Here is a 57,671-nt window from a genome sequence, read left to right on the forward strand (position 1 = left end):
GTCTCGGGTTCGGCGGCGCGCGGCCCGGCTCCCTGGAGGTCGACGTACAACTGCCCGTCGGGGAAGTGGGCCCGCGCCGCGTGCGCGACGTGCACCGCCAGCGTCGTCTTGCCCACGCCCCCGATCCCCGCGAGCGCCGACACGGCCATCACGCGGCCCTCGGCCGTGGACAGGATGTCGCTGAGTTCCTTGACGAAGGAGACGCGGCCGGTGAAGTCCTGGACGGTGGCGGGCAGCTGGGCGGGGCGGACGACGCCCGCCGAGGGCTCCGTCGCGGGGGCGGAGGGCTCGGCGAGGGCGGGGTCGGCCTGGAGGATGCGCTGCTGGAGTTCCTGGAGGCCGGGGCGCGGGTCGACGCCGAGTTCGTCGGCGAGGAGGCGGCGGGTGTCGGCGTAGACGGCGAGGGCCTCGGCCTGGCGCCCTGAGCGGTAGAGGGCGAGCATCAGCAGTTCGCGCAGGCGCTCCCGCAGGGGGTGCGCGGCGGTGAGCGCGGTCAGCTCGGAGACGGACTCGGCGTGCCGGCCCTGCTCCAGGTCCATGTCGAGGCGGGCCTCGAGGAGCTGCAGGCGCCATTCCTCCAGGCGGGTGCGCTGGGCGTCGGCGTAGGGCCCGGGGACGTTGGCGAGGGGCTCGCCGTCCCACAAGGACAGGGCCTCCTTGACCAGGGAACTGGCCTGGTGCAGGTCACCGAGCCCCCGCGCCTGCTCGGCCGCCGACCACAGCTGTTCCGCCTCGGCGAGGTCGAGCACGCCGTCGGCGGCCCGCACGGCATAGCCGCCGGACTCGCTGACGAGGGCGCCGGAGGGGAGCACCTTGCGCAGCCGGGACGCGTACGTACGGATCGCGGCGAGGGCCTGCGAGGGCGGGTCCTCGCCCCAGATGGCGTCGATCAGCTCGGAGGCGGTGGCGGTGCGGCCGTCGCGGAGCAGCAGGGCCGCGAGCAGGGCGCGCTGCTGGGGGGAGCCGGTGGGCAGGGGCTCTCCGCCGAGCCAGGCGCGCACGGGGCCGAGCACGCTGAAGCGGGCGGCGGGCTGTGCGTCGGCCTGTTCGTCGGTGACCGTGGCGCCGCCCACGGGCGCGGACCCGTCGTCCCCGAGCGCACCCGAAGACACGCTCCGCGCTTCCCCGTCCACAGCTCGCGACACCCGCGCCGTCGTGCCAGGGTCGCTTTCCGCCGCCGAACGCCGCTGTTCCGGCACCCGCGGTAGTCCGTCCATCGCTCCCCCTGCTGCCCTGCCGTACGCAGTTGCTGAAGTCTTCTCAAATACGCCCAACTGTGCCCGGCTGTGCCTGGTTTGTGCCCGCCTCGGACCTGCCCTGCCCGTGCGGCTTACTGCGGTGCACAGTTTGCCTTGTCCGGAGCGGATGCGTCAGCCGTGGGAGACGGCTCTCACAGGGTTCCCGCACCAGTGACCGGATCCGGACAACTGACGGATCGTCAGATGCGCGCTACCGTGAGCCTCATGGAGACCATGGAGAGCACTCAGGAGGCCGCCCCCGCCGAGCCGCCGTTCCCGAGGATCATCTCGGTGGACGACCACACGGTGGAGCCGCCGCACGTCTGGCGGGACCGCCTCCCGGCGAAGTACCAGGACCGAGGCCCGCGCATCGTCCGTGCGCCGCTCAAGGAAATGACCTTTTTGGGCGGTAAGTTCGCCCCGGTGATGGGGGAGAAAGGTGACGAAGGGCCCATAGGGGACTGGTGGGTGTACGAGGAGCTGCACCGCCCGCTGACCCGGCTCGACACGGCCGTCGGCTACGACCGCGACGAGATCAAGCTGGAAGTGATCACGTACGAGCAGATGCGGCGCGGCTCGTTCAGCGTCCCCGACCGGCTCGCCGACATGGACGTCAACCACGTCCAGTCCGCCCTGTGCTTCCCCACCTTCCCGCGCTTCTGCGGCCAGACGTTCACCGAGGCCCCCGACCGTGACCTGGGGCTTCTCGCCGTGCGGGCGTACAACGACTGGATGGTGGACGAGTGGTGCGGCCCCGCCGCGCAAGGTCGGCTGATACCGCTCACCCTCATCCCCCTCTGGGACGCCGACCTCGCGGCCGCCGAGGTGCGGCGCAACGCGGCGCGCGGGGTGCGGGCCGTCGCCTTCTCGGAAATTCCGCCACATCTCGGACTCCCGTCGATCCACACGGACTACTGGGACCCGTTCCTCGCCGCCTGTGACGAGACGGGAACGGTGGTGGCGATGCACATCGGGTCCTCCAGCAGGATGCCGTCGACCTCCGCCGACGCACCACCCGCCGTGGGCTCCACGATCACGTTCGCGAACTGCTGCTTCTCGATGGTCGACTGGCTGATGAGCGGCAAGTTCGAGCGCTTCCCCAACGTCCGCGTGATGTACGCCGAGGGGCAGATCGGCTGGATCCCCTACATCCTGGAGCGCGCCGACGTGGTCTGGGAGGAGAACCGGGGCTGGGGAGGCGTCGCCGACAAGGTGCACCGGCCGCCGTCCGAGCTCTTCGCCGAGCATGTCTTCGGCTGCTTCTTCGACGACGCCTTCGGGCTGCGCAACCTCGACGCGATCGGCGTCGGCAACGTCCTGTACGAGACCGACTACCCGCACTCCGACTCCACGTGGCCCACATCCCGCCAGGTCGGCGAGGAGCAGATGGGGCACCTGGCCCCGGACGTGGTGGAGCGCATCGTCCGCGGCAACGCCATCGACCTGCTCGGTCTGACGAAGGAGGGCCTGTGGCCGGGACCGGGGGCCTGAGCGCCATGGCGGAGCACTTCCCGGCGGGGCGGCTCGCGTACGGGATGCAGCTTCCGGTGCAGGCCCAGAGCGCGGTGTTCGCCGAGGCGTGGGAGGCCGACGCGGGCCCCGGCGACCTGGTCGAGATCGCCCGTACGGCCGACCGCGTGGGCTTCGCCTACCTCGCCGCCTGCGACCACGTGGCGATCCCGCGGCGGCTCGCGGACGCGATGGGCACCACCTGGTACGACCCCGTGGCCACCCTCGCCTTCCTGGCCGGGGTCACCGAACGCGTCCGCCTGCTGAGCCATGTCGCGATCGTCGGCCTGCGCCACCCGCTCCTGACCGCCAAGAGCTACGCCACCCTCGACCACCTCAGCGGCGGCCGCCTGATCCTCGGCGTCGGCGCCGGGCACGTGGCGGAGGAGTTCGACGTCCTCGGCGCGGACTTCGCGGGGCGCGGCCCGCTGCTCGACGAGTCCGTGGACGCGCTGCGGGCCGCGCTCGGGCCCGAGGAGTTCCCCGAGCACCACGGCGAGCGCTTCGCCTTCGAAGGCCTCGGACAGCGGCCGCGGCCCGCCCAGGAGCGGGTGCCGATCTGGGTCGGCGGCTCCTCGCCCGCCGCCGTCCGCAGGGCCGCGACCCGCGGCGACGGCTGGCTGCCGCAGGGCGACCCGCGCGACCGCCTTCCCGCGCAGATCGCCAAGCTGCGGCGGCTGCGGGCCGAGGCGGGGATCGAGGCGCCCGTCACCGTCGGGGCCATCACCGAGCCGCTGTACGTGGGCGAGCCCTCCTGGCCGGTGGGGCGGCGCACGCTCAGCGGGAAGCCCGACGCCCTCGCGGAGTCGCTGCGCGCGTACGCGGCGATGGGCGTGCACCAGATCCAGGTGCGCTTCCGCAGCCGCGGCCGCACCGAACTCACGGACCAGATGGCTGCGTTCGGCGCCGATGTCGCCCCGCACTTGGACCCACCCACCTAGGAGGCCGGCATGGGCAAGCTGGACGGGCGCGTCGTCATCGTGACCGGCGGCGCGCGCGGTCAGGGGGAGCAGGAGGCGCGCCTCTTCGTCGCCGAGGGCGCGCGGGTGGTCGTCGGGGACGTCCTCGACGAGCAGGGCGAGGCGCTCGCGAAGGAGCTGGGGCGCGACAGCGCCCGGTACGTCCACCTCGACGTCGGCGAGGAGGCGGACTGGGCGGCCGCCGTCGCCGCCACCAAGGACGCCTTCGGGGCGGTCGACGGCCTGGTCAACAACGCGGGCATCCTGCGCTTCGACGAGCTGGTGAACACGCCCCTGGAGGAGTTCGAGCGGATCGTCCGGGTCAACCAGACCGGTGTCTTCCTCGGCATCAGGGCGACCGCCCCCGAGATCGCGGCGGCGGGCGGCGGCTCGATCGTGAACACCGCCTCGTACGCGGGGATGACGGGCATGGCGTACATCGGCGCGTACAGCGCGACCAAGCACGCCGTCATCGGCCTCACCCGGGTCGCCGCCCTCGAACTGGCCAAGCGGCGCATCCGCGTCAACGCGATCTGCCCCGGTGCCATCGACACCGCGATGAGCAACCCGGCGCAGCTCGACCCGGACGCGGACGTGGCGAAGGCCTCGCGCGGCCTGGACGCGCTGTACCGCAAGCTCGTGCCGCTCGGCCGGGTGGGCAGGGCGGAGGAGGTGGCGCGGCTCGCGCTGTTCCTCACCGCCGAGGACGAATCGGCGTACATCACCGGGCAGCCGTTCGTGATCGACGGCGGCTGGCTCGCCGGGGTCAGCGTTCTCTGACGGATCGTCAGGCGGGAGCGGGTGCGGGTCTTGACGCTCCCAGGGCGCGGTGGAACAGTCGGACCAGCGAATCTGACGGTCTGTCAGAAACTCACGAGGACGGTGAACCGCCTTGGAATTCGGGCTCTTTGTACAGGGATACGTGGGCAAGCGCGCCGAGACCGACCCTTCGGCCGAGCACAAGGCGCTGATGGAGGAGACCGAGTACGTCATCGAGGCGGACAAGGCGGGCTTCAAGTACGCCTGGGCGTCCGAACACCACTTCCTGGAGGAGTACTCGCACCTCTCCGCCAACGACGTCTTCCTCGGCTACCTCGCGCACGCCACGGAACGGATCCACCTCGGCTCGGGGATCTTCAACCCCTTGGCCCAGGTCAACCACCCGGTCAAGGTCGCCGAGAAGGTCGCCATGCTCGACCACCTCTCCGAGGGGCGCTTCGAGTTCGGCAGCGGGCGCGGCGCCGGGTCGCACGAGATCCTCGGCTTCCTGCCGGGCATCACCGACATGAACCACACCAAGGAGATCTGGGAGGAGACCATCGCGGAGTTCCCCAAGATGTGGCTCCAGGAGGAGTACGAGGGGTTCCAGGGCAAGCACTGGCAGCTGCCGCCGCGCAAGGTCTTCCCCAAGCCGTACGGCGCCTCCCACCCCGCCATGTGGTACGCGGCCGGGTCGCCGTCCTCGTACGCCATGGCCGCGAGGAAGGGGCTCGGCGTCCTCGGCTTCAGCGTGCAGAAGGTCTCCGACATGGAGTGGGTCCTGGAGCAGTACAAGACCGCGATCCGGGACGCGGAGCCCGTCGGGGACTTCGTGAACGACAACGTCATGGTGACGTCCACGGCCATCTGCGCGGAGACGCACGAGAAGGCCGTGCGGATCGCCGTGAACGGCGGGCTCAACTACCTGCAGTCGCTGGTGTTCCGGTACCACGACACCTTCCCCAGGCCCGAGGGGATTCCCGAGTGGCCCGAGGTCCTTCCCGACTACACCGAGGAGATCATCGAACTGCTCATCGCCGAGGAGCTCATGATCTGCGGGGATCCGGACGAGGTGACCCGGCAGTGCAAGCGGTGGGAGCAGGCCGGGGCCGACCAGCTGTCGTTCGGGCTGCCCATCGGGATCTCGCCCGAGGACACGAAGAACACGATCCGGCTGATCGGGGAGCACGTGATCCCCAAGATCGACACCGATCCCGTGCACCGGACCTCGCGGATGCGGCAGGGCGCCGCCGGGTGACCGCCGATCGCGCTGCGCGCTCGTCCTCAAGCGCCGGACGGGCTGAGAACGCTCGCCTCGGACGTGGGGCGTGCTCAAAGGCCCTAGGGGAAGGGGTAGCTCGTCATGCTTGACCACCTCATCAAGGGTGTGACGCTCGTCGACGGGACGGGGGCCGCCGCCCGCGTCGCCGACGTGGGCGTCCGGGACGGGCGCGTGGCCGTCGTCGCGCCCGCGGTCACGGAGGAGGCGCGTACGCAGGAGGAGGCCCACGGCCTGGTCCTCGCGCCCGGGTTCGTCGACCCGCACACCCACTACGACGCGCAGCTCTTCTGGGACCCGTACGCCACGCCGTCCCTCAACCACGGCGTGACGACCGTCGCGGGCGGGAACTGCGGGTTCACGCTCGCCCCGCTGCACCCGGACCGGCCCGAGGACGCCGACTACACGCGGCGGATGATGTCCAAGGTCGAGGGGATGTCCCTGGTGGCCCTGGAGGAGGGGGCGCCCTGGTCGTGGCACTCCTTCGGGGAGTACCTGGACGCGTTGGAGGGGCGCATCGCCGTCAACGCGGGGTTCATGGTGGGGCACTGCGCGCTGCGGCGGTACGTGATGGGGGCGGACGCGGTCGGCGGACAGCCGTCGGCCGCGCAGCTGGAGCGGATGCTCGCCCTCTTCCACGAGGCGATGGACGCGGGCGCCTGGGGGCTGTCCACCACGCAGTCGTCCACCCACTCCGACGGGGACGGGCAGCCGGTCGCCTCCCGGCACGCCGGGCCCGAGGAGCTGATCGCCCTGTCGCGGGCCGTCGCCGAGCACGAGGGCACGCAGCTGGAGGCGATCGTCGCCGGGTGCCTCGACCAGTTCGACGACGCCGAGATCGACCTGTTCGTGGAGATGAGCGCGGCGGCCGGCCGGCCCCTGAACTGGAACGTCCTCACCATCGACGCCGCCGTGCCGGAACGGGTCCCGCGCCAGCTGATCCCCAGCGAGCGCGCCCGCAAGGCGGGCGGCCGCGTCGTCGCCCTCACCATGCCGATCCTCACCCCCATGAACATGTCCCTCGGCACCTTCTGCGCGCTCAACCTCATCCCCGGCTGGGGCGAGATCCTCGGCCTTCCCGTCCCCGAGCGCATCGCGAAGCTCCGCGACCCGGACGTCCGCGCCCAGATGCTGCGGCGCGCGGGCAGCGAGGAGGCCGGGGTCTTCCGCCGCCTCACGCACTTCGGCCGGTACGTCATCGGGGACACCTACTCCGCCGAGAACGAGGGCCTGACCGGGCGGGTGGTGCGCGACATCGCCGCCGAACGCGGCCAGGAGCCCTTCGAGTGCATCGTCGAGATCTGCGCCAACGACCGGATGCGTACGGTCCTGTGGCCCATGCCGACCGACAACGACCCGGACTCCTGGGCGCTGCGCGCGCAGACCTGGGCCCACGAGGACGTCATGCTCGGCGGCTCCGACGCGGGCGCCCACCTGGACCGCATGTGCGGCGCCCCGTACACGACGCGTTTCCTCGGTGACTGTCTGCGGGGGCGGAAGCTGGTCGGCCTGGAGCAGGCCGTGAAGATGCTCACCGACGACCCGGCGCGGCTGTTCGGCCTGCGCGAGCGCGGCCGGATCGCCGAGGGCTTCCACGCCGACCTCGTCCTCTTCGACCCCGAGCGCATCGACGCGGGCAAGGCCACCCTCGTGCACGACCTGCCCGGCGACAGCCCCCGCCTGGACTCCAAGGCGATCGGCGTGCGCGCCGTGTGGGTCAACGGCGTCGAGGTGATCCGCGACGACGTGGTGACCGGGGCGGTGCCGGGGACGGTGCTGCGGTCCGGGCGCGACACCAGGACGGTGAGCACCAGGTGAGCGGGGGCGCGGCGGGTGCGTCCAGGGAGCCGCAGCGGCTCTTCGTCGGCGGTGAGTGGGTCGAGCCGGACGGCGGGCACCACGAGGTGATCGACCCGGCGACCGAGGACGTCGTCGGCCTCGCCCCCGAGGCGAGCCGCGCCCAGGTCTGGCAGGCCGCGGCGGCGGCGCGGGAGGCCTTCGGGACGTGGTCGCGCACGTCGCCGCAGGAGCGCGCCGCCGTCCTCGACCGCACCGCCGACCTGCTGCGACGCGACTTCGCCGACCACACCGAACTGGCCCGAGCGGAGACCGGGGCGACCACCGCGACCGCGCGCGGCATGCAGGTCGCGGTGGCCGTGGCCCGCTTCCGGCGGTACGCGCGCGGCGCCCTCGAACCCGTCGAGACCGGCATCCCGCCCCAGATCAACGAGGCGGGCCCGCTCGGCCGGGCCGCCGCACTCGGCGCCGTCGCCGTGCGCCGCCCCGTCGGCGTCGTCACCTGCATCACCTCCTACAACAACCCCTGGGCGAACCCCGCGGGCAAGGTCGCCCCGGCCCTGGCGATGGGCAACACCGTCCTCGTCAAACCCGCGCCCCAGGACCCCCTGTCCGTCTACCGGTTGGCCGCCGCCCTTCAGGAGGCGGGCGCCCCGCCCGGCGTCGTCAACGTCGTCTCCGGATCCTCCGTGGACGTGGGCGAGGCCGCCGTCGACTCCCCGGACGTCGACATGGTGAGCTTCACCGGTTCCACGGCGGTCGGGCAGCGCATCGGCGAGGTGTGCGGGCGGGGCATGAAACGCCAGCTCATGGAGTTGGGCGGGAAGGGCGCGGCGATCGTCTTCGAGGACGCCGACCTGGACGCGGCCGCCGCGGGCATCGGCACCACGTTCTCGTTCTACAGCGGACAGATCTGCACGGCGCCGACGCGGGTGCTCGTCCAGCGGGCGGCGTACGAACCGCTCCTCGACCGGCTCGTGCGGTACGCGGGCCATCTCAAGGTGGGCGACCCGCGCGAGCGGGACACGGTCGTCGGGCCGCTCATCTCCGCCGCGCACCGCGAACGCGTGGAGTCCTACGTGGAGTTGGGCCGCAAGGAGGGCGCGCGGGTCGTGACCGGCGGCGAGCGTCCCGGCCCTGGACTCGACAAGGGCTTCTACGTCGCCCCCGCGCTCCTGGCCGACTGCGCGCCCGAGATGCGCGTGGTCCGCGAGGAGATCTTCGGGCCCGTCGTCGTGGTCGTGCCCTTCGACGGCACCGGCGAGGCCGCCGAGGACACCGCCGTCGCCCTCGCCGACGACACCGACTACGGCCTGATCGACTACGTCTGGTCGGCCGACACGGCCCGCGCCTTCCGCGTCGCGGCCCGGCTGCGCGCGGGCGGCGTCGGCGTGAACACCATCGGCCGCAACATGGAGGCCCCCTTCGGCGGCTTCAAGCGGAGCGGCGTGGGGCGCGACTGCGGGTCGTACGCCCTGCACGCGTACAGCGAGACGCAGGCGGTGGTGTGGGCGGGATGAACTCGCCCGTCCGCAAGGCGGAGTCGGCCCGTCCTGAGTCGTCGCGGCGTTGTCAGTGGGGGGTGCCGCTGTCGGCCGCATGACGACTCCACTCGCGTGGGTGCACGCGCACCGGGGCCACGAGCCGGCTTTGGACGGGACGCACCTGAGGTGCGCGGGAGGCGGACGGCGCGCTGTACGAGGCGTCGGCGGGGGCCGAGCGACTCCTGACCCGGCTGACCCGCGCCGCCCGCCGCCGTACGGACCTTCCGCCCTAGTCCCGGGGGCGGCCACCCCTTGGTCCCCACGACCGATACGACCGCTGTGCTGCCCCAACTACCGTCCCCACCTTGCGAATAGCACTCATCGGAACAGGCAACGTCGGCCGCGCCCTCGCCAAGGCCTGGGCCGCGGCCGGTCACGACGTCGTGCTCGGCTCCCGCGACCCTGCGGCCAAGGAGGACCTGGCCAAGGAGCTGGGCGTGCCGGTCGTCGGGATCGCGGCGGCGGCGGAGCACGGCGAGGCCGTGGTGAACGTGACTCCCGGAGCGGAGTCGATAGCCACCCTCCGCACCGCGGGCGCCGCTGCCCTCGCGGGCAAACTCCTCATCGACATAGCCGTCGGCTTCACCGAGGAGCCGCACGGCACGGCCCTCTCCCACCCCGACGTCTCCCTCGGCGAACTGATCCAGTCGACGTTCCCCGAGGCCCGGGTGGTCAAGACCTTCACCACGATGGACTCCGTCGTCATGACGGGCCCCGACACCCTCGAAGAGCCCAGCACCGTCTTCCTCTCCGGCAACGACCCCACCGCCAAGACCCGGACAGCCACCCTCCTCACCGACCTCGGCTGGCCCCCCTCCACCCACATGGACCTCGGCCCCATCGAAACAGCCCGGGGCCAGGAGCACTTCGCCCACCTCTTCATGGCCATCGCCGTCTCCCAGGGCACGTACGACTTCAACGTGCGGGTGGTGCTGCCGAAGGCGGAGTGAGCCACTTCCGGGCTAGTCAGGTGCGGTGTGGTCGTGTCGGCAGGGTCCACAGGGGTGACTGCCGCCGCGGCGCCCACTCGTCGCCAGGGGCAGGGTCAGGGCCAGGGCCGTCACCACGTACGGCGCCGCGAAGAGCGCGAACGTCGTGCCGTGGGTGGTCCGGGAGGCCAGGAGGCCGTACGCCGCGTACACCGCCACCGTCGTGAGGTCGGTCGCCGCGCCCGCCAGGGACGTCACCGTCGCCCGGCTCGGGCCCCTGACGCCTGCCTGGAGGCGGGCGTCGGCCAGGACCGTGGTGAGCTGGAAGGCGCAGAAGGCCAGGGCGATGAGGGTGATGGCCGCCGGGAGGCGGAGTCCGTGCGGCGGGAGCGCCGTGCCCGCCGCGAGGGCCAGACCCGCCCCCGCCAGGAGCCCCGCGAGGCCCGCCGTGCCCACGCCCCGCACCGCCCCCGCGAGGAGGCTGCCCGCCGTCGCCCCCACCCAGATCAGGAGCAGCCACCACGGCACCTCCGCGTCCCCCGCCCCCGCCTCCCGCACGAGCAGCGGCGTGTACTCGTCCAGCGCGCCCCACACCGCCGTCACCGCCGGTACGAGCAGCAGGGCCGCGCGCACCGCCCGGTCGCCCCTGGCCTCGGCGACGCCCGCCCGCAGGGCACCCCACCAGCCCTCCCCGCCGGGCTCGTCCGCGTCGCTGTCGGCCTGCGATCCGCCCCGATGCTCCGGCAGCCCCCGGGCCGCCCCCGCCGTCAGCACGCACGCCGCCACGCTCGCCGTGCCCACCAGGCCGTACCCGCCCGTCGCGAGGGCCGGGCCCGCCAGGGCCGTCGCCGTCATCACGCCCAGGAGGGACGCGGTCCGCGCGCGGCCCATGACCCGGGCGTAGTCGTTCGCCGCGCCCAGGCGGGCCAACTCCTCGTACACGAGGGCCTCCAGCGCGCCGGAGCCGCACGCCCCCTTCGCGCCCCAGAGCACGAAGCCGAGCGCGAACGTCCCGTACGAGGGGACGAGGACCCACAGGGCGAAGCCCGTGGCGGTCAGGAGCGGGCCGGTCCACAGGAGCAGGCGGCGCGAGACCGCGTCGGCGAGGGCGCCGGAGGGGACTTCCAGCAGGATGCCGGTCAGGGACCAGAGGACGAAGAGGGACGAGATCTGCGTGGTGGAGAGGTCCGTGTCGCTGAAGAGCAGCGCGTACACGGGGTAGAGCAGGACGCAGTCGTCCAGGAAGGAGTAGCCGTACAGCGTGGCCGCGAGTCGGCGGCGGGCCGCAAGGCGGGCGCGGGCCGCCGGGCGGCCGCGTGAGGTGACGCCCGTGGATCAATGTCGTCGGCTCATGCCTCGATGGTAGGCACACACCCCACACCGAGGGAACCCGATCCGGCGGCGCCGGTCCCGGCCGGGCGGGGCGTGGCCGTGCGAAGGCCTTCACCGGGCAGGCAGGGCCCCGGCCGCGCGAAAGCCGTCACCGGCGCACGCGGGGGCGACCCCGGCCGCGGCTCGGAACACCGCGCCCCCAGCCACCCCCGCGACGATCAACGCCCCAGGAAGATCGGGTTCGTGAGCGCCTTCATCGGTCCGGGAAGCGGCGGCGTCACCGGCGCCGCGCGCACCTCGGCGCGGACGTACGCCGCGTACGAAGCCGTCGTCCGCCACTCCGCGGACCCCGCCCCCGACTCGGGAATCACCGGGCTGGTGAACAGCACGCCCTGGTCCGTGATGAACCGGACGGTGCAGCCGGGCACGCCCTTCACATCGAGGCGTACCGTCACCGGGTCGTCGGAGTCGACCCGCAGCCGCTCGCCGATGCCCGCGTGCCGCCCCTTGCCGCCGGAGGCGCCGAAGGTCAGCTCGATGGCCTTGGACTCCGTGAGGTAGGAGCGGCCCGCGCGGATGCCGTCCTGGATGGCCTCGCGGGTCAGGTCCTCGGCGAGGACGACGGTCTGGGGGCGGCCGACGGGGTCGGGGTCGCGGTGGGCGTCGCTGTTGCCCATGGCCGGGGTCCAGCGGCGGTTGCCGCGGGCGGAGGCGACGAGCGCGTTGTCCCACTCGGAGATCGCCACCTCGTCCTCGGGCGAGAACGCCCCGTTCCACACCTCCACCGCGTCGGCCTCGCCGAAGCCGAACTTCCAGTTGCAGCCGACGCAGGTGGCGTGCGGGTGCGCGGGCACGACGAGGCCGCCGGAGCGGCGGATCTGGCGGGCGTAGTGGCCGAAGCGGTTGTCGCGGGCGCGATAGCGCCAGTCGACGAACGTGCCGGGGTCGGTGCCGAGGGCGAGGACGTGGCCGTTGCGGGTGGTGATCTCCTCGCCGAGCAGGACGAGCAGGTCGTCGCCCGCGACCTCGGACCAGTGGGCGTGCGCGGACTGGGTGTTGTGTTCGGAGGAGTTGATGAAGTCGAGCCCGGCGGCACGGGCGAGGGCGCCGATCTCGGCGGGGGTGCGGCGGCCGTCGGAGTACCAGGTGTGGAGGTGGCAGTCGCCCCGGTACCAGGCGCGGCCGCGCCCCTTGGCGCGCTCCGGCGGGTACTTCGGCTTCGGCGTGGTCCCCGGCGCGCCGTAGGTGAGGGTGATGGTCACCTCGTACGGCAGTCCTTCCGGCGCCACGGTGTAGGGCCCGAGCGCGATGTTCCACGTCCCGGCCCGCACGGGCCCCGGGATGTAGCCGGGCGTCGCGTCGTCCGCGCGGATGAAGAACTCCGTCCGGGCGCCGCCCGACCAGCCACGGAACCCCTTGCCGCCGAGCGCCGTGCCGCGCTCGTCGAAGATGCCGATGTCGAGGGCGTTGCCGACGGTGCCGGGCGGCACCGCCACCTTCTCGTAGGTGTACGAGACGTGGATCTGCTGGACCCCCCGCGGGATCTCGACCGGCAGATACACGAAGTCGGGCGACCCCGTGGGCAGGGTGCCCTTGACCGTCTTCGTCTCTTTCCCGGTGCGCCGCTCCTCGGCGGCGCCGGCGCTGCTCGCGAAGCTCACGCTGCCCAACGTAAGGGCGGTGGCCGCCCCCGTCACGAGCAGCGCGCGTCTGTTCAGGTGGCTTTCGTCCTCACACATGCTGCGGCTCCCCAGAGGTCGTGGGCGAAGGTGCCCGACGGTGACAGCGTGACGGCTGTGCTCGCTGCAACCTTCGTATTGAGCCGTGAACTCCCCTGTAAGGGAAGGGAATCGGCAGGTTTCCGGGCGGACACGCGCGGGGCGCGCCCCGGAGCTCCCTCAGGGCACCGCGGCCGGAAACCGTAGGGGCCGTGCCCCGGGGCGCAAGTGCCTGTAGGTGTCATGTGTCCTCGCTCGTATGCTCGGGGGATGACCAACAGCGCACAGCCCGCCGAGGCCGGACGTCCCACCGCCAACGCCATGCGCCGCGCCCTGAAACGGGCCAGGGACGGCGTCGCGCTGGATGTCGCGGAGGCGGCGGTGCTGCTGCGGGCGCGCGGCGCGGACCTGGAGGATCTGGCCGCGTCGGCGGGGCGGGTGCGGGACGCGGGGCTCGCGGCGGAGGGGCGCGCGGGCGTCATCACGTACTCGAAGAGCGTGTTCATCCCGCTGACGCGGCTGTGCCGGGACAAGTGCCACTACTGCACGTTCGTGACCGTCCCCGGCAAGCTGCGCCGGGACGGGCACGGGATGTTCATGTCGCCCGACGAGGTCCTCGACATCGCGCGCCGCGGAGCCGAGCTGGGCTGCAAGGAAGCCCTCATCACGCTCGGCGACAAGCCGGAGGACCGGTGGCCCGAGGCCCGGGAGTGGCTGGAGGCGGCGGGGTACGACGACACGATCGCGTACGTGCGGGCCATCTCCATCCGGATCCTGGAGGAGACCGGGCTGCTCCCGCACCTCAACCCCGGCGTCTTGAGCTGGACCGACTTCCAGCGGCTCAAGCCCGTCGCGCCCAGCATGGGGATGATGCTGGAGACGACGGCGGAGCGGCTGTGGAGCGAGCCGGGCGGGCCGCACCACGGCTCCCCGGACAAGGAACCCGCAGTGCGCCTGCGGGTTCTTGAGGACGCCGGGCGGTCGTCCGTGCCGTTCACCAGCGGGCTGCTCATCGGCATCGGGGAGACGTACGAGGAGCGGGCCGAGTCGCTGTTCGCGCTGCGCCGCGTGGCCCGGTCCTACCACGGCGTGCAGGAGCTGATCATCCAGAACTTCCGCGCCAAGCCGGACACGGCGATGCGCGGGATGCCGGACGCCGAGATGGACGAGCTGGTGGCCACGGTCGCCGTGGCCCGGCACATCATGGGCCCCGCCGGGTGCATCCAGGCTCCGCCGAACCTCGTCGACGGGGAGTACGGGCGCCTCATCCGCGCCGGGATCGACGACTGGGGCGGGGTCTCCCCGATCACCATCGACCACGTCAACCCCGAGAAGCCGTGGCCGCGGATCGAGGAGCTGGCCGCGCGGTCCGAGGCGGAGGGCTTCCGGCTCGCGGAACGCCTGTGCGTGTACCCGGAGTTCGTGCGGCGCGGCGAGCCGTGGCTCGACCCGCGCCTCCTGCCGCACGTGCGCGCCCTCGCCGACCCAAAGACGGGCCTCGCCGACCCCGACGCCCCCGTGCGCGGCCTGCCCTGGCAGGAGCCCGACGAGGGGTACGTGGCCACGAAGTCATCGGGCCGCACCGACCTGCACCGCACCATCGACACCACGGGCCGCACCGCCGACCGGCGCGACGACTTCGACGAGGTGTACGGCGACTGGGAGGCCCTGCGCGAGCAGGCCGCGCCCGGCATGGCGCCCTCCCGCATCGACGGCGACGTCCGCGCCGCCCTCGCCACGGCCGCCGACGACCCGACGAAGCTCACCGACGACGAGGCCCTCGCCCTGCTGCACGCCGACGGGCCCGCCCTCGACGCCCTGTGCTCCGTCGCCGACGACGTCCGCAAGTCCGTGGTCGGCGACGACGTCACGTACATCGTCACCCGCAACATCAACTTCACCAACGTCTGCTACACGGGCTGCCGCTTCTGCGCCTTCGCCCAGCGGCGCACCGACGCCGACGCCTACACCCTCTCCCTGTCCCAGGTCGCCGACCGCGCCGCGCAGGCCTGGGACGTCGGCGCGGTCGAGGTGTGCATGCAGGGCGGCATCCACCCGGACCTGCCGGGCACGGCCTACTTCGACATCGCGCGGGCCGTGAAGGAGCGCGTGCCCGGCATGCACGTGCACGCCTTCTCCCCGATGGAGGTCGTCAACGGCGCCACCCGCACCGGCCTTTCGATACGTGAGTGGCTCACCCGCGCCAAGGAGTCCGGCCTCGACTCCATCCCCGGCACGGCCGCCGAGATCCTCGACGACGAGGTCCGCTGGATCCTCACCAAGGGCAAGCTGCCCGCCGCGACCTGGATCGAGGTCGTGAAGACCGCCCACGAGCTGGGCCTGCGCTCCTCCTCCACGATGATGTACGGCCACGTCGACCAGCCCCGCCACTGGCTCGGCCACTTCCGTACGCTCGCCGCCCTCCAGCAGGAGACCGGCGGCTTCACGGAGTTCGTGACGCTCCCCTTCATCCACACCAACGCGCCCGTCTACCTCGCGGGCATCGCCCGCCCCGGCCCCACCACCCGCGACAACCGCGCCGTGACGGCCATGGCCCGCCTCCTGCTCCACCCGCACATCCCCAACATCCAGACCAGCTGGGTGAAGCTCGGGGCGGAGGGGGCCGCCGAGATGCTGCGCTCCGGGGCGAACGACCTCGGGGGCACGCTGATGGAGGAGACCATCTCCCGGATGGCGGGCTCCAGTTACGGCTCCTACCGGTCGGTGGCCGACCTCGTCGCCATCGCGGAGGCGGCGGGGCGGCCTTCGCGGCCTCGGACGACGTTGTACGGAGAGGTGCCCGAGGAGCGGGTGCGGGCTGCCGCGGCGTCGGACGGGCAGCTGCCGGAGCTGTTGCCGGTGCTGGACGCGTAGGTCCGGCGGGGGCGCCCCAGCCTCACCCCGAATGCCCGGGTGGGTGGGACAGCCCCCGCCGATTCGGGGTCCGGGGCGGAGCCCCGGTTTCGGGAAGCCCCGATGCTCGTCAGTAGGAGTTCTGAGGGTGGTGCCTGGTCAGAGCGCGCGAAGCCCTCCCCGTGCGGCTCTCGGGTAGCGCACGGGGAGGGCACGGGGAGGGCCGGTGCCGGTCACTGCTGAACGTGTTCGGAGCTGTCCAAGGCACGAAGCTGAGCCAGCCGCTGCTGGTACAGGGGCCCGGCCACGTGCGCGGCTCGCGCCTCGCTCGGGTCTGACCGCCCGGCAGGAGGCCGATCGCAGGCCTTCCGGCGGAATGACGCCTCACATTAATTAACGTTCAACCATTTTCGGCCGCCACCCGCACAGCGAGCCGGCGGCGGCCGCGCTTGAGGCCGAGCCGCGTGGTCGGCGCAGGACAGGGCCGCATCACCCCCGACCGGAGCCCTCGCGCGCCGGGCCCCCGACCGCGCCACATGGGAGATCCACCCCGGCACCACCGCACCCCCGGAGCGCCGCCCTGACCGGCACTGACACTGCCCCCCTGGCCCGGGGCGGTCACCAGGAGGTCGACGCGCCGGCGTGCGAACAATGACTCATTTTGATTTAACATTAAACCGATGTAGGGGCACGCTGATTGGAGCAGCGGAGACCGCCCCGGTCTCCGGTTCAACACCCCAGCCGATCAACGGAGATGACCCCACATGAGCCAGACCCTGCCGCTCCGCCTGCACCACCACGCATGGATCACCGACGACCAGGAGGCCAACCGGCACTTCTACGAGGACATCATCGGCCTGCCCCTGGTGGCCACCTGGACCGAACGCGAGGTGCTCTCCGGGGCCGAACGCGCCTACAGCCACGCCCTCTACGGCATGGCCGACGGCAGCGCGCTCGCCTTCTTCCAGTTCGCCGACCCCAAGGACCAGGAGGAGTTCAAGACGGACCTCAACTTCACCCCCCTGCGCCACATCGCCTTCAAGGTCGAGGCGGAGACCCAGGAAGCCATACTCAAGCGCGTCGACTCGGCCGGCTACGCCGATTCGAACGCCCACGTACTCGACCACGGCTTCTGTGTCTCGCTGTACGTCACGGACCCCAACGGGCTCATCCTGGAATTCGCTGTCGACCACCCCGAGGTGGAGAAGATCGACGCCGAACGACGCGCCACAGCGCACACCGACCTCGCCCGCTGGCTCGCCGGTGACCACACCAGCAACAACCACTGGCGCTGATCCCCGCCGCCGGACAGCCTCGCCCCGCAGCCGCCACGCAAACGGCGCCGACCCGCTGCTCCACGGCTCCGAACAATCGAGGGCCCGCCGTGGTCCTCGCGCCGGAGCTTCGCGTACTCCTCGATCGCCCAGCTCCCCGCAGGCGCGTCGCGCCGGTGAGAGGCAACTCTCACAGGGGGCGCTGCGCAGGAAGCCGAAGTAACGAGGAGATACAGCCAATAACGAGGAGATGCAGCCAATATGGCCGAGAATCATGATCGGAGAGCCGCCCCTCGGATCTGTCTTCAAATGTCGCACCCACATCAGGAGCGAGGCGAGGGTGACGGCTGCCTGGTAGGACTCGGCGGCCTTGTCGTAGCGGGTTGCGATGCCGCGCCACTGCCTGAGGCGGTCGAAGCACCGTTCCACGACGAACGAGACCACGACCACCAGGGGCAACGCCCTCCTGACCCGCAGCGCGGAGGCCGAGACCTGCGCCGACCCGAGCAGCGTCACGACCCTGCTCGGCGAGTCGTCCGGCGCCGGCGGCACACGGCGCCACCAGCGCCCCCGCGGCACGGCCTCAACGGCACAGAGCGGTGTCGACGACCTTCTCCACGCGCTTCATCTCCGCCTCGCTCCTCGGCATCATCGTCACCGCGACGTTGGCGGCGCGGCCGTCCTTGGTGACGCCGCCCCGGGTCTCGTAGCCGTCGATGTCGCCGCCGTGGCCCCAGGAGACGCCGCCGCAGGACAGCGGCCTGCTGACGAGTCCCAGGCCGTAGCCGACGCCGGGGCCCAGCCGTTCGGCGGGGATCGTGGTGCGCATCTGGTCGAGCTGGGCCTTCGGCAGGAGGCGGCCGGAGAGCAGGGCGCCGAAGAACCGGTTGAGGTCGGCGTTGGTGGAGATCATCTGCCCCGCCGCCCAGCCCCACGAGGGGTCCATCGTGGTGAAGTCGCGCGGCGGCCCGCCCTGCGGGTCGGCGACGTAACCCTTGGGGTGCCGTTCCCGGATGGTCTGGTCACCGACGGCGGGGAAGTAGGTGTGGCGCAGCCCGACGCGCTGGACGACGCGCTTGTCGATCTCCTCGGCCAGGGGGCGCCCGGTCACCTTCTGGATGATGAGCCCGGCCAGGACGTAGTTGGTGTTGTTGTACTCCCACTTCTTGCCGGGGGCGGAGCGGGCCTTGTGCTCCAGGGCGATGTCGACGAGCTCGCGGGGTTCGAAGTACCGGTGCTGGATGGCCGGGAAGTCGAGGTAGTCGGTGTAGTTGGGCAGTCCGCTGGTGTGCTGGAGCAGGTGGCGGACGGTGATGCGGCGGCCGTCTATGCCGTCGCCGCGGACGAGGCCGGGCAGATAGGTGTCGACGGAGGCGTCGAGGCGGATCTTCTTCTCGGCGACCAGTTGGAGCACGACCACCGCGGTGAAGGTCTTGGTGTTGCTGCCGATGCGCACCTGCCCGTCCTTGGGCACCTTCGCGCCGGTGGCCAGGTCGCCGACGCCCGCGGTGTAGCCGCGGACGTGTCCGTCCCGGTCCTTCACGCTCGCGAGGGCACCGGGCGGGCCGCCGTCGCGCACCAGCGAGTTGAGCCCCTTCTGCACGGAGTCGGGCCGAGCGGCCTTGCCGGATGACGCCGACGACCCCGATGAGGCCGATGCCGCGGACGCCGCCGATGACCCCGATGAGGCCGACGCCGCGGCCGCCGCCGACGGAGCCAGGGCGCCGAGAGACATCACCCCGGCGGCCACGGTGGCTGCGGCCGTCACGCCCCGGCGGCGGCCGCCCCCCTGCCGGCCGGAGGAGCGAAAGTTCTGTCCTGCCTGTTCACGCACGAGTCTGTCCCCTGAGAAATCGTTTGAGAGCCATCGGCAATGTCGGCGGTGAGCGCCGACCCCAAGGATTTCCGGAACTGACCGTTCAGAGGATCCGGCTACCTGCCCGACCCGCTCTGGGGGTATCCCCAGGGACCAGGGTCCTGTTCCTGGGTCCTGGGTCCTGGGTCCTGGGCCCTGGGGCCCAGCTGTATCGCCTCGGGTGCGAAGCAGGCGTCTCAGCTCTCGGCGGGGGCGGCGGGCTGGTCTGCTTGCCGGGAATCGGATCGCCATCAACGGGGTTGGTGGCGGATGAGCCGTTAATGGGAGGGTCATGCGAGCGATTCAGGTGTACGAAGTGGGCGGTCCCGAGGTGCTGCAGGAGGCCGAGGTGGAACAGCCGCGGCCGGGTCCGGGCGAGGCGGTCGTGGAAGTCGCCGCATCCGGGGTCAACTTCCTCGACGTCTACCACCGCGAGGGCCGTTACAGCCTCCCGCTGCCCTTCACCCCGGGCACTGAGGGCGCCGGCACGGTCGTCGAAGTCGGACCCGGCGTCGTCGGCGTCGCAGTCGGGGACCGGGTCGGTTGGGTGGAGATTCCCGGCACGTATGCCGAGCGGGCCGTCGTGGACTCCTCCCGGCTGGTGCCGCTGCCCGACGACATCGGCTTCGAGACAGCCGCCGCCGTGCTCCTCCAAGGCATGACCGCGCACTATCTCGTCAAGGACGCCTACCCGGTTCAGGGGGGCGACACGGTGCTCGTGCATGCGGCTGCTGGTGGCATGGGGCTGCTTTTGACCCAGCTCATCACCCATCTCGGCGGCAGGGTGATCGGTACGACGTCGACCACGGCGAAGGCCGATCTCGCGAAGCGTGCCGGGGCCGCTGAGGTGATCCTTTCCTCCGCGGTCGACGATCTCGCAGCCGAGGTGAGGCGGCTCAACGGCGGTCAGGGACTGCCGGTTGTCTTCGACGGCGTCGGCGCGCACACCTTCGACGCGAGCCTCGCCAGCCTGCGGACCCGCGGCCATCTCGTGCTCTTCGGCGCGGCAAGTGGTGCCGTGCCGCCGTTCGATCCGATTCGGCTCGCCCACGGCGGTTCGCTGACCCTGATCCGGCCCAGCCTCGGGGACTTCATCGCCGATCGGTCCGAACTGCTCCGACGGGCCGCCGATGTGTTCGAGTGGGTGCGCTCCGAGGCGCTCGAGGTCACCGTAACGGGCCGCTACGCATTGTCCGAGGCCTCCCGGGCCCACAGCGACCTGGAGGCTCGGCGTACCACCGGCAAGCTGCTCCTAGTACCCGATGCGGCCGCTGTTGGACGCCGAGAGGAGACGCGGAGCTGATCTCGGGCGACCGTCCACAACCTCCCGGGACAGACACCTAGCGCACCGGGAACCCGAACGAGTACCCCTGCTGCTTCAGCCAGGGCAGCAGTCGCCGCAGCGCTTCGACGGTCTGGGCGCGGTCACCGCCCGCGTCGTGGAAGAGGATCGTCGGGCCGTTGGCCACCTCCCTCTGGACCGTGGAGACGATGGCGTTCGTACCGGGGAGTTCGAAGTCCTTGCTGTCCACGTTCCAGCCGAGCGGGCGCATGCCGCGGGAGGCGGCGAGCTTGCGGCTGTCGGGGGTGAAGGCGCCGCCGGGGGCCCGGTAGTACATCGGCCGGACGCCCCCGGACGCCTTGGTGATCATGCGCTCGGCGTCGAGGATCTGCTTCGAGCGGTAGGCGGCGGACTCCTTGTCCATGGCGGTGTTGTGCGACACCGAGTGGTCGCACAGCCGGTGCCCGGCGGCGACGACCTTCTGCACGAGGTCGGGGTGGGCCTGCGCCTGCGTGCCCACCATGCAGAACGTGGCCTTCACCTTGTACTGCCGCAGCAGGTCCAGCATCTGCGGAGTCCACTTGGGGTCGGGGCCGTCGTCGATGGTGATGTTCACGCCGCGCTTCCCCGCCTCGGAGGCGTGCACGATGGTGTCCTTGACCGGCTTCACGGCACTGCTCGGCGTACTCGGCTTCGGCGTCGGCTCGTCCGAGGCACCGGCCTGCGCGGTCCACACGGAGGCCCCGGTGGCGAGCATCATCACCCCGAGCGCCGCCCCGGCGATCTTGCCGTACCAACCCCGCCCGCCGCTGTGCCGTGCCATGTCCGCCCCTTCGCGAAGTCCCTCGGTGCCCCCGACCACCTGGCAGGATGAGGCACACGGGCCCGGGGATCCGTCTGTTACGGATCACGGACAATTCCGGGGAAGTACGCGGACATCGGCGCGCGAACGGCGGCCGGAACCGTGCGGGTTGGCTCGATCGGCCTCCTGCTCGCCGCGACGCCCCTCGCGAAATCGAGGAGCCGGACAAGGCCGGAGTGCGCGAGACTGCCCCGATGACCACAGACTTCCGTGTGCGCCGGGCCGACGCCGCCGACGCCTCCGTCCTGGCCCGGCTGCGCTGGGAATTCAAGCAGGAGGACAGCGAGGGCGGTGCGGACAGCGAGGGCGGCCCCGCCGATCCGGCCCGGTCCATGGAGCACGCCGAGCAGTGGATCCACGAACGGCTTGCCGGTGGGCGGTGGCTGGCCTGGGTCGCGGAGAGCGGAGGGGAGGTCTGCGGGCATGTCTTCCTCCACCTGATCGAGAGGGTGCCCGAGCCCTACGAGGACAACGTCCCCACCGGCTACGTGACGAACTTCTACGTCGCCCCTGCCCAGCGCGACCGCGGGTTCGGCACCGCCCTGCTCGAAGCCCTGCGGGCGTACGCCCGGCACCACGGCATGGACAGCCTCATCGTCTGGCCGTCCGAGCGCAGTGTGCCGCTCTACCGGCGAGCCGGGTTCCAGCCGTCGGCCGAACTGCTTGAGAACACGATGGCCTGAGCCGACGGCCGGTCACTGCACCGGTTCGGTGCGGGGGTGCTCCGGCGCCCTCGGGCAGACGTAGAGCTGCTGCTCGTAGCCGCTGCCGACCTGGACCCGGGTGGGCTCCCGGGGGCGAAGTGACCGACGCCGCTCCCGCAGCTCTTTGTTCGACTCCATGGTGCTCGGGTACTCGACGACCTGCTCCGGGGCGAGCAGGCACGGATCGGGCAGGTAGCCGTCGAACTGCACCACAGCCGGATCCGGGGGCGTGGCGAGCACGTCCGTGACCGTGGCCGCCGACCGCCAGAACAGCGCGGTCCTGGGCATGATCGGGTGGTCGAAGGGACGCCCAGGGCCTGCAGCAGGTCCGCCCCCTCCGGTGCGCGCAGGTCATACCCGAGCCGGAACCGAGCTCCTGGGGCGAACCGGCACTCCCGGCCAACCCCACCGCCGTCACGGGTGCGAACGGGCCTTCCGGGGAGGGGAGGAGCGGCCGGGGTGGTGCAGGGACTGCCGCCCGGGTCGAGCGGCGGCCTAGGCGCAGCGCGGGCGCGACGGAAATGAACGGAGTGAGTCCTCACTCATTGACGGAGTGAGTACTCACTCCGTACGCTCGGAGTCATGACAGCACCCAAGAAGAACCAGACGAGCCAGGAGAGCCGGACCGCCCGCCGCCGCGCCCCCGCCATGTCGCCGGAGCGCCGCCGCGAAATGATCATCCAGACCGCGATCCCGCTGATCGCCGAGTACGGGGCCGCCGTGACGACCGCGAAGATCGCCCGCGCGGCGGGCATCGGGGAGGGCACGATCTTCCGGGTCTTCGCCGACAAGGACGAACTGCTCCAGGCGTGCGTGGCCGAGGCGCTCTCTCCGGAGCACGCGGTCCGCGAGCTCGACGCGATCGACGCGTCCCAGCCGCTGCCCGACCGGCTCGCGGAGGCGGCCGAGGCGCTGCAGGCGCACATGTCCAGGATGGGCGCGATCCTCGGCTCGCTGGGGCACGGCGGCGGCAAGCACCCCGGCGCGGTGCGCGGTGCGGGCCGCGAGGAGTCGACGGCGCGCATCCGCGCGGCCCTCGCGGATCTGCTGGAGCCCGACAAGGCCGCGCTGCGCCGCCCGCCGGAGCAGATCGCGGCGCTCTTCTTCGGGCTGCTCTTCACCCAGCCGCGCACGGAGGACGAGCCCGACCTGACCCCGCGGGAACTGGTGGACGTCTTTCTGCACGGGGCGCTCTCGGCGCGTACCAAGTGAGCACGCGCAGGCGGCGCCTGGGGGCGGCGGCCTCGGCCGTCCTGGCCCCCGTCCTGGTGTGGCTGGTAGCGGACCCACTGCTGGGCCACCGGCTTCGGATCGCCGACGGCGGGGAGACGCTGGACATCGGCGCCGTGCCCGTGGCGACCGTCGCGCTGCTGGCGTCGCTCTCCGGCTGGGGGCTCCTCGCGGCCCTGGAGCGGTTCGGGGTGCGGCGCGCCCGCACTCTCTGGACGGGGGTGGCATACGCCGCACTGGCCCTGTCCTTCCTGCCGCTCACCGGCGACGGCATGGACGGCGGCACCCGCGCGACCCTCGCCCTGATGCACCTGGCCGTGGCGGCGGTACTGATCCCGGGCCTTCGCGGCAGGCCCTCCGGCCCGGGAGCGCCGGGCCCGGCGTGACGGACCCTCACGAGGGTGTACGATCAATGCGTAACTTCGGTGCGGCGCACGGAAGTCACGCGTCTGTGGTCCAAGGAAAGACGCCCATCATCCGATGGGAAATGTAGGTGCAAGGCCTGCCGGGCGCTCCAGCGGAACGAAGGCCCTCTCGCCAGTGGCGAGAGGGCCTTCGTCGTACCCATGGGACATGACCGGCCCCGTGCCCCCGCCCATGGTGGAACACTTGCCCGCACGGGAACGCGCACCGTGCGGGAGTGGAGCCGATGGCGTCGGACGCGGGCAGGCAGCCGTCCATGCAGGAGCTGATCCGGCTGCGCAGACGCGCCGGATTCGTGGGGCGGCGCGGCGAACTCGCCGCGTTCCGGGAGAACTTCGAGCTGCGGCCGGAGGACGAGCGGCACCGCTTCCTCTTCCACGTTCGCGGCAACGCGGGCGTGGGCAAGACCTCCCTCGTGCGGGAGATGCGGCAGCTCGCTGACGAGCGGGGTGCCGTGACCGCTCATGTCGATGAGTCCGTGGGGAGCGTCGCGGACGCGTTGGGCGTGATCAGTGCGGAGCTGGGGCGCCGAGGGGGCAAGTTCAAGGAGCTCGACCGGCTGCTCGTCGCGCACCGGGAGCGGCGGTACGAGGCCGAGTCGGCGGCCCTCGCGGCACTGGGCGGACCGCGGGAGGAACAAGCCCTCCAGGCCGTTCAGCCGGTCCAGCCGACCCAGGCGTCGCAGTCGCCCCAGCCCTCCGCCGGGAGCATGGCCGCCGCCCGCGCCGGCCTCGCCGGGCTCGGACTGCTGCCCGGCGTCGGGATGCTCGCCGGTGCCGTCGACCCCGCCCAACTCGCGCACGGGGCCGATCGGTTGCGCGCCGGGCTCGGCGCGCGGCTGCGGAACCAGGACGACGTGCAGTTGGTCCTCTCCCCGGAGCGGGCCCTCACACCCGTGTTCCTGAAGGAGCTGGACGGCCTCGCGGCCTCGGCGCCCTGGGTCGTGCTCTTCTTCGACACGTACGAGAGGACCGCGCCCTTCCTCGACGGCTGGCTGTGCGACCTCATGACCAGCGAGCGGTACGGGCAGCTTCCCGCGAACGTCGTGGTCGTCACCGCCGGGCAGCGGGCGTTCGACGCCGCACGCTGGGGCGACTACGTGGACTTCATGGCCGACGTGCCGCTTGAACCGTTCACCGAGCTGGAGGCGCGCGGGCTCCTCGCGGGCAAGGGCGTGGTCGCCGAAGCCGTCGTCGAGGAAGTGCTCCGGCTCTCCGGCGGACTGCCCGTCCTCGTGTCCACCCTCGCCGAGAACCGGCCCGAGAGCGTCGACGACGTCGGCGACCCCTGCGCCTCCGCCGTCGAGCGGTTCCTGAAGTGGGAAGAGGACCCCGTGCGCCAAGCGGTGGCGCTGGCGTGCGCGCTGCCGCGCCTGCTCGACGCCGACGTGTTCGCCGCCGCCGTCTCGGGCGTGTGCGCGGAGAGCGACGTACCCGGGCTCTTCGGGTGGCTCCGGGGGCTGCCGTTCGTGAGCGAGCGCGGCAACCGGCTCCAGTACCACGACGTCGTACGGGCCCCCATGCTGCGGCTCCAGCGGTGCCGGTCGCCCCGCTGGTGGGCCGGTACGCACCGGCAGTTGGCGGAGAGCTTCGGCGAGTGGCGGGCCGAGGCGGCGGCGGGGCTCGACGCCGACGGCCGCTGGGGCGACGAACGGTGGCGGGAGCTGCGGCTGGCGGAGATGTATCACCGGCTGTGCTCCGGGGAGCGGGGTGCGCTGCCCGAGGCCCTGCGGGGTGTGGTCGAGGCGGGCGGGTGGGACGAGGAGGCCGCCCGGAAGTGTGCTGACGTGCTGGTCGCGGCCGGGGAGGACGCCGACGCGCGGGACGTCGGGGGGTGGGGGCGGGACCTGCTGCGGGCGTTCGAGGACGGGGGGCTGCCAGGTGCCCTTGAAGTGCTGCTGGATCGGGCCGGGCTCGACTCGGCGACGCGGGCTCTCGCGTATGCGGTTCGGGGGCGTGAGCTGCGGGTCGGCCAGGACCTTTCGGCCTCGGTCACGGAGTACGACCTGGCGCTCGCGGCCGACCCGACGCTCGTGCGCGCGTACTACGGCAGGGCTCTCGCACGGGTCCTGACGGGTGCGTACGACCTGGCGCTCACCGACCTGAACCGCGCCGACGAACTCGCACCCGACGACGACTACGTCCTCGCGCTGCGCGGCCGGACCCACCGGCTCCTCGGCTCCTACGACGCGGCACTCGCCGACCTGACCCGGGCCGTCGACCGCACGCCGGACCACGCGGGGAGCTGGGCCGAGCTGGGCGAGACCCGCAACGCGCTCGGACAGCCCGACGAGGCGCTGACAGCCCTGGACCGGGCCCTGCGGATCGACCCGGAGTTCCTGTGGGCGCGGGTCCGCAGAGCCCGCGTGCGGCGCGACCGAGGGGAGCACGAGGCCGCCGTCGCCGACCTGGACCGGTGCGTCGAACTGGCCCCGGAATCGGCCTGGGTGGCCTGTGAGCGCGGCGACGCCCTGCGCATCGCCGGACGCGTCGAGGACTCCCTCGCCGACTACGCCCGCGCGATCGAGCACGACAACGCGTACGCGTCGGCGTACGCCAGCCGCGGCCTCGCCCTGCACCGCCTCGACCGGAACGACGAGGCCCGCGCCGCCCTCGACCGGGCCGTCGAGCTGCGCCCGGACTACGCCTGGGCGCTGGTCCACCGGTCCTCGGTGCACCTGGCCCGGTCCGACGCCGAGCGGGCCCTCGCCGACATCGACCGCGCCAAGGCCCTCCTCCCGGACAGCGCCTGGGTCCTCCACGAACGCGCCGGCACGCTCTACCACCTGGACCGCCCGGAGGAAGCCCGCCCCGACCTGGACAAGCTCCTCGAACTTGACCCGCGGGACGTGGATGCCCTGGCCCTGCGCGGCACCGTCCTGTACGCACTCGACCGCTACCGCGACGCGCTCACCGACCTGAGCCGGGCTGTGGAACTCGAACCGGACCACTCCCTGCCCCACCAGAAGCTGGCCCTCGTCCACATCGCCATGGGCCGCACGAACGAGGCCCTTGCCGACCTCACCCGGTACGTCGAAGCGGACGGCGAGAACCCGGGGTGGGCGCGGCGCAAGGCCGCCCAGGTCCACCTGTGGTGCGGACGCCCCGGACTCGCCCTCGCCGAACTGGCCGCCGACACCGGCGACTTCGCGTACGGGGACAGCGACGCCACCGAGGTGCTGAACAAGGCGTACCGCATCACCGGGCAGTGGGCTCTCGCCCGCCGCACCGCCCTCGCCGAGTGCGCGGTCGACGAGGTCTACGGCCTGCACCTGCTCGCCCTCGTCGTCGGCTGCGCCGAGGGCGTCGCCGCCGCCCGCCCCCTGTGGCAGCGGGCCGCCCGCCTCACCCGCACCAGCGGCGAACCCTCCCCATGCGACGACCACCTCCATGTCCTGGTCGCCGCGGGCCTGGGTGACTGGACGGCCCTCGACACCCGCCTCGGCGATCCCCTCGCCGCCGCCGACGGCCCCGGCGCCCACTGGGCCGACCTGGCCGACCTCGCCGACGACCTCGACGCCCTGGTGCGCGCGCCGGGCGCCGACCGGGCCCGCCTCGGCCCGCGCCTCGCCCGCGTCGTCGCCGCCCGGGACGCCGTCCGGGCCCGGTACGCCGATCCGCTGCCGCTCAGCGAGCCGGAGTCTGCACCAGCACCGCCCCGCCCCGGGGATCGGGAGTGAGCAGCAGCGTCACGCCGTACCGCGTCAACTGACCCCCGGGCACGACCAGGTCGACGGCGCGGGGCGCGAAGTCGCCCACCGAGCGGCAGTCCCACCACTCCTCCAGGTCGGGCCGCTCGGTCCGTAGCCGCGTCGTCAGGTCCCGGAAGCGCGCCGACAGCGGGTCTCGGTCCGCGCGGGTGCGGAAGTGGAGCTCGTCCGACGCGTCCGGCCCGTCCGGGGTGAACCCCGCCAGGGCCAGCGCGTGCACCCGCGCCGCCCCGTCGGCACCTCCGTCCTCATCGACACTTCCGTCCTCATCGACACCCCTGCCGCCGTCGCCCCCCCCTGCTGCCGTCGCCCCCCCTGCCGCCGTCGACACCCCTGCCGCCACGGAAACCCCTGCCGCCACGGACGCCCCCGTCGTCATCCGCCGCCACACCGACTCCTCCCACCTCACCGAGCCCCGCACCCTCATCCGCGTCTACACCCCGCCCGGCGCCCTGGACTCCGTCACCGCCTTCCACGAGCGGCTCCTCGGGACGGAACGGGACATGTACTTCACGTGTCCCGCCAGGGAACTCACCCTCGCCGTCGTCGGAAGTTTTCTGCTCGCCGAGGCCACCGAGGAGGTCCTTGAGCCGTTTCGGGCCACCGACGGGACGCTGCTCGTCGACTCCGCCGACGCGTATCTGGCCCGGCTCGCCGCCGAGGAGGGCACGGAGATCCTGGTCCCATCGAGTACGTCGAACACCGGCCAACCCCTGACGGGAGTCAAGAGAAAGGGCACCTCCGTACAAACCACTTGGGCCCTGAACCGACCGTTCCCGTTCGATTACAGTGCTGCGGAGTCGGACGCCAGGGCACGGGAAAGGGGGTTCGGTGAGCACTGCAGCTGCCACCGGGGTGTGGGGCCGCACCGAGCAGCAGGACTTCCGCAGCCGGGTGCGCGGGACGCTGCTCGGAGCCGCCGTCGGTGACGCGCTGGGCGCGCCCGTCGACGGCCTCGGCCTCGGCGCGATCCGCGAGGCGCACGGCGCCGAGGGGCTCACCGAACTCACCGCGTCGCACGGCGGCGGGCGCGGCACCGTCACCGCTGCCACGCAGCTGACGCTGTTCACCGTCGACGGCCTGATACGCGCGCAGGTCCGCCGCGACACCGGGGCCTGGCACCCGCCGACCGACCTGCACCGGGCCTACCGCCGCTGGGCCGCCACCCAGCGCGACTGGGGGCCCGACGAGCGCCGCAAGGAAGACGGGTGGCTGGCCCGCGAGGAGTGGCTGTACGCCCGCCGGGGCCCCGCCCGCGCCTGCCTCACCGGGCTCGCCGACGACCGCATGGGCACCCTCGACGTACCGAAGAACCCCGGCGACCAGGGCCCGGAGGCCGCCACCCGGTCCGCCCCCTTCGGGCTGCTCGTCGGGTGGGAGCCGCAGCTCGTCCTGCAGCTCGCCGTCGAGTGCGCCGTCCAGACGCACGGCCACCCCGTCGCCTACCTCACCGCCGGGGCCCACACCGTCCTCGTGCACGGGCTCGCCCGGGGCGAGTCCCTGGACGGTGCCATCCAGCGCACCCTCGCCCTGCTCGCCGCCCGGCCCGGACACCAGCCCGTCACCGACGCCCTGCGGCACGCCCTCGGCGCCGTACGGCAGGGCATGCCCACCGCGAGCCGCGTGGAGGAACTCGTCGGCGAGGGCGAGGCCGTCGGCGCGCTCGCCGCCGCCGTGTACTGCGCCCTCGTCGGCGAGGACATCCGCCACGGCCTGCGGCTCGCCGTCAACCACAGCGGGGCGTCCGCCGCGGCCGGCGCGCTGTGCGGGGCGCTCCTCGGCGCCCTCCACGGCGAGACCGCGCTGCCCCCGGGCTGGCTCACCGAACTGGAGGGCCGCGCCACCATCCTCGAACTCGCCGACGACTTCGCCATGGAGATGACGCAGGGCCCCGCCCTGCACAGCCCGGCGGGCGCCGCGCCCGGGTGGCTCGCCCGCTATCCGCGCGCCTGAGGCCGGACCAGGACAGGAACTGCCCTGGATCTGACCGTCCCGCCCGCCGTTTCCACCCGACCGGAAGGTGGGCGTCGCCTGTGTGTGTGAGGGGGGCAGGGTGCGTGCCCTTGCCTCCCGGCGAGGGACCGAGCGGGCTCCGGCGGTGCGGCGGGGACCGCGGTCATGGGCGCGTGGGTGGGAGAAAGCCCCGCCGCGGTAGCGGCGGGGCTTTTGGGTTGCAGGCCCCGGGGCCAGGGTCAGCCGACTGTTTTGGGGGAGGCGGGCTCCTGCTGGGTGGGGAGAACCGCCGCGGCCGAGTCGTCGTCCGTGTTGATGCGCTCGATCAGCGCGTCCCGCTCGGGGGTGTCCTCCGGCTTGATGTGGCCGATCACGATGTAGAGGATCAGGGAGACGGCCAGGGGGATGGAGACCTGGTACTGGAGGGGCACGCCGCCGTCGACGTTCCAGTGGATGGGGTAGTTGACGAGCCAGAAGGCGACCAGCCCGAGGCCCCAGCTGGTGAGCGCGGCCGTGGGGCCGGAGCGGCGGAACGGGCGGAGCAGGCCGAGCATCATCGGGATGGCGATGGGGCCCATGAGTCCGGCGACCCACTTGATGACGACGGTGATGATGTCCTTGAAGGCGGGCGAGTTGACCTGCGTGGCCACGGCCATGGAGAGGCCGAGGAAGACGACGGTGGTGAGCCGGGCGGCGATGAGCCCGGCGTGGTCCGTCCAGACGCGGGCCCGCTTGGAGAGGACGGGCGCCACGTCACGGGTGAAGACGGCCGCGATGGCGTTGGCGTCGGAGGAGCACATGGCCATGGTGTGGGAGAAGAAGCCGACGATGACGAGGCCGAGGAGGCCGTGGGGGAGCAGTTGCTCCGTCATCAGGGCGTAGGAGTCGGAGCCGTCGGGCTTCTTCGCGTCGACGAGCAGCGGCGACATCCACATGGGGAAGAAGAGGACGAGCGGCCAGACGAGCCAGAGGACGGCGGACAGCTTTGCGGAGCGGGCGGCTTCGCGGGCGTTGGCCGTGGCCATGTAGCGCTGGGCCTGGTTGAGCATGCCGCCGTTGTACTCGAAGAGCTTGATGAAGAGGAAGGCGAGGAGGAAGACGGTGCCGTACGGTCCGACCAGCGGTTTCGCGTGGCCGTCCAGCTCGGGCTCGTCCCAGACGCCGAAGAACCCGCCGTACGGCCCGAGCTTGGCGACCACCGCCACGAACATCGCGACACCGGCGAGCAGCTGGATGATGAACTGCCCCAGCTCGGTGAGGGCGTCCGCCCACAGGCCGCCGATCGTGCAGTAGATCGCGGTGATCACGCCGGTGATGAGGATGCCCTGGTTGAGGGAGACGCCGGTGAAGACGGAGAGCAGGGTGGCGATGGCGGCCCACTTCGCGCCGACGTCCACGATCTTCAGGAGCATGCCGGACCAGGCGAGGGCCTGCTGGGTCTTCAGGTTGTAGCGGTTCTTCAGGTATTCGAGGGGCGACGCCACGTGCAGGCGTGAGCGCAGGCGGTTGATGCGGGGTGCGAACAGGCGGGCGCCGATGGCGATGCCGATCGCGATGGGGAACGACCAGGTGATGAAGGACGTGACCCCGTAGGTGTAGGCGATGCCCGCGTAGCCGGTGAACATCACCGCGCTGTAGCCGGACATGTGGTGCGAGATGCCGGACAGCCACCAGGGCATCTTCCCGCCGGCCGTGAAGAAGTCACTGACGTTGTCCACGCGTTTGTGGGACCAGACGCCGATCGCGACCATCACGCCGAAATACGCGATGAGCACGGCCCAGTCGAGACCGTTCATTGCCCCTCCCAGGGGTCCGACTTGTGAACTCGGTCAACTCCGCTGAAACGGCGCCCACTTCGTTGTGGCGGCGCCTGAACGGCCGCGAAGTGCCCGCTCATAGTCGGTTCGGCGGGAGGGCGCGGACAACCGCCCGCATGGTCAAGAGGGAGTAAAATCGTTCGAGTTGGCGACCTTGGTTCAAGTATGTGATCTGGGTGGGGTGACGAAAGCCCCCAAGGGGGACCTGTCGGCCACTCCTCGGGGGCGGGTCGGGAAGTGGCGCTCAGCGCATCAGCTCGCCCGCGTTCACCAGCAGTGACTGGCCCGTGATCGCCCGCGCCCGGTCGGAGGCGAGGAACACGCAGGCGTCCGCGACGTCCCCGTCGGTGGCCAGTTCCGGCAGCGCCATCCGCTCGGTGAGCCGCCGCTTCACCTCGGCCTCCGGCACGCCCTCGGTGTGCGCGGTGAACTTCACGTACGCCTCCACCGGCGGGCCCCACATCCAGCCCGGCTGGACGGTGTTCACCCGGATCCGGTGCGGGCCGAGCTCGCGCGCCAGCGAGTACATCGCCGAGACGAGCGCGCCCTTCGACGCCGCGTACGCCGCCTGCCGCACTTGCGAGGGCGCGGCCACCGACGACTGCGTGCCGATCAGGACGACCGAGCCGCCGCGCTCCTTCAGCTGCGGCAGGCAGGCCCGGGTCATCCGCAGCGAGCCCAGGAGGTTCACGTCCAGGATGCCGTTCCAGGTGCCGAAGTCCGCGTCCTGGAGGCCGCCGAAGTAGCTGTCCCAGGCCGCGACCTGCACCAGCGCGTCGATGCGCCCGAACCGCTCGACGGCGAGCGCGGCCAGCGCCTCGCACTGGGCCTCGTCGGTGATGTCCGTCGGCCGGTACGCCACGTGCTCGCCGTCCGGGTCGATCTCGGCGGCGGACCGCGCGAGGGTGTCCTTCGTGCGCGCGCCGAGCACGGCGTTGCCGCCGTCGCGCACCACGGCGGCGGCGACCTCGTGGCCGAGCCCCGTGCCGACCCCCGAGACGATCACGGTCCTGCCGTCGAGCAGTGACATGAGGAACCTCCGGACTCTGGCAGTTTTTCTGACGGAGCGTCAGAGTATGGGCGTCCAACGGAGGAAGGAAGGGGAGACCAGTGACTGAGGACACCCGCGTCGAGGCGTACGGCGAGCTGGCCGCCGTCGGTCCCTACGGAGTGCGCCCGGGCCATGCGCTGATCACCATGGTCGAGCCGCACCCGGGCCAGGAGTACGCCTACAACCGCTGGTACGAGGACGACCACTACTACGCGGGCGCGATGGCGATGCCCTGGATGTACGCGGGGCGGCGCTGGGTGGCGACCCGCGAGCTGCAACTCCTGCGCCGCCCCGAGACGTCGGCGGTCGCCGAGCCCGTGACGGCCGGCTGCTACCTCTCCACGTACTGGATCACCGAGGGCCGCTACGACCACCACATGAAGTGGACCGTCGGCATCAACAAGCGCCTCAACCGCGACGGCCGCGTCCACCAGGCCCGCACCCACGTCTTCACGGCCTTCCAGGACCACGAGGCCACCGTCTACCGCGACGGCGCCGCCGGACCGCGCGACTTCCACGCCCTCGACCACCCCTACCAGGGGCTCGTCCTCGAAGTCATCGATGCCGAGAGCCCCGGGCGGCGGGCGGAACTCCTGGAATGGCTGCTCGCCCGCCGGCTGCCGCGCGTCCTCGCGGGCTCACCCGCCGCCCTGGTGACGGTCTTCCGGCCGACACCGCTGCCGGGCGACCGGATGACGTACGTGAAGCAGGTCGAGGGCGTCGACACCCGGCTGACCCTGCTGTGGTTCCTGGAGTGCGATCCGCGCGCGTGCTGGGACGAGCGGTTCGCCGGGGCCGTCGAGCAGGTCGCCGCGTCGGGGCTCGGGCGAGTGGAGCTGGTGGCGCCGTTCGTGCCGACCGTGCCGGGGACGGACCGGTACGTGGACCAGCTCCGCTAGCGGGGCGGCGGAGCAAGGCCGAGCCCCCTCGGCCAGGACGGCGGACCAGTCGAGAGGGCTCATGCGGTGCTGCTATGCGGTTGTGTCGGTGGCACGTATCACCCGCGGTCGTAGTTCCCGTCGCGGACCTCGGCCACGAAGACGTTCCAGGAGTCGGCGGGGAAGGCGATGACCGCGCCGTCGGTGACCTTGGAGTCCCGCACGGAGATCGCGTGCGTCACGGGGGACTTGACCTCGACGCAGGCGCCGTTCCCGGTGGAGTAGGAAGACTTGGTCCAAGCGTGCGAGGCACCTTGCTGGATTGCCATGTTTGCTCCGTTGTGCGCAGTTGGTGAATTGCTGTAACCGCCTGAGAGCGGTACACGCCAACGTTCTTGCTGTTGGCGTGAATGACGCTACTCGCCAACATCGATCGGCGGATGGGTCGTTCACTCAACCGGATGGCATATTCCAGAGGGGTCTTCCGTCGCGCTATGGCGAAGGTGTACTGTGCGGCACTTTCACGAGCTGGGCCTCAGCGGGCGTACTCCTTGGCGATGTCCGCGATCAGCTGCCGGGATTGATCCACATTCAGTGCCTGGGCCCGCAAATGCTCGTACATGACGCTGTACTGCTGCACGTCATTCGCCTTTTCCAGATACAGGTCGCTGGTGACGCCCTCGATGTAGACCACGCTGGAATCCGACGCGTCCGGGAACTCGAGAATCGCGTACTGGCCGTTCAGACCCGGATGAGCGCCCATGTCGAAGGGGATCACCTGCACCGTGACGTGCGGCAGCTGGGACTGCTCCACCAGGTACTCCAACTGCTCGCGCATCAGCGCCCGGGTGCCGACGACGCGGCGCAGGGCGGACTCGTCCAGGACGGTCCACAGGCGCAGCGGGTTCTCCGGCGCCGCGATGCGCTCCTGGCGGCGCATCCTGACCTGCACCCGTTTCTCGATGTCCGTCGGGGTGGTCTCCGGCAGCGCGCCGGTGATCAGCGCCTCCGCGTACGGCCTGGTCTGCAGCAGGCCGGGGACGACCTGCGGATCGTAGACGCGCAGCGACGCCGCGTCCGTCTCCAGGCCGATGTAGACGCTGTACGGGATGTCGCCGAAGGAGTGCCACCAGCCCTGCTGGCGGGAGTCCTTGGCCATCTGCATGAGCGAGTCGACGATGCGGTGGTCCTCGACCTCGTACACCCCGCAGAGGTCACGGACGTCGCGCTGGCTGATCGAGCGGCGACCGTTCTCCAGGCGGCTGATCTTGGACTGCGACACCAGCAGCCGCTCCGCCACCTCTTCGGCTGTCATGCCTTTCAGCTCGCGCAGCCGACGCAGCTCCTGACCGAGCCGGCGTCGCCTGACAGTGGGATTGACGTTGGACGCCACGGGACGTGCACCTCCGGCACTATGCCTCTACTTTGCGTGTCTGCTGCCATGCAGAGTGCCACCACGGGTCAACTCGGCGCTGGGAAACAGCAGAACAGCGGCGTGTGGGGTGCCGACGCGGCGGGCGCCGCGCCGCGCTGCCCCAACAGGCGTGCCCCATGAGGCGGTTGCGGCCGCGCGGGCGGCACACCGGCGTCCTTCTCGTGGACGCCCGGTGCCCCGCCCGCGCGGCTCAGCGGCTCCCGGACCGGGTCTGGGGGACTGCGGTGCGGTGGCGCGGATGACGCGTGTGCTGCGGGTGCTGCGGGTACTGCTTGTGCGGCCGGTGCGGCAGGTTCAGTGGGCCACGGCGCGGGCCATGGCTCCCGCACCCCGGCGTGGCTGCATCGGAACCCTGCCGGGGTCCGGTGCGGTCCGCGCCGTCTGCGCGGGCTGACGCCCGCCGCCCTGCCCCGCGGTCGCGGGACTGCGGCGCGGTTGCGCCGCCACACCGTTCTGGACGTCCATCACGGCGTGTGCCACGAGGCCGCCCATCGGGTCGTGCCTGATCAGATCGCGCAGCCGGGAGCGGGACGAGCGTCCCTCGTTGCCCGGATACAGGTGCTTGCCGAGTCCGACCGCGTGGGCCAGCGCGGCGAGCGCCGCGGTCCGCGGGTCCGGCGGGACGCCGGTGCGGATCGCCGAATCCAGCCGGGACCTGATTTCCCGGCTGATCGCCGTGTCCGTCGCTTGGTAGCGAGTCGTCGGCAGTACCCCGCACATCTGACCCGCCACGGCATGCACCATGCCGCACCGCTCCAGATGCGAAAGGTAGGTCTGGCGCAGCCCCAGGCGGGGCCCGCCGATCCAGTGGACGGCCCGAACCGGGCTGCCGCGCCTGCGCAGCAGTTCCAGTGCGGAGTCCAGAGTCGGATCTCCGGTCGGCCGTGGCATCACCACGGCGATACGATCCCCGTCAGGGGCTATCCGTCCGGCCAGTGCCAGCTCTACTAGCTGCGCTCCGGCCAGACCCAGGTCGAGCGACTGCGGCTGCGCTGTGGTACCCGTGGCCGGGTCCAGAGCGAGCAGCAGAAGCTCCTCCGGAATTGTTCTGCGGCTCCTGCCCATCCATGCCTCCCCGCGTGGATGAATGACAGGGTGACCCCTCTCACATTGGTCTGTCGAGAGTGCGTGGGCGGTACGTACGGGAACCAGTAGGTATGTCGTTCTCGTCTACCACGGGGGTTAAGCCCTCACACAGGACACTGGTACATGGTTCGGACAGCGGGTCCGGGCCGTGGTTGGGCGTGGCGAGTACGGCAAGTACGAGGAGGCATCGGTGGCGGGCGAGTTCCCCGACGGGTCTAAGACGGTTTCTGGCGGGGGCGCTTCGGACGGTGCGGACGACGCCTCGTCGGCGTCCGGTGCCGCGGTCGGCTCCACGCCCGGCGACGCCAAGGGAGACGCACGGCTGCGCGCCGCGGTTGCCGCGTGGGTCGCGGGATCCGAGGAGACCGGGACCGGGGCGGAGTCGGGAGCCGGGTCGGGAGCCGGGTCCGAGGCCGGGGCGGCTGAGGCGGGTGAGGGTTCCGGTGCTGCTCAGGGGGAAGGTTCCTCCTCGGGTGAGCCGGAAGGTTCCTCCTCCGGTGCGGCCGAGAGCGCGGACGGCGCCGCCATGGGCGACGACGCCGAGGTCGCCGGGTCCGCGGTCGACATGGCCACGGCCGTGTTCACGGCTGCGCGGCCCGGGACACGGGCGGACGACACCAGGGACGGCACTGAGGGCGACGACGGCGCGCGGGCCGGGGGCGGGAAGTCCGAGGGTGCCAAGTCCGAGGCCGACGACTCCGCCAGCGGCGACGACACCGACGACGCCGAGGCGGAAGACCCCCGGGTCGACCGGGCCACCGCGGTGTTCACGACCGTACGGCCGGGTGTGAACGGGAAGTCCGACGCCGCGCCGAAGGCCGACACCGAGCCCGAGAGCGCCACCGAGCCGGACTCCGACGCCGACCCGGAGCCCGCCGCGGAGACCGAGCCGGAGGCCGAGACCGAGCCGAAGCCCGACGCCGAGGCTGATCCCGCGCCGAGGGCCCCGGCGAAGTCCGACGCCACCCTCACGCTCACCGCGAAGGCCGACGCCAAGCCGGGAGGCAAGCCGGAAGCCGAGCGCGAGCCGCATGCCGACGCCGAGCGCAAGCCCGAAGTCGAGCGCGAGCCCGAAGCCGACGCCGAGCCGAAGGGCGACGACGCCAAGCCGAAGGCCGACGACAAGCCCAAGGCCGGTGACAAGCCCAAGGCCGACGGCAAGTCCAAGGCCGACGACGAGCCCGACGCCCCCAGTGGCCCGCTCGACCAGGCCACCGCCGTCTTCAAGGCCGTCCGCCCCGGCTCCGCGGGCGTGGACCAGCCGACCACGATGCTGAAGCTCGGCGACGTACCCGCCGAGCGCACGCCGAAGTCCGGCGACGCCGCGAAGCCCGCGGCCAAGTCCGCCGCAGCCGAGTCGGAGTCCGAGCGGACCAGCAAGTTCGTCGCGCTCAAGCCGCTCGACGAGCCGCGTGTGAAGCCCGAGCCGCAGGCGCAGCCCGCACCGGGCGCGAAGCCGGGGGCGCAGGGCAAGGCCGCGCCCGCGTGGGCCGCCGCGCAGCCGTCGGCCCCGGCGGGCACTCCCGAACAGGCCTCGCCCGGAGCGGGCACCCCCACCGGGACGACCCCGCCCGGAGACCGCACCAGCCAGCAGCCCGTGCCGCCGCTGCCGCCGCTCGACCTGCTCGCCGAGCTGACGAACACGCCGCCGCCCCCGGAGACCCCGACCCGCACGATCGTGCGTCGGGTCAAGATCTGGACGCCGCTGGTCGTGCTCCTCGCGATTGTGTTCGCAGTCGCACAGGCGCTGCGTCCGCTTCCCGAGCCGAAGCTGACGCTGACGGCCGCGACGACGCACTCCTTCGAGGGCGGCAAGCCGTCGATTCCGTGGCCCAAGGACGGCCAGGCGGCCATGGACGTCGACGGCATCGGCAGCTTCGGCTCGTCCGGCGACCAGAAGCCCGTGCCGATCGCGAGCATCGCCAAGGTGATGACGACCTATCTGATCCTGCGCGACCACCCGATCAAGAAGGGCGGGGACGGCAAGACCATCGAGGTCGACGCCGAGGCGCAGCGGCACTACGAGAAGGGCAAGCCGGCCAACGAGTCCGTGGTCAAGGTGACCAAGGGCCAGAAGCTCACCCAGTACGAGGCCCTGCAGGCCGTGATGCTGCCGTCGGCCAACAACGTCGCCCGGCTGCTCGCGCGCTGGGACAGCAAGGGTTCCGAGGAGAAGTTCGTCGCCAAGATGAACAAGACTGCCAAGGAACTCGGCATGAAGAACACGACGTACACCGACCCCAGCGGCCTCGACAAGACGACCGTGTCGACCGCCGAGGACCTGGTGAAGCTCGGCCGCGTGGCGATGGAGAACCCGACCTTCAAGGAGATCGCGGGCCAGCGCAGCTACGAGGACATCAACGGCGACAAGCAGGACAACTACTTCGGTCTCGTCCCGACCATCGCCATCGGCATCAAGACCGGCACCACGTCGGCCGCGGGCGGCAACATCCTCTTCGCCGCGGAGAAGCGCGTCGGCGGCAAGACCCACATGGTGATCGGCGCGGCCCTCGCCCAGTTCGGCTCGAACGGCGTGGCCAACATCGACCTGGTCACCAACGTCACCAAGGACCTGATCGCGGCCGGGCAGGACGCCCTCAAGGCCAAGACCGTGGTGAAGAAGGGCGAGGTCGTCGGCGAGGTCGACGACGGCCTCGGCGGCACCACACCGGTCGTCGCCACCAAGGACGTCACCGCCGTCGGCTGGTCCGGCCTGACCGTCAAGACGGAGCTGTCGGACGGCGGCAAGACGCCCCCGCACTCCGCGAAGGCCGGTACGGTCGTCGGCCGCCTGCTCGTCGGCGACGGCACCACCAGCGGCGCGGTCAAGGTTCCCGTGGCCCTGCAGAAGGACCTCTCCGAGCCGGGCTTCACCGCGAAGCTGACCCGCGTGAGCTGACCCGCATGACCCGCGTGAGCCGACCCGAGTGACCCGAGTGAGCTGACCCGCGTGAGCTGACGAGCGTCAGCTCACGCGCAGCGAGAAAGGGGGGTGGGGGCGAGCCGTACGGCTCGCCCCCACCCCCTTCGCCAGGTTGTCAGGTCCCTAGTCCTTGGCGGGCTCGCACTTCGGCTGCGGGCCCGACGGGCCCCCGTAGTTGGACGCGATCCGCACGTCGCCCGGCTTCTTCACCGTCAGGCGCGTGAAGTCGCCCTCCTTGTAGAGGCAGCCGCCCTCCGCCCACAGCCACGGCGAGTAGGCCACGCGGACGGTGACGGAGCCGGGCTCGGGCATGCGGACGGTGAGGTGGGCGCCGTCGGCGGTCACCACGGAGCCGGGCTTGTCGACCAGCGGGACGGCGTTCTTGACGCGGTAGATCCGCCAGTTGTCGTCGTGCCAGACCTGGTCCAGGTAGCTGGGCTCGCTGGTCACCAGGTCGTGCTCGCGCTCGGCGGCGCCGTCCGGGCGGCCGTCGCCCTTGTAGAGCACCACGAAGCCGACGGCCCAGTGGTTCAGCCAGGCGCGGTACGAGGCCGACGAGAAGGCGCCCTCCTTCACCTCGGAGACCGGGCGGCCCTCGTAGAAGAGGCGGCCGCGCTCCACGTCGGCCTGGCGGTTCCAACCGCGCGCCATGTTGATGTACGGCGACAGGACGGCGGCCTCGCGGTGGTCGCGGGCCGGGACGACCTCGACGCGGGTGCGCTCGGCGCCCAGGCGGTTCAGCTCCTTGACGACGCCGTCGGTCTCGACGGCCCAGGTGGGCACCTTCGTGTACGCCACTATGTCGGCGGTCGTCTTCACCGACACCCAGATGAGGGAAAGCACGACGGCGCAGATCAGGACGGTCTGCTGCCAGATGAGGCGGGGCTTGCCGTCCTGCCGCAGCAGCCGCACGGCGGGGAAGTCACGGTTCAGGACGGCGGCGAGCAGTATGGGCGGGGCCGCGATCTCGGCGAAGCGCTCGACGTTCGTGCCGATCGGGGTGGGGATCAGCCAGGTCAGGACGACGCCCACCGCGTACACCCCGGCGCCGAGCTTCAGCAGCTTCCAGGAGCGCGGCGCCGCCAGGATGACGACCCCGCACATCAGCACCGGCGGGAGGACACGGACGAACGCCATCGGCTGCTCGCCCTCGAAGGGGAACAGCCAGGTGGTCAGGCCGACCACGACGAACGGCGGCAGGATCAGGGCGAGCGCCGGACCCCACTGGCGCTTCAGCAGGTGGGCGGCGCCCACCACGACGAGGAACAGGCCCGCGACCGGGCTGCCCATGGTCGCGAGCGCCGCGCAGGCCGTGGCGGCCGCGACCCGGAGGCGGTTGGTGGGGCCGGTGGCCGCGAGGACCGCGCCGACGCCGAACGCGACGCCGAGCATGAAGGTGGCACGGCCGCACACCACCTGGCACCACAGCGAGAAGCCGACGATGATCGAGGGCCACAGCGGCTTGCGGATGCCGCTGCGCATGATGAGCGCGATGGCCATCCAGGTCGCCGCGAGCCCGGAGGCCGCCGCGACCGTGCGGACCCCGAAAGCGGCCATGAGGTACGGCGAGATGACGCTGTAGTTGGCGGTGTGCAGGCCGCCGTACCAGAAGAGGCTGTACGCCGAGCCCGGGTAGCGCCGGGCGAAGCCCGCCCAGGCCTCCTGGGCCGCGAGGTCGCCGCCGCCGGTCGCGAAGACCGTCCACCACAGCAGGTACAGCGGCAGCAGGCCCGCCATGATCAGCAGCGGCATGCGGTAGCGCTCGTGCCAGGGTTCGGGCATGCCGCTGCCCCGCTCGGCTCGGCTGAGTGACGGGGGAGACAGTTCGGCAGAGGCCACGGTCGGCGATCCGTTCGGCTGGCTGGGGCAACTCCTTCGGAGTAGACGCTAACCGCTGCGGAATGGTTGGCAGGCGGCGACCCCAGGGGCACGGTCCGCGCCAGTATGCAACCGAATGCGTGTTCCCGCAGGTCGTCGCGGGCCAGGTCGGGAGTGGCGCGAGGGTCGCCGGGTGTCCGTGTGGGGCGGCTCACTTCGCTTGAGGGGGTGCGCAGAGGAGGTCGGGGGCGAGGCTCCCGCCGTCGGTCTCCGAAGACGGCCGCCATGTCGCCCGCGACCTCGTACGCGTCGTCGTGCGCGGCGGGCCCGGGCAGGAACCGGGCCGAAGGAGTCACCCGCACACCCCCGCCCCCACCCCCTTTTGCACCCTCTTTACCCTTCGCGTTCGCATACAGATAGCGAATGAAGGCGCGCTCTCGTCCCTCGTTCCTCTTCCTTCTTGCTCCAGACCAGACTCTTCAGGTCGACCTTGAGCGGGACCCAGTAGGTGCGACGGGAGCCGTTGATGTCGAGGCGGGGGCCCAGGGCGGGTGGCCGGGGGTGTCGAGGGGTTCGAGGCGGTTGTCGTGGGCGTACTCGGTCAGCTCGCCCATGCTGGTGAGGGCGGCGACGAGGGCGAGGACGGCGAGCCAGGAGGCGAGGGCCGTACGGCGTGGGCGGCGGGTCACGGGGCGGTTCCCGGGCGGGTCGGCGCCCTCACTCCACCGGGTACGCCACATCGCACACGTCGTCCCCGGGCCCCGCTGCGTCCCAGTCCGTGAAGTACACCTCACGGCAGGGGCCCGCCTGGCGCAGCCCCTCCCGCGCGATCCACTCCTCGACCGCGTCGTACGCGCCGATGATCTGCGGATACGCGACCTGCGCCTTGGCGATGCGGGCGCAGGCGAGCCGCCAGGCGGGCTCGACGCGGGCCCGGACGTCCCGCTGCTTCCCCTGCGCCTCGGCCCAGGCGCGGGCCGCCTCCGGGTCGGCGACGGGCACGCAGGCCTCGGCGGGGCCGTCGCTGTCCTCGGTGACCTCGGCGTGGTAGATGACGAACGGCGCCGCCGTGATCCCGCCGCAGAGCTCGTCGGCGACCCGCTCCAGGCGCTCGAACGAGGCGTCGATCCAGGCGGAGAGCTCGTGGGTGAACACATGGCGGCGCTCGCAGACGACGAACGCCTCGGGCACGTCGGTGGTGCGGATCTCGAACTTGCCGTACACGGCGGGGCTCCTTCCCGAGAGCCGGCCACGGAGGTAGTCCACGAGGGTGCGCTGGGCGGCGATCCGCTCCTCGACACCGGCCCAGTACGCCCCGAGCGCCGCCGCCGCGGCCGCCCCGTCGAGCCCCACGAACGCCCCGATGTCCGCGAGCGGCATGTCGAGGCGGCGCAGCAGCGCGACGACGCGGGCCCGCTCGACCTGCTGGGGCCCGTAGTAGCGGTAGCCGGTCGCCTCGTCCACGTACGCCGGGGGCAGCAGGCCCTGGCGGTCGTACAGGCGCAGGGCCTTGGGGGACAGACGGGTGCGGGCGGCGAAGGCGCCGATGCTCAGGAGACCGGGCTCCCTGCCCGGCCCTGGCCCCGGGCCCGGTGCTCGCTCCGGCTCGCCGTTCTCGCTGTCGCGGGCGGGGTCTGGAACTGTTTCTCTGCCGGGTACGTCCACGTGGTCATCATCCGTGACCGGCGCTCACCGGTCACCGAAGGCGACTGCCTTCGGTGACCCGACCCTGGACCCTGACCCAGGGGCAAGGTCAATGCCGAGCAGGGCGTCCCGCCAGATCCGCTCGGTCAGGGCGTTGCCGTGCCGGGACCCGCGGCCGCCGACGTCGGACAGCGGCTGGAGCAGCGGGTCGCGCGGGCGCAGCCGGAACAGGGTCACCGCGGTGGACACCTTGGGCGTGTACCCGGCGAACCACGCCGACTTCAGGCGGTCCTGGTCGTTGGTGCGGCCCGCGGCGACGGGAGCGCCGTCGCTGCCGGAGGCCCTGCCGAGGCTGTCCTCGGCGACGTCCCGGAGCGCGGTGTCGACCTGCGAGGCGACGCGTGAGTCCAGGGCGCGCCGGGTGCGCGGCGGTTCGAGCCCGTCGATCTGCTCGCGCTCCTCGCCCTCCCCCTCGGCGTCGCCGTCCCTGGTCACGGACGTCACCGAGTACGGGTCGTGCTGGAGGCCGGCGCGCGCGAACGTCCCGTACGCGCTCGCGAGCCGCACCGCGCTCGGCGTGGACGTGCCGAGCGGGAAGGAGTCGTCGGGCCGCGCCATGCTCGACTCCAGCATCCCCGCGTCCACGGCGACGTCCCGCACCCGCGGCATCCCGACCTTCTTGCCCAGCCCCTGGTACGTGGCGTTGCCGCCCTCGACCAGGGCCTCGCCCGGCGTCATCCCGCCAGGGCCCTTCCGGTCGGCGCGCAGCCCCTCCTGGAGGGCAGCGGCCAGCACGAACGGCTTGAACGCGGAGCCCGCGGGGACCCCGGAGGTGTCGGCGTTGTTGCTGAAGTGGCGGGTGGCGTCGGCGCCGCCGTACACGGCGAGAAGCGCGCCGTCCTGGGTGCGCACGGAGGCCGCGCCGACCTGGACGCCCTTGTCCTGCGGGCGCTTCTTCGGGTCGAGGCCGTCGAGGGCGCGCCGGGTGGTGCGGGCGAGCTGGTGCACTCGGCGCTTGTCGAAGGTGGTGTGGATCTTGTAGCCGCCGCGGGCGAGGTCCTTGTCGGTGAGGCCGGTGCGCTGCTTCAGGTACTTGTTGGCGATGTCGACGAGGTAGCCGGTCTGGCCGTAGTGCCCGCTCAGGCTGGTCGCGCGGGACTCCTTCTGCGGCTCGGGGAACTCCTTGTACCGGGCGCGCTCCTTGGCGCTCATCCGGCCGACGGCGACCTGCCGGTCCAGGATCCAGGCCCAGCGGGCCTTCGCCCGGCGGTGGTTGGCTGCGCCGCCGGAGGGGTCGTACATCTCGGCGCCCTTGAGGAGGGCGGCGAGGACGGCGCCCTGGCTGGCGTTCAACTGGCGTGCGGGCACACCGTAGTAGGCGTGCGCGGCGGCCTCGATCCCGTAGGCCCCGCGCCCGAACCAGCTGCTGTTCAGATAGCCCTGCAGGATCTCGTCCTTGGTCTTCCTCCGGTCCACCTTCAGCGAGATCACGAACTCCCGCACCTTGCGCGTCATCGTCTGGTCCTGCGACAGGTAGGTGTTCTTCACGTACTGCTGCGTGATGGTGGAACCGCCCTGCGTCTCCTGCCCCTTGACCATGTTCACCACGGCCCGCCCGAGCCCCATCGGCGACACCCCGGAGTCGGAGTAGAAGCTCGCGTTCTCGGCGGCGATGACCGCGTCCCGCACGGACTCCGGGACGTCGTCGAGGTCCACGTTCTGCCGGTTGACGTCCCCGGTGCTGACCAGCTGCGTCCCGTCGGCCCAGTAGTACACGTTGGCCTCACGGCTGGCCGCGGCGTTCTCGTCCGGGACGTCCACGGTGACGTACACGTAGGTGAAGAGGCCCGCGAGCCCGCCGGTGCCGAGCAGGAAGGTCCCGAGCCACTGCCGCCACGACGGCAACCAACGCCGTGCCCCCCGGCGTCCTTGTCTCGGATAGTCGATGAACCGCCGCCGCCGACGCCGCGTCCGGGTCGTCATCCTCTTGGCGTGCGCGCGCACGCGTTGCGCGTGTGTCCCCATGATCCAGAAGAGTGCCCGGCGGCGAACGAGGGTTGTGCGCGGAGGTGTCAGCGGGACGTAACAGTGGTGCGGGCCCGGTGACTTGGGGTACTTGGGCGGCTCGCCCCGATCTCGTACGGTTGATCGAGTCGATCGAGGGGAGTGCCATGAACGGTAACGGCAGCGGCGACGGTACGGGGACGGCGGGCGGGGCACCTGAGGGCGCGGTGCTCTGGGCGGCCCGCACGGCGAGCCCCTGGATGTACGCGCTCGCCGCGATCACCGCGGCGGTGGCCCTGGTGGCCGTGGCCCTGGCGGCCACCGGGACGGAGGGCCCCGTGTGGGGGCTCGCGATCCCGTTCGCCCTGGCCGCCGTGGTGACCCTGGGCTGCGCCCGTGTCGAGGTCCTCGTGACCGGTGTCGGTGTGAAGGTGGCCTTCGGCCCCCTCGGCCGGCCCGCCCGCCGCTTCCGTGCCGCGGACATCGAGTCGGCCCACGTGGAACACCGCAGGCCGGCCCAGGTGGGCGGCTGGGGCTACCGGCTCAGCGGCCGCGGTACGACGGTGATGCTGCGGGCCGGGGAGTGCCTGGTGATCCGGGCGAAGGGCAGGAACTTCGCGGTGTCGGTGGACGGCGCGGAGCGGGGCGCCGCGGTGGTGAACGGACTCCTGAAGCGGGAGTGAACACGCGGCGAAGGCCCCCCGCGGGACGCCTCAGGCACCAACAGAACGAAACTTTCCCGTTGTTCCCGAGGGACGCGCGGCACTCTGGATGAGTACGGCGCCGGGAGAGGGTACCCGGCACGACGACGAAACCGAGGACGGGCGCGACCTGCACCACACCTGACATGACACGACGCGCACGAGGCGCGTCCGGGGGAACTGGGGGGAGCAGTCGCCCATGCGACGCGGGAGCACCGATCCACGCGTCTTACACGCCCTACGGGCCCGCACTGCGACCGGGAGGTCCCTCGCGGAGCCTGTGGAAGGGCGGTTGGACTGAGGTGGACATAACGAACCACAAGCCCGAGGAGCTGAGTCCGGCGCTCCGGCGGGCCTGGTACCGGGCGATGGAGGATTCGCCCGCATACGCGAACCCGTTCCTGGCACCGGAGTTCGCGGCCGCAGTGGGCCACTGCCGGGGCGGGGCGCGGGTGGCGATCCTGCACGAGGAAGGGGAGCCGGTCGGCTTCTTCCCCTACGAACGGACCGCTTTCGGAGTCGGGCGGGCGGTGGGCCTCGGCCTCTCCGACTGCCAGGGCCTGGTGCACCGTCCCGGGGTCACCTGGGACCCACAGGAACTCCTGCGGGCCTGCGGCCTGTCCGTCTTCGAGTTCGACCATCTCGTCGAGGAGCAGAAACCGTTCGGCGAGTACGTGACGGGGACGTTCGCGTCGCCGGTGGTGGACCTGAGGGACGGGGACGCTGAGGACGGCGGGGAATCCGTCGACGCAGATGACCCCGACGCGTACGCGCGGTGGCTGCGGGCCGCGTACCCCGGACTCGCGAAGACGACCCTGAAGAAGGAGCGCCGCCTCGCCCGCGACCTCGGCGAGATGCGGTTCGTCTTCGACGAACGCGACCCGCGGGTGCTGCGCAGGCTGATGGACTGGAAGTCGGCGCAGTACCGCAGGACGGCCCGCATGGACCGGTTCGCCAAGCCGTGGATAGTGGACCTGGTGAACTACCTGTTCCAGGTGCGGCACGAGCACTTCACCGGGGTCCTCTCCGTCGTGTACGCGGGAGGCCGCCCGGTCGCGGCGCACTTCGGGCCGAGGTCGCGCACGGTGTTCGCGGCCTGGTTCACGGCCTACGACCCGGAGCTGCGCTACTACTCGCCCGGGCTGATCATGCACCTGAGAATGGCCGAGGCCGCGGGCCGCCAGGGCGTGCGGATCCTGGACCTGGGGCGCGGCGACAAGGAGTACAAGGACTGGCTCAAGACCCGCGAACTCCGCGTCTGCGAGGGCTTCGTGACCCGCCCGCACCCGGTGGCCCTGGCCCACCGCCTCTGGCGCCGCCCGATCCGCGGCCTGCGCAACACGGTCCTTGCCCACCCCCAGCTCCGCGAACCGGCGGACCGTCTCCTGAGGACGGTGGGGGCGGTGCGGACCTCTGGGCGGGTGGGGGCACGGGGCTGAAGGGCCTCGGGCCGACCACCGACCACCGCCCGCCGTGCGGCCACCGCGAAGGGAGCGGTGGCCGCATGCCTTTCGCGTCCCTGGCACAGGGGGGGGCAGCCCGGTCAGCTTGCCGGGCTGTCCAGGCGGAAGTGGTGGTGGACGACGTCGTGGGCGACTTCGAGGATGGGGCGGTCGTGGGTGAAGGCGTAGGCCCGTAGGCGGGCGAGGGCCTGGTCGATGGGGATGTCCAGGCGGACGGTGATGACTCCTGCTGCCTGGTGGATCAGGGCGCGGTGCAGGGGGAGCGGGTTGTGGCCGCTCAGGTCGCTGGTGCCCGCGGGGGTGAGGAGGATGAGGGTGGCGGCCTCGGCGAGGGCCAGGGCGTCGGCCATCTGGGCGCGGGTGGGGTGGCCGGGGGCGGAGCGGTGGCCGGTGAGGGCGCCGAGGTGGATGGCGCCCAGGTGCAGCGGCAGGGCGAAGACGGCGCGGACCGGGAGGGCGCGTACGGCGGGCAGCAGCGCGGGCCAGCGGTGTTCCGGCAGGGTGCGCAGGTCGGGTACGACCACGGGCTCGCCGGTGCGGGCGGCGTCGCAGGCGGGGCCTTCGCCGAGGGTGTACTGCAGGTCCTCGAAGGCGGTGCCCGCGGTGTCGGCGGGGTCGTACCAGATCAGTTCGAGGCCCCTCTTGTCGAGCAGGGAGATGGTGAGGCCGTCGACTCCCAGCGCGTCCGCACAGACGGCGGGTGGCAGGGCGGCGAGGCCCTGGCTGGTGTGGGTGGCCGCGGTGAGCAGCGCGGTGAGGTCGGGAACGGGTGCGGGCACAGCGGGGGCTCCTCGGCTGACGTACGCAGTGCGCGCGGTGCTGCGGGTGGGCGGTGGGCGTCGGGGGTCAGGACGGATGCGGGCGTCGGGGGTCAAGGCGGATGCGGGGGGTCGGGAGGCAGGGCGAACAGCTCGATGTCCGCGGTGCCTTCGACGACCTGCGTGCACAGCAGGGTCAGGGACCTCCGGTGGGCTTGCGCGTGGCCGCGCAGTCGGCGGAAGGCCGCGTCGGGCGGGACGTTCAGATGAGCGACGAGGACGCCCTTGGCCTGTTCGATCACGATCCGGCCGTTGAGCGCGGTCTGCAACTGGCCGACCCGTTCGCCCTGGTCGAGGGCGAGACGCTGGTGCAGGATGCCGATCGTCGCCGCGTCGGCCAGGGCCTGGGCCAGGCGAAGGTCGGCCGGGTCCAGGGCGCCGGGGCGGGTGTGGAAGAGGTTCAGCGCCCCGATCACCTCCTCACGCAGCCGCAGCGGGACCGCGGCCACCGCGGTGAACCCGGCGGTGCGGGCCGCTTCGGTGAACCGCGGCCACCGCTCGGCGGCCCCGGGCTCCGTCAGGTCGACGGGGCCGACGCTCTCGTGCCGCGAACAGCAGTCCCGGCACGGGCCCTCGTTGAACTCCAGCTGGACTTCCTCCAGTTGGTGCGCGGTGTGGGTGGAGGCGGTGACGTCCACCAGGCGCCCCCGCGCGTCGACCATGAGCACCCCGGCCGCCGCCACGTCCAGCAGCTCGACCACGTGATCGGTCATGACGTGCAGGAAGTCGACCAGGTGGAAGCCGTCCACCAGGGTGTCCGCCAGCTCCAAGAAGGCCCGCGCCAGCCGCTCGTCCCGCTCCGGCTGCGCCATCGCGCTCACCCCTCCCGCTGACCCGGGCCGCACCGCCCCCACTCCGACGGGGCACGGCACACGCCCTGTGTCCATTCTGCTGCGGGGCGGGGGCGTGCGGCACGGGAACGGGATATTTTCGGCGACTGGCGGGTGGTCTCCGGGCCGGGCGGCACTACCTCCGGCCAGGGGTACGTGGTCAGGGCGGGTGGGGGGCGTCGATCGTGTCCGCGGCAGCACGGGGGCGCGGGCCGCTGCCTGGCAGGGCCGTTTCGGCGCGGAGCGCCTGCAGGGTTTCGAGTTCGCGGTCGATGTCGCGGCGCTTGGCCTCCAGGCGCTCGGCCTCCTGGGCGAACAGCTGCTCCATGACGCCGTTGCGCTCTTCGAGCGGGGCCTCCATGCAGGGGAGCACCGCGTCGATGGTGGAGCTGCCCAGGCCGGCGGCGAACAGGTGCTGGATCATGACGACGCGCTCGACCATGGAGCTGTCGAAGTCACGCCACCCGCCGGGGGTGCGTTCGGAGCGGATCAGCCCGTGCTGCTCGTAGTACCGCAGGGCCCGAGTACTGACGCCGCTGGCAGCGGCCAGCTCACCGATGCGCATGAGACCTCCTGAGCCGTTCGCCGGCTCCCGTTCCTCGCAGCCGTCCGCTGATCCTCGCAGCCGACTCCCGTTCCTTGAAGTTGACGCCGGTGTGAAGTTACACGATCGGGGTGTCGCACCCACCGGGGGTGCCCCGGGGAAGCGGAGCTCACCGTGACTGCTCAGATCCATCTGTGGTCGGACTACGTCTGCCCGTTCTGCCTGGTCGCCGAAGAGCTGATCGAGCGCGCCATCGCCGACCGGCCCGACGTCGAGGTCGTCCACCACGCTCACGAGCTGCGTCCCCGTCCGACGCCCACGCTGCGGCCGGAGGACCCGTACCTGCCCGACGTCTGGGAGTGTGCCGTGTACCCGATGGCACGCCACCACCAGGTGCCGATGCGGTTGCCGACCGTCTCGCCGCAGCCCTACACCGAGTTGGCGTTCCTGGGTGCCCAGTACGCCGCGGAGCAGGGGCGGGCCCACGCCTACCACCGGCGCCTGCTGACGGCCTTCTTCCGCGAGGACCTCGACATCGGGGACCGCGCGGTCCTGGCCCGCCTGGCCGGGGAGTCCGGACTCGACCCGGCTGCCTACGCCGCGGCCCTCGACGAGCCGGAGTACGCCGACCGGCACCGGCGGGCGCTGGCCGAGTCGGCGCGGATGAACATCACCGTCGTCCCCACGGTCGTCATCGGCGACCGGCGCATCGACGGGGTCGCCACGGAGGGCGTGATTCGGCAGGCGCTGCGGGAAGCGGATGCGGCGTGAGGGCCGAGGGGGGTGGTCGCGTGAGCGCGGAGGGCGGCGGCCGGACGACTCCGGAGGGTGGCCGCCGTACGACTGCGGAGGGCAGCCGCCGTACGACTGCGGAGAGCGGCCGCCCTACGACTGCGGAGAGCGGCCGTCGCACGACCGCCGGCACGGACCGGCTCACCGCGCTGATGGCCGGCGCCGTGGAGGCCTGCGTCCGCCGGGTCGAGTCCGGCGGGGTCCCGTTCGTCGGCGTGCTCGTCGCCGCCGACGGGTGGGTCTCCGACCCCGGTGTGAACCTCGTCCACGAGACCGGCGACCCCACCGCCCACGCGGAGGTCGTCGCCCTGCGCCAGGCCGCCCGGGACCGCGGCAGCGCCGCCCTGCGGGGAGCCACTCTGCTGGCGACGGGCGAGCCGTGCGCCCTCTGCTACCGCGTCGCCGACACCCACGGCATCGCGGCCGTCCGCTTCGCCGTCGACCGCGACACGGCAGCCGCGTGGGGCTTCGACTACCGGGCCGGTTACGCGGCCGAAGCGACGGACCGACTGCCCCTGGCGGCAGCGGCCCGGCGCCTGGCCGTGGACGGGGCGCTGGCCCCCTTCATCCGCTACTTCGACCTGCGCCGCGCCGACGCCACGCTCCCCTCTCCACCTCCCACCACGTAACCCACGCCCATGCACGCGCACTGCACGCCCGCGCACTGCACGCCCGCGCACCCCACGCCCGCGCACCCCACGACCACGTGACCCACGTAAGGAACCCGTCATGCACTGGCTCTACCTCGCCCTCGCCGTCGTCTTCGAGATCACCGTCGCCCTCACGGCAGGCCGGGCGCGGGGCTTCACCCGGCCCGGCTGGACCGTCGCCACGCTGGTCAGCGGCGGCATCGCCACCTACCTCCTCAGCCAGGCGCTGCTGACCTTCGAGGTCGGCGTCGGCTACGCGATCTGGACCGCCGTCTCCGGCGTCGGAATCGTCGTGCTCGGGGCCCTCGTCTTCGGGCAGCGCCTGGACTGGCGCAAGTTCCTGGGCATAGCGGCCGTCATCGCCGGAGTGGTCGGCCTCCAGCTCAGCGGGGCGGCCTGACACCTCCGAAACCCACGCCGACCTCACTTCCCCCGAACCGCCACCCCACGACCGCCGCCCCAGCCGAGATCACCCCTCAGAAAGGACCTCCCATGTCCACCACCGCTACCCCCGCCACCACATCCGCCCCCACCCCCGGGACCACCGCATCCCGCAGCGACCGAGCCCGCGCATGGCCGGTCCTCCTCCTCGCCGGAGCCTTCGAGATCGCCTACGCCTTGGCGGTGGGAGGCAGCCAGGGCTTCACGGTGCTCTCCTGGTCACTGATCGCGGTCGTCTTCTTCCTGCTGACGCTCTTCTCCCTGAGCCTGGCCCTGCGCACCATCGACGTGGGCATCGGCTACGCGGTCTGGGCCGGCATCGGCGCCGTAGGGGCGGCACTGCTCGGCCCGGTCTTCTTCGACGAGACCCTCACCCCGGTCAAGGTCCTCTGGCTCACCCTGATCATCGGCGGCGTCGTCTGGCTCAAGCTCTCGGACAGCCCCGAGCAGACACAGTCCGAGCAGGTCGCGCCCCAGCGGTGACCCTCGCAGGCACAGCCACCACCCGTCACCGGCGCGTCAACAACCCTCCGGGGCCATGCACCTGGGCCGCTCCGGGCGCGGCCGACGAGCGGCAGTCGCGGTGGCCACGACCGACGTGATTGAGGCTGTACGAGCCTGTCCTTGTGCCTGCCCCGGGCACAAGGACAGGCCGCTCATCGGTGGGGTGCACGGGATGGCGTTGGTGGGGTCCCAGTCAGCCGGGCACGTTGGTTCAGCGTCGGCACAGGGCCGCCGTCACGGTCTCCTCGAGGTGCCCTACGGCTTCGCCGGTCCTCGGTTCGAGGTTCATCGTGGCGCTGGCGGCGCGGCCGTCGTCGGTGGCCGCAGCCCAGGTCCCGAAGCCGGGGATGCCGCCGCTGTGGCCCCAGAAGGCGCACTTGTCCGACTGCTGGACCCTCATGATCCCCAGTCCCATGGCGTTGCGGGAGTTCCCTCTCTCCATGGGGACGGTGGTGCGCATCTGCTTGCGCTGGGCCTTCTTGAGGAGGGGGTTGCCGTCGTCCTTGAGCAGCGCGGCGAAGAAGCGGTTGAGGTCGGAGTTGGTGGAGACCATCGCGCCTGCCGCCCAGGCCGCGGAGGGGTCGATCTCGGTGACGTTGCGCGCGGGTGCGCCCATGGGCTCCGGGCTGTAGCCCTGGGGGTGGCGTCCCCGGATGGTCGTTTCGCCGGGGGCGGGGAAGTAGGTGTGGCGCAGCCCTGTCTTCTGGATGACGCGCTGGTCGATCTGCTGCGCCAGGGGCCGTCCCGTGACCCTCTCCACGATCAGGCCGGCCACCAGGTAGTTGGTGTTGCTGTACTTCCATTTCTTGCCGGGTTCGAAGTCGGCCTTGTGCTTGAGGGCGATGTCGAGGGCGTCGCGGGGGGAGAGGTAGCGGCGCTCCAGGATGTCGCTGGTGACGTCGTTCTCGTAGTCGGGAAGCCCGCTGGTGTGCTGCAGGAGCTGGCGCACCGTGATGCGGCCTCCGTCGATCCCCTTGCCCCGGACGAGTCCCGGCAGATACTTGTCGACCGGCTTGTCGAGGCTGATCCTGCCCTCGCCGACCAGTTGCAGCACGACCACCGCGGTGAACGTCTTGGTGACACTGCCTATCCGCACCTGACCGTTCCGGGGCATCTTCGCGTGCGTGTCCCGGTCCCCCACACCCGCGGTGTAGGTACGGAAGTTCCCCTTGCCGTCCAGCACGCTCGCCAGGGCGCCGGGCGCGCGATCCGAGTGCACCAGCTTCTCAAGACCTTGTCGCACGGGGTCCGGCCGGGCGGCGCTCGCGGGTGCCGCTGCACCGGCGGCGACAGTGGTGGCCAGGGCGAGGGCGGTCAGGGCGAGATGTTTACGCATCGAGGTTCCTCCAGAGTGGTGACGGGCCTCAGCGGCAACATCAACTCTGCTGGAAGCAGTCGCCGTTGCCCATCAGGAATCACCCTGACCTACCCCCGGCCTTCCTGGGAGCGGACTCCCCTTTGTCCCCCTGGGAGCGGACTCCCCCTTCGCCCGGGACACAGCCCGGGTGAGCTTCGCCGAGCAGGTGGTGGGACTGATCGCGCGCCACCAGCGGAGCAGGCCGTTGCCGCGGCACATGGCCGAGGCGGTCGGCGTCGTGCCCGGCGGGCGGGGCCGGGACGCCGCGTCCGGCGGGGCCAGGACCCTCAACACCGGGCTGTCGCGGTGCACGGTGCTGTCCCCGCTGCTGCGGGCGTCGCTGCCGCCGCTGGGCACACTCCGGACGCGCTGGACGCGGCCCACCCCGGGTTCCCGCGCTGCTGTCTCGCGCAGGCCGGGAACAGGCAGGTTCAGCCCACCGAGTTCGCCGACCGGGCCTCGACCAGACCGGACTCGTAGGCCGCGATCACCGCCTGGGCACGGTCGCGGACACTCAGCTTGGCGAAGATGCTGGTGATGTGGTTCTTGACCGTGGAGGCGCTGATCTCCATCGACGACGCGATCTCGGCGTTGTCGAGACCGGTGGCCAGCAGGTGCCACACCTGGACCTCGCGGGGCGTCAGCTTGCCCATGCCGGGCGCCTGCGACGGTGGTCGCGGACGGCGGGGCGCGGTGACGTAGGCGGAGATCAGCCGGGTGAGCAGGCGGGGTGCCACGGCCGCCTCCCCGGCGTGCACGGTGCGCACGGCCGCCACAAGTTCCTCCGGGGAGGCGTCCTTGGGCAGGAATCCGGAGGCGCCGGCGCGCAGGGCGGCGACCACGTACTCGTCCATGTCGAAGGTGCTTAGCGCCAGGACTCGGCAGGTGGGCAGCTCCCGCGCGAGCCGCTCGGTCGCCTGGACGCCGTCGAGGACCGGCATCCGGATGTCCATCACCACGACGTGGGGCCGGTGCCGGTGCGCGAGCTCGACCGCCCGCTGCCCGTCGTCCGCCTCGGCCACCACGTCGAACACCGGGTCGGGGGTCAGGATCAGGGCCACACCCCGCCGCACGAGCGGCTGGTCGTCCGCGATCAGTATCCTGATCCGTTCCGAGGGTCCCGCCATCCGAGCCGCTCCTCATCCTTCGACCGGCGCCACCGGCAGGGTGGCCGCCACCCGGAAGCCACCGCCGTCGAGGCCGCCGGCCACCATGCTGCCGCCCTGCAGCGCGACGCGCTCGCGCATGCCGATCAATCCGTACCCGGTGCGGCGCGACCTCGGTCCACCCGCACCGCCCGCCCCCGCCGGGGCACCGACCAGGGTGTCGGCCGGCGCGGCCGTGCCGTTGTCGGAGACCTCGACGGTGATCCGGTCCGGATGGTACGTCAGCCGAACCCGCGCCTGGGCCCGGCCGGCGTGCTTGCGGGTGTTGGTGAGGGACTCCTGGACGATCCGGAACACCGCCAGGCCGGTGCTCGGTGGCAGCGGGCGTTCCGCCCCGAGGACGGCGAAGTCGACGGGCAGGCCGTCCCTCCGGGCGTCGTCGACGAGCTGGCCGAGGCTCCCGACACCGGGTTGCGGCGCGGACGGCACCTCGTCCGGCTCGTCGCCGGCCCGGAGCACGTCGAGCAGTTGGCGCATCTCTCGCAGCGCTATCTGCCCGGAGCCCTCCAGGGTGACCAGAGCGTCGCGCACCACCTCGGTATCGCCTCCGAGGTTGGCCCTCGCACCACCGGCCATCAGCTGCATGGTGGTGATGTGGTGGGCGACGATGTCGTGCAACTCCCGTGCGATGCGGCGCCGTTCCTGGGCCACCGCACGGTCGGCCAGCAGCCTGCGCCTGACCGCCACCGCTCGCTGCCGGTGCTTCAGCGCCTCGGCCGCGGCGATGACCAGCGCCGCGGCGAGCGCGTTGCTCGCCACATCCGCGATCGGCGGGGGCAGCGGATGCCCCCGGCCCAGCAGCGTCACGGCGGCCGCCACTAGGGCGGCCGGGGCCGCCACCGCGAGACCGCGGGACCGGGCCACCGCGAACAGCGCCACGATGAGTGTGCCGTTGAAGTGGTGTGGCATCGGCCCGCTCAGGTTCAGTGCCAGGCCGAGGGCCAGCACACCCGCAAGCGACGCCAGCGGGTAGCGGCGCCTGGTGAGCAGCGGTACGGCCGCCAGTACGAGAAGGACCAGCGCGGTCGCGGAGACCGGCCGGTCGCCGTCCGGGCCGCCGACCGTGTAGCCGAGGACGTCGACGACGGCCGCCCCGGTGGCCACCAGCGCGTCACCTGCGGTCCAGGGCAGCCTGTTGGCTCTCGGCGACGGCGGCAGGGGCCTGTGGTGCGTCGACATGCGGGTGGTGGTCCTTTCCCTGGCCGGTCGGTCCCGGCCTTCGCCGGTCCACCGCGAGTCGTTCGTGAGTCGTTCCCGCGGTGACCTGCGATCCCGGGAGGGGCCGGCGTCCGCGATCCATTCTCGCCGTGGCTCCCGGCCCCGGGGCAGGGACCCGGGACCGATCCCCGACCAGGACCCTGGTCCTGGTCGGGGCCCTGTGCCGGACCCAGGTCCTGAAGGCCTTCTCGTCCCCCGCGAGGACGACGGCGCCCGGTGTGCCGGCGTATGCCGAACGCGGCCCCGGCGGGAACTCCGTGACGCCGGTCTCGGCACTGTCGTCGAGCAAACGAACGCCGAGTCCGCAGCCCGGCCGGTACCGCGTGCCCGCGCCACCGCGGGGAACCGCCCCGGAAGCGGGGCGCGAGCCCGACGAGGCCGAAGAGCCGGGTGGGGAGCCGGTGCCGGGTGATGCTGTGCGATCCGGAGCAGGGCCCGGGGGTTGGTGAACCGCCCGCTCACGCAAACGGCCCCGGGTGAGGAGTCCGAGACCGCGCAGCGCACATCCCTGGAGGAGAAGCCCCGGTTCGGAGCGGTATCGCATGGTGCCCCGGAACGTCAGGCGTCGGCGTCCGCATCCCCCGACGCGGGCTCTTCCCGGCGCGGGGTGGGGTCGGGAAGAGGGAGCGAGAACCACACGGCTTTGCCCCTCCGCGTGGGCAGGGCACCCCAGGAGGAGGCCAGTTGGTCGAGGAGGGTCAGGCCGCGGCCTGACTCCTCATCGGGGCGCGCGGTCCGGGAGTGCGGCAGAACGGGACTGCCGTCGCTGACTTCGACGTGGAGTTCGTCCCTGGTGCGGCGCAGTCGGAGCCGCAGGGGGTCGCAGGCGTGGCGTACCGAGTTGGACAGGAGCTCGGAGGCCAGAAGGCAGGCGGTGTCGGTGAGGTCCTCGCAGTCCCAGTCCCGCAGGGTGCGGCGCAGGAAGCGGCGCCCGTCGCCCACACTCATGGGTTGTGCCGGGAGGAGCGCGGTGACGGCGGTCACCGGTGCGGGAGGGACGCGGGCGAGCAGCAGCGTCACGTCGTCGGCGTAGTCCTGGAGGCCGGGCAGCAGGGAGGCGAGTACGGAGTCCGCGGCCTGTTCCAGGCAAGGGAGGTCGGCGGTGGCCTTCTCCAGGGCGATGGTGAGGGCGTCGATCTGCTCTTCGATGTCGCTGGTCGGGGTCTCGACCAGGCCGTCGGTGTACAGGGCGAGCACTGAGGCCGGTGGCACGGTCAGGCGGGTTTCCTGGTGGGGCACCTCGCCGACGCCCAGGGGCACGCTGACCGGGACCGGGAGTCTTCGGACCTGACCGGTGGGATCCACCATCAGGACTGGCAGGTGCCCGGCGGAGCACACCGTCAGCGTGCTGTCGTCGGGGTCCAGGATCAGGTAGCAGCAGGTGACGAGCTGGTCGGGCAGTTCACTGACGACCGCGTCCAGGGCGCGCATCAGCTGCCAGGGCGGCATGCCGGTCTTGGCCAGGGCGTGGGAGGCCGAGCGCAGTTGGCCCATGACGGCGGCGGCTTCAAGACCTCGGCCCATGACATCGCCGATCAGTACTCCCACACGGCCGCCGCCCAGTGCGATCAGGTCGAACCAGTCCCCGCCCACACCTGGGCCCTGCCGGGCGGGAAAGTAGCGGCTGGAGGTGTCCATGCCGGGCAGCGGGGCGGGTGAGCCCATCAGGCTGCGCTGCAGGGTCAGGGCTACGTGGCGTTGCTGTTCGTAGAGTTCGGCGAGCTGGGCCTCGGCCGCCTTGCGCTCGCTCACGTCCCGGATGGCCGCGGAGACCAGGGTGCCGTCCGGGGTCTCCAGGGGGCTGAGGCTGATCTCGACCGGGAACTCGGCTCCGTCCTTGCGCAGCCCGTACAGGTCCAGGCCGGCGCCCATGGGGCGCACGCGGCGGTTGCTGACGTAGCCGTGGCGGTGGGAGGGGTGGTGATGATGGAACCTCTGGGGGACCAGGATTTCCACCGGGCGTTCCAGGAGCTCTTCGCGCCGATAGCCGAACAGGGCTTCGGTCTGCGCGTTGACCAGCTGGATGATGCCCGCGTCGTCCACGATGACGATGGCGTCCGGAGCGGCTTCCAGCAGCGCCCGGAAGCGTGCGTCGGCGGCCTTTCGCTCGCTGACGTCGCGTACGGCGGCAGAGATCAGGAGACCGTCGGGAGTCTGCAGCGGGCTGAGGCTGATCTCGACCGGGAACTCGGCCCCGTCCCGGCGCAGTCCGTACAGTTCGAGGTTGGCGCCCATGGGCCGGACCTGCTGGTTGCCGGAGTAGCCAAGGCGGTGGCCCGGGTGCTGGTCCCGGAACCGCCGCGGCACCAGAATCTCGACGGGACGGCCGAGCAGTTCGTTTCGCGGATACCCGAACAGCGTCTCGGTCTGGGCGTTGACCAGACGGATCATCCCGCCGTCGTCCACGATGACCATCGCGTCCGGAGCCGCCTCCAACAGTGCGCGAAATGGTTCCTCGGCCACACGGGAACCCATCCTGTGCTCGCCTTGTGCCATGCCCCATGTCAGCAGCAACCGGGTCCGGCGCGGGCGGCTTGTCGCCAAGTGCCCGTTTGTGGTTGCTCTTTGCCTGAACAGGGGCCAGATGGAGCGCCCCGCGCCACCGATCGCCTACGGCTCCCTGTGCGCCGCGGGGTTCGGGGGCCGGGCGGCGGGTGCGGGGGCGACCACGCTGGTCGGCCGGCACAGGGCGAGCGCGATGTCGTCGGTCGGCGCGCGGCCCGTGTGCGCGGCCACCATGGCGTACAGCGTGTCCAGCGCGTCGGAGGGGGAGAGCGCGGCCAGTGCGTCACCGACCCGTTCGAGGAGCGGGAAGTCGGCGCCGTTCGCATCGCGCGCCTCGCTCAGGCCGTCGGTGTAGAACAGGAGCCGGTCCCCACTCGTGAGATAGAAGCGGTACAGCTGCGGCTTCGGATGCAGGCCCAACGGGGGCGCCGGCTCCAGCGGTTCCAGCAACCTGATCTGCTTGCCCGCCCGTACGGGCGCGGGATGACCGCAGTTGACGATGCGGACCTCGCCAGGGGCGAACTCGGCGAGTACGGCGGTGACGAATTCCTCCGCCTCCAGTTCCGGGGCGAGCCTGGCGTCCAGGGCCGTCGCCAGGTCGGCGAGGCCGGGCGTGAGGTAGGCAAGGTCCTTGAAGGCCCCGATGGTCGCCGTGGTGGCCCGCAGGGCGTCCAGGTCGTGGCCGCGTACGTCGCCGATGAGCAGGCGCACCCCGTACGGGGTGTGGACGACGTCGTACAGATCCCCGCACACCGACGCCCCCTGCACGGCACAGCGGTGCCGGGCGCACACCTCGATGCCGCCGAGCTCCACCGAC

General features: G+C 72.1%; 47 protein-coding genes (2 of these 47 running past the window's edge). 23 read left to right on the plus strand and 24 right to left on the minus strand.

Annotated features, from left to right (window positions below; all coding sequences use genetic code 11):
- A protein-coding gene (locus tag QUY26_RS22680; RefSeq protein WP_436840380.1) for an AfsR/SARP family transcriptional regulator crosses the window boundary here: on the minus strand, positions 1–1,217 show its start. Its footprint begins 1,858 nt before the window's first position; only the first 1,217 of its 3,075 coding nucleotides appear in the window; it begins with the start codon at positions 1,215–1,217; its stop codon lies off the left edge, out of view.
- A gap of 246 nt (positions 1,218–1,463) precedes the next feature.
- On the opposite strand from QUY26_RS22680, the gene QUY26_RS22685 reads away from it, so the two are divergent.
- The 7 genes from QUY26_RS22685 (at position 1,464) to QUY26_RS22715 (ending at position 10,035) form a co-directional block, all read left to right on the plus strand.
- On the plus strand, positions 1,464–2,729 hold the full coding sequence (locus QUY26_RS22685; RefSeq protein WP_289949554.1) for an amidohydrolase family protein: 1,266 nt from the start codon (positions 1,464–1,466) through the stop codon (positions 2,727–2,729).
- Between the two features lie 5 nt (positions 2,730–2,734).
- Positions 2,735–3,688 carry an LLM class F420-dependent oxidoreductase gene (locus QUY26_RS22690; RefSeq protein ID WP_289955928.1) on the plus strand — a complete coding sequence of 318 codons (954 nt, stop codon included), beginning with the start codon at positions 2,735–2,737 and terminating at the stop codon, positions 3,686–3,688.
- 9 nt (positions 3,689–3,697) lie between these two features.
- Positions 3,698–4,486 (plus strand): SDR family NAD(P)-dependent oxidoreductase, encoded by a 789-nt coding sequence (locus QUY26_RS22695; RefSeq protein ID WP_289949556.1) that lies wholly within the window; start codon positions 3,698–3,700, stop codon positions 4,484–4,486.
- 112 nt (positions 4,487–4,598) lie between these two features.
- Complete coding sequence (locus tag QUY26_RS22700; protein WP_289949558.1) at positions 4,599–5,723, plus strand: LLM class flavin-dependent oxidoreductase; 1,125 nt, start codon at positions 4,599–4,601, stop codon at positions 5,721–5,723.
- 105 nt (positions 5,724–5,828) lie between these two features.
- Positions 5,829–7,562 carry an N-acyl-D-amino-acid deacylase family protein gene (locus QUY26_RS22705; RefSeq protein WP_289949561.1) on the plus strand — a complete coding sequence of 578 codons (1,734 nt, stop codon included), beginning with the start codon at positions 5,829–5,831 and terminating at the stop codon, positions 7,560–7,562.
- Positions 7,559–9,061 (plus strand): aldehyde dehydrogenase family protein, encoded by a 1,503-nt coding sequence (locus tag QUY26_RS22710; RefSeq protein WP_289949562.1) that lies wholly within the window; start codon positions 7,559–7,561, stop codon positions 9,059–9,061. Before QUY26_RS22705 ends, QUY26_RS22710 begins: the two co-directional genes overlap by 4 nt.
- Positions 9,062–9,390: 329 nt before the next feature.
- Positions 9,391–10,035 carry an NADPH-dependent F420 reductase gene (locus QUY26_RS22715; protein ID WP_289949564.1) on the plus strand — a complete coding sequence of 215 codons (645 nt, stop codon included), beginning with the start codon at positions 9,391–9,393 and terminating at the stop codon, positions 10,033–10,035.
- Positions 10,036–10,047: 12 nt separating this feature from the next.
- Here the strand turns inward: QUY26_RS22715 and QUY26_RS22720 are convergent, their stop codons facing one another.
- Positions 10,048–11,274 (minus strand): MFS transporter, encoded by a 1,227-nt coding sequence (locus QUY26_RS22720; protein WP_289955931.1) that lies wholly within the window; start codon positions 11,272–11,274, stop codon positions 10,048–10,050.
- A gap of 290 nt (positions 11,275–11,564) precedes the next feature.
- The gene (locus tag QUY26_RS22725; protein ID WP_289949567.1) at positions 11,565–13,085 is read right to left on the minus strand and encodes a CehA/McbA family metallohydrolase; all 1,521 of its coding nucleotides are present in this window, start codon (positions 13,083–13,085) and stop codon (positions 11,565–11,567) included.
- A 249-nt stretch (positions 13,086–13,334) separates the two neighbouring features.
- Here QUY26_RS22725 and QUY26_RS22730 point away from each other — a divergent pair, with 249 nt between their 5' ends.
- Together QUY26_RS22730 and QUY26_RS22735 are read left to right on the plus strand one after the other, a co-directional pair.
- Entirely contained in the window at positions 13,335–15,938 is a 2,604-nt protein-coding gene (locus tag QUY26_RS22730) for a bifunctional FO biosynthesis protein CofGH (RefSeq protein WP_289949569.1), read from the plus strand.
- A gap of 743 nt (positions 15,939–16,681) precedes the next feature.
- Positions 16,682–17,212 carry a VOC family protein gene (locus QUY26_RS22735; RefSeq protein WP_289949572.1) on the plus strand — a complete coding sequence of 177 codons (531 nt, stop codon included), beginning with the start codon at positions 16,682–16,684 and terminating at the stop codon, positions 17,210–17,212.
- Between the two features lie 562 nt (positions 17,213–17,774).
- Here the strand turns inward: QUY26_RS22735 and QUY26_RS22745 are convergent.
- Entirely contained in the window at positions 17,775–18,959 is a 1,185-nt protein-coding gene (locus tag QUY26_RS22745; RefSeq protein WP_289949576.1) for a serine hydrolase domain-containing protein, read from the minus strand.
- Between the two features lie 379 nt (positions 18,960–19,338).
- Between QUY26_RS22745 and QUY26_RS22750 the strand changes: the two genes are divergently transcribed.
- Positions 19,339–20,349, plus strand: a complete 1,011-nt coding sequence (locus QUY26_RS22750) for a quinone oxidoreductase family protein (RefSeq protein WP_289949578.1) — start codon at positions 19,339–19,341, stop codon at positions 20,347–20,349.
- 37 nt (positions 20,350–20,386) lie between these two features.
- Here the strand turns inward: QUY26_RS22750 and QUY26_RS22755 are convergent, their stop codons facing one another.
- Positions 20,387–21,151 carry a polysaccharide deacetylase family protein gene (locus QUY26_RS22755; RefSeq protein ID WP_289949579.1) on the minus strand — a complete coding sequence of 255 codons (765 nt, stop codon included), beginning with the start codon at positions 21,149–21,151 and terminating at the stop codon, positions 20,387–20,389.
- 233 nt (positions 21,152–21,384) lie between these two features.
- Between QUY26_RS22755 and QUY26_RS22760 the strand changes: the two genes are divergently transcribed.
- Entirely contained in the window at positions 21,385–21,873 is a 489-nt protein-coding gene (locus tag QUY26_RS22760; RefSeq protein ID WP_289949580.1) for a GNAT family N-acetyltransferase, read from the plus strand.
- A 12-nt stretch (positions 21,874–21,885) separates the two neighbouring features.
- On the opposite strand, the gene QUY26_RS22765 is transcribed toward QUY26_RS22760, so the two are convergent.
- Entirely contained in the window at positions 21,886–22,182 is a 297-nt protein-coding gene (locus QUY26_RS22765; RefSeq protein ID WP_289949582.1) for a hypothetical protein, read from the minus strand.
- A gap of 360 nt (positions 22,183–22,542) precedes the next feature.
- Between QUY26_RS22765 and QUY26_RS22770 the strand changes: the two genes are divergently transcribed.
- The 3 genes from QUY26_RS22770 to QUY26_RS22780 all read left to right on the plus strand — a co-directional run bounded on the left by QUY26_RS22770 (position 22,543) and on the right by QUY26_RS22780 (position 27,226).
- Complete coding sequence (locus tag QUY26_RS22770) at positions 22,543–23,106, plus strand: TetR/AcrR family transcriptional regulator (RefSeq protein WP_289955933.1); 564 nt, start codon at positions 22,543–22,545, stop codon at positions 23,104–23,106.
- Complete coding sequence (locus tag QUY26_RS22775; RefSeq protein ID WP_289949585.1) at positions 23,103–23,510, plus strand: DUF6069 family protein; 408 nt, start codon at positions 23,103–23,105, stop codon at positions 23,508–23,510. The genes QUY26_RS22770 and QUY26_RS22775 overlap by 4 nt, the downstream gene beginning before the upstream one ends.
- Before the next feature lie 263 nt (positions 23,511–23,773).
- Entirely contained in the window at positions 23,774–27,226 is a 3,453-nt protein-coding gene (locus tag QUY26_RS22780) for a tetratricopeptide repeat protein (RefSeq protein ID WP_289949587.1), read from the plus strand.
- Here QUY26_RS22780 and QUY26_RS22785 read toward each other — a convergent pair.
- Complete coding sequence (locus tag QUY26_RS22785) at positions 27,174–27,665, minus strand: MmyB family transcriptional regulator (protein ID WP_289949588.1); 492 nt, start codon at positions 27,663–27,665, stop codon at positions 27,174–27,176. The two genes, QUY26_RS22780 and QUY26_RS22785, sit on opposite strands and share 53 nt — an antisense overlap.
- A gap of 422 nt (positions 27,666–28,087) precedes the next feature.
- On the opposite strand from QUY26_RS22785, the gene QUY26_RS22790 reads away from it, so the two are divergent.
- Positions 28,088–29,209 (plus strand): ADP-ribosylglycohydrolase family protein, encoded by a 1,122-nt coding sequence (locus QUY26_RS22790; RefSeq protein WP_289949589.1) that lies wholly within the window; start codon positions 28,088–28,090, stop codon positions 29,207–29,209.
- A 239-nt stretch (positions 29,210–29,448) separates the two neighbouring features.
- Here the strand turns inward: QUY26_RS22790 and QUY26_RS22795 are convergent, their stop codons facing one another.
- Both QUY26_RS22795 and QUY26_RS22800 read right to left on the minus strand, forming a co-directional pair.
- Positions 29,449–31,005: a sodium:solute symporter family protein gene (locus QUY26_RS22795; protein ID WP_289949590.1), complete on the minus strand. Its 1,557-nt coding sequence runs from the start codon at positions 31,003–31,005 to the stop codon at positions 29,449–29,451.
- Between the two features lie 265 nt (positions 31,006–31,270).
- Positions 31,271–32,056 (minus strand): SDR family oxidoreductase, encoded by a 786-nt coding sequence (locus tag QUY26_RS22800; protein ID WP_289949593.1) that lies wholly within the window; start codon positions 32,054–32,056, stop codon positions 31,271–31,273.
- Between the two features lie 80 nt (positions 32,057–32,136).
- On the opposite strand from QUY26_RS22800, the gene QUY26_RS22805 reads away from it, so the two are divergent.
- Positions 32,137–32,976, plus strand: a complete 840-nt coding sequence (locus QUY26_RS22805; protein WP_289949597.1) for a hypothetical protein — start codon at positions 32,137–32,139, stop codon at positions 32,974–32,976.
- A gap of 98 nt (positions 32,977–33,074) precedes the next feature.
- Here the strand turns inward: QUY26_RS22805 and QUY26_RS22810 are convergent, their stop codons facing one another.
- The 3 genes from QUY26_RS22810 to QUY26_RS22820 all read right to left on the minus strand — a co-directional run bounded on the left by QUY26_RS22810 (position 33,075) and on the right by QUY26_RS22820 (position 35,455).
- On the minus strand, positions 33,075–33,284 hold the full coding sequence (locus QUY26_RS22810; RefSeq protein ID WP_289949598.1) for a DUF397 domain-containing protein: 210 nt from the start codon (positions 33,282–33,284) through the stop codon (positions 33,075–33,077).
- A 206-nt stretch (positions 33,285–33,490) separates the two neighbouring features.
- The gene (locus QUY26_RS22815; RefSeq protein WP_289949600.1) at positions 33,491–34,348 is read right to left on the minus strand and encodes a helix-turn-helix domain-containing protein; all 858 of its coding nucleotides are present in this window, start codon (positions 34,346–34,348) and stop codon (positions 33,491–33,493) included.
- Positions 34,349–34,684: 336 nt separating this feature from the next.
- Positions 34,685–35,455 (minus strand): GOLPH3/VPS74 family protein, encoded by a 771-nt coding sequence (locus tag QUY26_RS22820; RefSeq protein ID WP_030359361.1) that lies wholly within the window; start codon positions 35,453–35,455, stop codon positions 34,685–34,687.
- Between the two features lie 169 nt (positions 35,456–35,624).
- Here QUY26_RS22820 and QUY26_RS22825 point away from each other — a divergent pair, with 169 nt between their 5' ends.
- The gene (locus QUY26_RS22825; RefSeq protein ID WP_289949604.1) at positions 35,625–38,375 is read left to right on the plus strand and encodes a D-alanyl-D-alanine carboxypeptidase; all 2,751 of its coding nucleotides are present in this window, start codon (positions 35,625–35,627) and stop codon (positions 38,373–38,375) included.
- 147 nt (positions 38,376–38,522) lie between these two features.
- On the opposite strand, the gene QUY26_RS22830 is transcribed toward QUY26_RS22825, so the two are convergent.
- The 4 genes from QUY26_RS22830 to QUY26_RS22845 form a co-directional block, all read right to left on the minus strand.
- Positions 38,523–40,181, minus strand: a complete 1,659-nt coding sequence (locus QUY26_RS22830; RefSeq protein ID WP_289949605.1) for a hypothetical protein — start codon at positions 40,179–40,181, stop codon at positions 38,523–38,525.
- A gap of 515 nt (positions 40,182–40,696) precedes the next feature.
- Positions 40,697–40,906, minus strand: a complete 210-nt coding sequence (locus QUY26_RS22835; protein ID WP_289949606.1) for a hypothetical protein — start codon at positions 40,904–40,906, stop codon at positions 40,697–40,699.
- Positions 40,907–40,934: 28 nt separating this feature from the next.
- The gene (locus QUY26_RS22840; RefSeq protein ID WP_289955934.1) at positions 40,935–41,771 is read right to left on the minus strand and encodes a MerR family transcriptional regulator; all 837 of its coding nucleotides are present in this window, start codon (positions 41,769–41,771) and stop codon (positions 40,935–40,937) included.
- 135 nt (positions 41,772–41,906) lie between these two features.
- A complete protein-coding gene (locus QUY26_RS22845) occupies positions 41,907–43,844 on the minus strand; it encodes a transglycosylase domain-containing protein (RefSeq protein ID WP_289949607.1) in 1,938 nt (645 codons plus the stop codon).
- Positions 43,845–44,032: 188 nt separating this feature from the next.
- Here QUY26_RS22845 and QUY26_RS22850 point away from each other — a divergent pair, with 188 nt between their 5' ends.
- Both QUY26_RS22850 and QUY26_RS22855 read left to right on the plus strand, forming a co-directional pair.
- Positions 44,033–44,548 carry a hypothetical protein gene (locus tag QUY26_RS22850; RefSeq protein WP_289949608.1) on the plus strand — a complete coding sequence of 172 codons (516 nt, stop codon included), beginning with the start codon at positions 44,033–44,035 and terminating at the stop codon, positions 44,546–44,548.
- Between the two features lie 320 nt (positions 44,549–44,868).
- Positions 44,869–46,005, plus strand: a complete 1,137-nt coding sequence (locus QUY26_RS22855) for a GNAT family N-acetyltransferase (RefSeq protein WP_289949610.1) — start codon at positions 44,869–44,871, stop codon at positions 46,003–46,005.
- Between the two features lie 104 nt (positions 46,006–46,109).
- Here QUY26_RS22855 and QUY26_RS22860 read toward each other — a convergent pair whose 3' ends face one another.
- The 3 genes from QUY26_RS22860 to QUY26_RS22870 form a co-directional block, all read right to left on the minus strand.
- Complete coding sequence (locus QUY26_RS22860) at positions 46,110–46,808, minus strand: GAF and ANTAR domain-containing protein (RefSeq protein WP_289949612.1); 699 nt, start codon at positions 46,806–46,808, stop codon at positions 46,110–46,112.
- A 92-nt stretch (positions 46,809–46,900) separates the two neighbouring features.
- Positions 46,901–47,659: a GAF and ANTAR domain-containing protein gene (locus QUY26_RS22865; RefSeq protein WP_289949616.1), complete on the minus strand. Its 759-nt coding sequence runs from the start codon at positions 47,657–47,659 to the stop codon at positions 46,901–46,903.
- Between the two features lie 178 nt (positions 47,660–47,837).
- Positions 47,838–48,242: a MerR family transcriptional regulator gene (locus tag QUY26_RS22870; RefSeq protein WP_289949619.1), complete on the minus strand. Its 405-nt coding sequence runs from the start codon at positions 48,240–48,242 to the stop codon at positions 47,838–47,840.
- 153 nt (positions 48,243–48,395) lie between these two features.
- On the opposite strand from QUY26_RS22870, the gene QUY26_RS22875 reads away from it, so the two are divergent.
- From QUY26_RS22875 to QUY26_RS22890, 4 genes are all read left to right on the plus strand, one after another.
- On the plus strand, positions 48,396–48,992 hold the full coding sequence (locus QUY26_RS22875; protein ID WP_289949623.1) for a DsbA family oxidoreductase: 597 nt from the start codon (positions 48,396–48,398) through the stop codon (positions 48,990–48,992).
- 20 nt (positions 48,993–49,012) lie between these two features.
- A complete protein-coding gene (locus QUY26_RS22880) occupies positions 49,013–49,642 on the plus strand; it encodes a nucleoside deaminase (RefSeq protein WP_289949625.1) in 630 nt (209 codons plus the stop codon).
- A 100-nt stretch (positions 49,643–49,742) separates the two neighbouring features.
- Entirely contained in the window at positions 49,743–50,063 is a 321-nt protein-coding gene (locus tag QUY26_RS22885; protein WP_289949627.1) for a DMT family transporter, read from the plus strand.
- Between the two features lie 92 nt (positions 50,064–50,155).
- Positions 50,156–50,587, plus strand: coding sequence for a DMT family transporter (locus tag QUY26_RS22890; RefSeq protein ID WP_289949629.1), 432 nt, complete (start codon positions 50,156–50,158; stop codon positions 50,585–50,587).
- A 232-nt stretch (positions 50,588–50,819) separates the two neighbouring features.
- Here the strand turns inward: QUY26_RS22890 and QUY26_RS22895 are convergent, their stop codons facing one another.
- The 5 genes from QUY26_RS22895 to QUY26_RS22915 all read right to left on the minus strand — a co-directional run.
- A complete protein-coding gene (locus QUY26_RS22895; RefSeq protein ID WP_289949631.1) occupies positions 50,820–51,944 on the minus strand; it encodes a serine hydrolase domain-containing protein in 1,125 nt (374 codons plus the stop codon).
- A gap of 452 nt (positions 51,945–52,396) precedes the next feature.
- Positions 52,397–53,092 carry a response regulator transcription factor gene (locus QUY26_RS22900; RefSeq protein WP_289949633.1) on the minus strand — a complete coding sequence of 232 codons (696 nt, stop codon included), beginning with the start codon at positions 53,090–53,092 and terminating at the stop codon, positions 52,397–52,399.
- Positions 53,093–53,104: 12 nt separating this feature from the next.
- A complete protein-coding gene (locus tag QUY26_RS22905; RefSeq protein ID WP_289949635.1) occupies positions 53,105–54,310 on the minus strand; it encodes a sensor histidine kinase in 1,206 nt (401 codons plus the stop codon).
- Between the two features lie 597 nt (positions 54,311–54,907).
- The gene (locus QUY26_RS22910; protein WP_436840381.1) at positions 54,908–56,845 is read right to left on the minus strand and encodes a PAS domain S-box protein; all 1,938 of its coding nucleotides are present in this window, start codon (positions 56,843–56,845) and stop codon (positions 54,908–54,910) included.
- A gap of 114 nt (positions 56,846–56,959) precedes the next feature.
- Positions 56,960–57,671: the 3' portion of a PP2C family protein-serine/threonine phosphatase gene (locus tag QUY26_RS22915; protein WP_289949641.1), read on the minus strand. Its footprint extends 413 nt past the window's final position; only the last 712 of its 1,125 coding nucleotides appear in the window; its start codon lies off the right edge, out of view; the stop codon is at positions 56,960–56,962.

It is taken from the genome of Streptomyces flavofungini (assembly GCF_030388665.1).
Taxonomy (GTDB): Bacteria; Actinomycetota; Actinomycetes; order Streptomycetales; family Streptomycetaceae; genus Streptomyces; species Streptomyces flavofungini_A.

What these genes read in the sequence shown, in the direction of transcription:
- QUY26_RS22820 (WP_030359361.1), bottom strand. Translation starts at nt 35,455, where the DNA reads ATGGGCAGGAGCCGCAGAACAATTCCGGAGGAGCTTCTGCTGCTCGCT.
- QUY26_RS22750 (WP_289949578.1), top strand. Translation starts at nt 19,339, where the DNA reads ATGCGAGCGATTCAGGTGTACGAAGTGGGCGGTCCCGAGGTGCTGCAG.
- QUY26_RS22850 (WP_289949608.1), top strand. Translation starts at nt 44,033, where the DNA reads ATGAACGGTAACGGCAGCGGCGACGGTACGGGGACGGCGGGCGGGGCA.
- QUY26_RS22810 (WP_289949598.1), bottom strand. Translation starts at nt 33,284, where the DNA reads ATGGCAATCCAGCAAGGTGCCTCGCACGCTTGGACCAAGTCTTCCTAC.
- QUY26_RS22760 (WP_289949580.1), top strand. Translation starts at nt 21,385, where the DNA reads ATGACCACAGACTTCCGTGTGCGCCGGGCCGACGCCGCCGACGCCTCC.
- QUY26_RS22765 (WP_289949582.1), bottom strand. Translation starts at nt 22,182, where the DNA reads ATGCCCAGGACCGCGCTGTTCTGGCGGTCGGCGGCCACGGTCACGGAC.
- QUY26_RS22795 (WP_289949590.1), bottom strand. Translation starts at nt 31,005, where the DNA reads ATGAACGGTCTCGACTGGGCCGTGCTCATCGCGTATTTCGGCGTGATG.
- QUY26_RS22890 (WP_289949629.1), top strand. Translation starts at nt 50,156, where the DNA reads ATGTCCACCACCGCTACCCCCGCCACCACATCCGCCCCCACCCCCGGG.
- QUY26_RS22725 (WP_289949567.1), bottom strand. Translation starts at nt 13,085, where the DNA reads ATGTGTGAGGACGAAAGCCACCTGAACAGACGCGCGCTGCTCGTGACG.
- QUY26_RS22885 (WP_289949627.1), top strand. Translation starts at nt 49,743, where the DNA reads ATGCACTGGCTCTACCTCGCCCTCGCCGTCGTCTTCGAGATCACCGTC.
- QUY26_RS22755 (WP_289949579.1), bottom strand. Translation starts at nt 21,151, where the DNA reads ATGGCACGGCACAGCGGCGGGCGGGGTTGGTACGGCAAGATCGCCGGG.
- QUY26_RS22845 (WP_289949607.1), bottom strand. Translation starts at nt 43,844, where the DNA reads ATGACGACCCGGACGCGGCGTCGGCGGCGGCGGTTCATCGACTATCCG.
- QUY26_RS22830 (WP_289949605.1), bottom strand. Translation starts at nt 40,181, where the DNA reads ATGCCCGAACCCTGGCACGAGCGCTACCGCATGCCGCTGCTGATCATG.
- QUY26_RS22870 (WP_289949619.1), bottom strand. Translation starts at nt 48,242, where the DNA reads ATGCGCATCGGTGAGCTGGCCGCTGCCAGCGGCGTCAGTACTCGGGCC.
- QUY26_RS22735 (WP_289949572.1), top strand. Translation starts at nt 16,682, where the DNA reads ATGAGCCAGACCCTGCCGCTCCGCCTGCACCACCACGCATGGATCACC.
- QUY26_RS22770 (WP_289955933.1), top strand. Translation starts at nt 22,543, where the DNA reads ATGTCGCCGGAGCGCCGCCGCGAAATGATCATCCAGACCGCGATCCCG.
- QUY26_RS22780 (WP_289949587.1), top strand. Translation starts at nt 23,774, where the DNA reads ATGGCGTCGGACGCGGGCAGGCAGCCGTCCATGCAGGAGCTGATCCGG.
- QUY26_RS22895 (WP_289949631.1), bottom strand. Translation starts at nt 51,944, where the DNA reads ATGCGTAAACATCTCGCCCTGACCGCCCTCGCCCTGGCCACCACTGTC.
- QUY26_RS22865 (WP_289949616.1), bottom strand. Translation starts at nt 47,659, where the DNA reads ATGGCGCAGCCGGAGCGGGACGAGCGGCTGGCGCGGGCCTTCTTGGAG.
- QUY26_RS22705 (WP_289949561.1), top strand. Translation starts at nt 5,829, where the DNA reads ATGCTTGACCACCTCATCAAGGGTGTGACGCTCGTCGACGGGACGGGG.
- QUY26_RS22800 (WP_289949593.1), bottom strand. Translation starts at nt 32,056, where the DNA reads ATGTCACTGCTCGACGGCAGGACCGTGATCGTCTCGGGGGTCGGCACG.
- QUY26_RS22905 (WP_289949635.1), bottom strand. Translation starts at nt 54,310, where the DNA reads ATGTCGACGCACCACAGGCCCCTGCCGCCGTCGCCGAGAGCCAACAGG.
- QUY26_RS22730 (WP_289949569.1), top strand. Translation starts at nt 13,335, where the DNA reads ATGACCAACAGCGCACAGCCCGCCGAGGCCGGACGTCCCACCGCCAAC.
- QUY26_RS22910 (WP_436840381.1), bottom strand. Translation starts at nt 56,845, where the DNA reads ATGGCACAAGGCGAGCACAGGATGGGTTCCCGTGTGGCCGAGGAACCA.
- QUY26_RS22685 (WP_289949554.1), top strand. Translation starts at nt 1,464, where the DNA reads ATGGAGACCATGGAGAGCACTCAGGAGGCCGCCCCCGCCGAGCCGCCG.
- QUY26_RS22695 (WP_289949556.1), top strand. Translation starts at nt 3,698, where the DNA reads ATGGGCAAGCTGGACGGGCGCGTCGTCATCGTGACCGGCGGCGCGCGC.
- QUY26_RS22900 (WP_289949633.1), bottom strand. Translation starts at nt 53,092, where the DNA reads ATGGCGGGACCCTCGGAACGGATCAGGATACTGATCGCGGACGACCAG.
- QUY26_RS22690 (WP_289955928.1), top strand. Translation starts at nt 2,735, where the DNA reads ATGGCGGAGCACTTCCCGGCGGGGCGGCTCGCGTACGGGATGCAGCTT.